The 57,671-nt window shown below is 67.6% G+C and carries 50 protein-coding genes (1 of these 50 running past the window's edge); 34 read left to right on the plus strand and 16 right to left on the minus strand.

What is annotated here, in order from left to right:
* The 4 genes from RU01_RS04950 to RU01_RS04965 all read left to right on the plus strand — a co-directional run.
* The coding region (locus RU01_RS04950; RefSeq protein WP_042573422.1) for a cysteine protease StiP family protein at positions 1-1,086 on the plus strand (1,086 nt) is incomplete at its 5' end.
* Positions 1,083-1,919 (plus strand): hypothetical protein, encoded by an 837-nt coding sequence (locus RU01_RS04955; protein WP_042573423.1) that lies wholly within the window; start codon positions 1,083-1,085, stop codon positions 1,917-1,919. The genes RU01_RS04950 and RU01_RS04955, both read left to right, overlap by 4 nt.
* Positions 1,920-1,965: 46 nt before the next feature.
* Positions 1,966-3,195 carry a TerD family protein gene (locus tag RU01_RS04960; RefSeq protein WP_231568600.1) on the plus strand — a complete coding sequence of 410 codons (1,230 nt, stop codon included), beginning with the start codon at positions 1,966-1,968 and terminating at the stop codon, positions 3,193-3,195.
* Between the two features lie 21 nt (positions 3,196-3,216).
* On the plus strand, positions 3,217-3,684 hold the full coding sequence (locus tag RU01_RS04965) for a universal stress protein (protein WP_042573424.1): 468 nt from the start codon (positions 3,217-3,219) through the stop codon (positions 3,682-3,684).
* On the opposite strand, the gene RU01_RS04970 is transcribed toward RU01_RS04965, so the two are convergent.
* The 3 genes from RU01_RS04970 to RU01_RS04985 all read right to left on the minus strand — a co-directional run bounded on the left by RU01_RS04970 (position 3,647) and on the right by RU01_RS04985 (position 8,503).
* Positions 3,647-5,239, minus strand: coding sequence for a glycosyltransferase family 87 protein (locus RU01_RS04970; protein WP_042573548.1), 1,593 nt, complete (start codon positions 5,237-5,239; stop codon positions 3,647-3,649). The genes RU01_RS04965 and RU01_RS04970 overlap by 38 nt on opposite strands.
* Before the next feature lie 62 nt (positions 5,240-5,301).
* Positions 5,302-7,395: a transglycosylase domain-containing protein gene (locus RU01_RS04975; RefSeq protein ID WP_042573425.1), complete on the minus strand. Its 2,094-nt coding sequence runs from the start codon at positions 7,393-7,395 to the stop codon at positions 5,302-5,304.
* A 688-nt stretch (positions 7,396-8,083) separates the two neighbouring features.
* A complete protein-coding gene (locus tag RU01_RS04985) occupies positions 8,084-8,503 on the minus strand; it encodes a DUF5318 family protein (protein ID WP_162245394.1) in 420 nt (139 codons plus the stop codon).
* Between the two features lie 119 nt (positions 8,504-8,622).
* Here RU01_RS04985 and RU01_RS04990 point away from each other — a divergent pair, with 119 nt between their 5' ends.
* The 4 genes from RU01_RS04990 to RU01_RS05005 all read left to right on the plus strand — a co-directional run bounded on the left by RU01_RS04990 (position 8,623) and on the right by RU01_RS05005 (position 12,113).
* Positions 8,623-9,438 (plus strand): DUF1707 domain-containing protein, encoded by an 816-nt coding sequence (locus RU01_RS04990; protein WP_052493125.1) that lies wholly within the window; start codon positions 8,623-8,625, stop codon positions 9,436-9,438.
* Positions 9,439-9,444: 6 nt separating this feature from the next.
* Positions 9,445-10,257, plus strand: coding sequence for a DUF1707 SHOCT-like domain-containing protein (locus RU01_RS04995; RefSeq protein WP_042573427.1), 813 nt, complete (start codon positions 9,445-9,447; stop codon positions 10,255-10,257).
* A 133-nt stretch (positions 10,258-10,390) separates the two neighbouring features.
* Positions 10,391-11,029, plus strand: coding sequence for a PadR family transcriptional regulator (locus RU01_RS05000; RefSeq protein WP_042573428.1), 639 nt, complete (start codon positions 10,391-10,393; stop codon positions 11,027-11,029).
* Entirely contained in the window at positions 11,022-12,113 is a 1,092-nt protein-coding gene (locus RU01_RS05005) for an inositol-3-phosphate synthase (RefSeq protein ID WP_042573429.1), read from the plus strand. Before RU01_RS05000 ends, RU01_RS05005 begins: the two co-directional genes overlap by 8 nt.
* A gap of 75 nt (positions 12,114-12,188) precedes the next feature.
* Here RU01_RS05005 and RU01_RS05010 read toward each other — a convergent pair whose 3' ends face one another.
* Positions 12,189-12,713, minus strand: coding sequence for a hypothetical protein (locus RU01_RS05010; RefSeq protein ID WP_042573430.1), 525 nt, complete (start codon positions 12,711-12,713; stop codon positions 12,189-12,191).
* 126 nt (positions 12,714-12,839) lie between these two features.
* Here RU01_RS05010 and RU01_RS05015 point away from each other — a divergent pair, with 126 nt between their 5' ends.
* From RU01_RS05015 to RU01_RS05035, 5 genes are read left to right on the plus strand one after another with little or no spacing between them, the layout of a single operon-like run.
* Positions 12,840-16,280: an ATP-binding protein gene (locus RU01_RS05015; protein WP_042573431.1), complete on the plus strand. Its 3,441-nt coding sequence runs from the start codon at positions 12,840-12,842 to the stop codon at positions 16,278-16,280.
* Positions 16,277-17,092: a DUF2786 domain-containing protein gene (locus RU01_RS05020; protein WP_042573432.1), complete on the plus strand. Its 816-nt coding sequence runs from the start codon at positions 16,277-16,279 to the stop codon at positions 17,090-17,092. Before RU01_RS05015 ends, RU01_RS05020 begins: the two co-directional genes overlap by 4 nt.
* Positions 17,089-17,607, plus strand: coding sequence for a TIGR04338 family metallohydrolase (locus RU01_RS05025; RefSeq protein ID WP_042573433.1), 519 nt, complete (start codon positions 17,089-17,091; stop codon positions 17,605-17,607). The genes RU01_RS05020 and RU01_RS05025 overlap by 4 nt, the downstream gene beginning before the upstream one ends.
* Before the next feature lie 47 nt (positions 17,608-17,654).
* Positions 17,655-18,557: a LysR family transcriptional regulator gene (locus tag RU01_RS05030; RefSeq protein ID WP_042573434.1), complete on the plus strand. Its 903-nt coding sequence runs from the start codon at positions 17,655-17,657 to the stop codon at positions 18,555-18,557.
* A 47-nt stretch (positions 18,558-18,604) separates the two neighbouring features.
* Entirely contained in the window at positions 18,605-19,372 is a 768-nt protein-coding gene (locus RU01_RS05035; RefSeq protein ID WP_042573551.1) for an LLM class F420-dependent oxidoreductase, read from the plus strand.
* A 3-nt stretch (positions 19,373-19,375) separates the two neighbouring features.
* Here RU01_RS05035 and RU01_RS05040 read toward each other — a convergent pair whose 3' ends face one another.
* On the minus strand, positions 19,376-20,713 hold the full coding sequence (locus tag RU01_RS05040) for an ammonium transporter (protein ID WP_042573435.1): 1,338 nt from the start codon (positions 20,711-20,713) through the stop codon (positions 19,376-19,378).
* A gap of 201 nt (positions 20,714-20,914) precedes the next feature.
* Here RU01_RS05040 and RU01_RS05045 point away from each other — a divergent pair, with 201 nt between their 5' ends.
* From RU01_RS05045 to RU01_RS05060, 4 genes are all read left to right on the plus strand, one after another.
* On the plus strand, positions 20,915-22,729 hold the full coding sequence (locus RU01_RS05045; RefSeq protein ID WP_042573436.1) for an ABC transporter substrate-binding protein/permease: 1,815 nt from the start codon (positions 20,915-20,917) through the stop codon (positions 22,727-22,729).
* A gap of 3 nt (positions 22,730-22,732) precedes the next feature.
* Entirely contained in the window at positions 22,733-23,488 is a 756-nt protein-coding gene (locus tag RU01_RS05050) for an amino acid ABC transporter ATP-binding protein (RefSeq protein ID WP_042573437.1), read from the plus strand.
* A 111-nt stretch (positions 23,489-23,599) separates the two neighbouring features.
* The gene (gene fdhA, locus RU01_RS05055; RefSeq protein ID WP_027505994.1) at positions 23,600-24,820 is read left to right on the plus strand and encodes a formaldehyde dehydrogenase, glutathione-independent; all 1,221 of its coding nucleotides are present in this window, start codon (positions 23,600-23,602) and stop codon (positions 24,818-24,820) included.
* Between the two features lie 137 nt (positions 24,821-24,957).
* Positions 24,958-27,003 carry a PhoX family protein gene (locus RU01_RS05060; protein WP_442970459.1) on the plus strand — a complete coding sequence of 682 codons (2,046 nt, stop codon included), beginning with the start codon at positions 24,958-24,960 and terminating at the stop codon, positions 27,001-27,003.
* A gap of 3 nt (positions 27,004-27,006) precedes the next feature.
* On the opposite strand, the gene ggh is transcribed toward RU01_RS05060, so the two are convergent.
* The gene (gene ggh, locus RU01_RS05065; RefSeq protein WP_042573439.1) at positions 27,007-28,344 is read right to left on the minus strand and encodes a glucosylglycerate hydrolase; all 1,338 of its coding nucleotides are present in this window, start codon (positions 28,342-28,344) and stop codon (positions 27,007-27,009) included.
* A 67-nt stretch (positions 28,345-28,411) separates the two neighbouring features.
* On the minus strand, positions 28,412-28,996 hold the full coding sequence (locus tag RU01_RS05070) for a TetR/AcrR family transcriptional regulator (protein WP_042573440.1): 585 nt from the start codon (positions 28,994-28,996) through the stop codon (positions 28,412-28,414).
* Positions 28,997-29,098: 102 nt separating this feature from the next.
* Between RU01_RS05070 and RU01_RS05075 the strand changes: the two genes are divergently transcribed.
* The 3 genes from RU01_RS05075 (at position 29,099) to RU01_RS05085 (ending at position 32,176) form a co-directional block, all read left to right on the plus strand.
* Positions 29,099-29,719, plus strand: a complete 621-nt coding sequence (locus RU01_RS05075) for an NAD(P)H-dependent oxidoreductase (protein ID WP_042573441.1) — start codon at positions 29,099-29,101, stop codon at positions 29,717-29,719.
* 80 nt (positions 29,720-29,799) lie between these two features.
* Positions 29,800-30,738, plus strand: a complete 939-nt coding sequence (locus tag RU01_RS05080; RefSeq protein WP_156148795.1) for a universal stress protein — start codon at positions 29,800-29,802, stop codon at positions 30,736-30,738.
* A 22-nt stretch (positions 30,739-30,760) separates the two neighbouring features.
* Positions 30,761-32,176: an amino acid permease gene (locus RU01_RS05085; RefSeq protein WP_042573442.1), complete on the plus strand. Its 1,416-nt coding sequence runs from the start codon at positions 30,761-30,763 to the stop codon at positions 32,174-32,176.
* On the opposite strand, the gene RU01_RS05090 is transcribed toward RU01_RS05085, so the two are convergent.
* The 3 genes from RU01_RS05090 to RU01_RS05100 are packed head-to-tail and all read right to left on the minus strand — an operon-like array spanning position 32,177 to position 34,137.
* The gene (locus RU01_RS05090) at positions 32,177-32,959 is read right to left on the minus strand and encodes a pirin family protein (protein WP_042573443.1); all 783 of its coding nucleotides are present in this window, start codon (positions 32,957-32,959) and stop codon (positions 32,177-32,179) included.
* 29 nt (positions 32,960-32,988) lie between these two features.
* Positions 32,989-33,588 carry an NAD(P)H:quinone oxidoreductase gene (gene wrbA, locus RU01_RS05095; RefSeq protein ID WP_042573444.1) on the minus strand — a complete coding sequence of 200 codons (600 nt, stop codon included), beginning with the start codon at positions 33,586-33,588 and terminating at the stop codon, positions 32,989-32,991.
* A gap of 36 nt (positions 33,589-33,624) precedes the next feature.
* On the minus strand, positions 33,625-34,137 hold the full coding sequence (locus tag RU01_RS05100) for a VOC family protein (RefSeq protein WP_042573445.1): 513 nt from the start codon (positions 34,135-34,137) through the stop codon (positions 33,625-33,627).
* 97 nt (positions 34,138-34,234) lie between these two features.
* Between RU01_RS05100 and RU01_RS05105 the strand changes: the two genes are divergently transcribed.
* Positions 34,235-34,696, plus strand: a complete 462-nt coding sequence (locus tag RU01_RS05105) for a MarR family winged helix-turn-helix transcriptional regulator (protein ID WP_042573446.1) — start codon at positions 34,235-34,237, stop codon at positions 34,694-34,696.
* A 9-nt stretch (positions 34,697-34,705) separates the two neighbouring features.
* A complete protein-coding gene (locus RU01_RS05110; protein ID WP_042573447.1) occupies positions 34,706-35,377 on the plus strand; it encodes an SDR family oxidoreductase in 672 nt (223 codons plus the stop codon).
* 24 nt (positions 35,378-35,401) lie between these two features.
* Here RU01_RS05110 and RU01_RS05115 read toward each other — a convergent pair whose 3' ends face one another.
* Positions 35,402-35,788, minus strand: a complete 387-nt coding sequence (locus RU01_RS05115; protein ID WP_042573553.1) for a universal stress protein — start codon at positions 35,786-35,788, stop codon at positions 35,402-35,404.
* Positions 35,789-35,964: 176 nt separating this feature from the next.
* On the opposite strand from RU01_RS05115, the gene RU01_RS05120 reads away from it, so the two are divergent.
* The 4 genes from RU01_RS05120 (at position 35,965) to RU01_RS05135 (ending at position 39,936) form a co-directional block, all read left to right on the plus strand.
* On the plus strand, positions 35,965-36,948 hold the full coding sequence (locus RU01_RS05120) for a Bug family tripartite tricarboxylate transporter substrate binding protein (protein WP_042573448.1): 984 nt from the start codon (positions 35,965-35,967) through the stop codon (positions 36,946-36,948).
* Positions 36,945-37,493: a tripartite tricarboxylate transporter TctB family protein gene (locus RU01_RS05125; RefSeq protein WP_042573449.1), complete on the plus strand. Its 549-nt coding sequence runs from the start codon at positions 36,945-36,947 to the stop codon at positions 37,491-37,493. The genes RU01_RS05120 and RU01_RS05125 overlap by 4 nt, the downstream gene beginning before the upstream one ends.
* The gene (locus RU01_RS05130) at positions 37,493-38,998 is read left to right on the plus strand and encodes a tripartite tricarboxylate transporter permease (RefSeq protein ID WP_042573450.1); all 1,506 of its coding nucleotides are present in this window, start codon (positions 37,493-37,495) and stop codon (positions 38,996-38,998) included. The genes RU01_RS05125 and RU01_RS05130 overlap by 1 nt, the downstream gene beginning before the upstream one ends.
* A gap of 143 nt (positions 38,999-39,141) precedes the next feature.
* Positions 39,142-39,936, plus strand: coding sequence for a DNA/RNA non-specific endonuclease (locus RU01_RS05135; RefSeq protein WP_042573451.1), 795 nt, complete (start codon positions 39,142-39,144; stop codon positions 39,934-39,936).
* A gap of 109 nt (positions 39,937-40,045) precedes the next feature.
* Here the strand turns inward: RU01_RS05135 and leuS are convergent, their stop codons facing one another.
* Positions 40,046-42,895, minus strand: a complete 2,850-nt coding sequence (gene leuS / locus RU01_RS05140) for a leucine--tRNA ligase (RefSeq protein WP_197074691.1) — start codon at positions 42,893-42,895, stop codon at positions 40,046-40,048.
* Positions 42,896-42,961: 66 nt separating this feature from the next.
* On the opposite strand from leuS, the gene RU01_RS05145 reads away from it, so the two are divergent.
* Both RU01_RS05145 and RU01_RS05150 read left to right on the plus strand, forming a co-directional pair.
* Positions 42,962-43,375 carry an SdpI family protein gene (locus RU01_RS05145; protein WP_042573554.1) on the plus strand — a complete coding sequence of 138 codons (414 nt, stop codon included), beginning with the start codon at positions 42,962-42,964 and terminating at the stop codon, positions 43,373-43,375.
* 1 nt (position 43,376) lies between these two features.
* Positions 43,377-44,378 (plus strand): bile acid:sodium symporter family protein, encoded by a 1,002-nt coding sequence (locus RU01_RS05150; RefSeq protein ID WP_231568601.1) that lies wholly within the window; start codon positions 43,377-43,379, stop codon positions 44,376-44,378.
* Here the strand turns inward: RU01_RS05150 and RU01_RS05155 are convergent.
* Positions 44,350-44,754 (minus strand): hypothetical protein, encoded by a 405-nt coding sequence (locus tag RU01_RS05155; RefSeq protein ID WP_042573453.1) that lies wholly within the window; start codon positions 44,752-44,754, stop codon positions 44,350-44,352. The two genes, RU01_RS05150 and RU01_RS05155, sit on opposite strands and share 29 nt — an antisense overlap.
* 82 nt (positions 44,755-44,836) lie before the next feature.
* Positions 44,837-45,730 (minus strand): glucose 1-dehydrogenase, encoded by an 894-nt coding sequence (locus tag RU01_RS05160; RefSeq protein WP_042573556.1) that lies wholly within the window; start codon positions 45,728-45,730, stop codon positions 44,837-44,839.
* 82 nt (positions 45,731-45,812) lie between these two features.
* Here RU01_RS05160 and RU01_RS05165 point away from each other — a divergent pair, with 82 nt between their 5' ends.
* Positions 45,813-46,442: a UdgX family uracil-DNA binding protein gene (locus RU01_RS05165; protein WP_442970450.1), complete on the plus strand. Its 630-nt coding sequence runs from the start codon at positions 45,813-45,815 to the stop codon at positions 46,440-46,442.
* Between the two features lie 47 nt (positions 46,443-46,489).
* Positions 46,490-47,866, plus strand: a complete 1,377-nt coding sequence (locus tag RU01_RS05170; RefSeq protein WP_042573455.1) for a glutamate decarboxylase — start codon at positions 46,490-46,492, stop codon at positions 47,864-47,866.
* Positions 47,867-47,875: 9 nt separating this feature from the next.
* On the opposite strand, the gene RU01_RS05175 is transcribed toward RU01_RS05170, so the two are convergent.
* Positions 47,876-48,481 carry a YqgE/AlgH family protein gene (locus RU01_RS05175; RefSeq protein ID WP_042573456.1) on the minus strand — a complete coding sequence of 202 codons (606 nt, stop codon included), beginning with the start codon at positions 48,479-48,481 and terminating at the stop codon, positions 47,876-47,878.
* 82 nt (positions 48,482-48,563) lie between these two features.
* On the opposite strand from RU01_RS05175, the gene RU01_RS05180 reads away from it, so the two are divergent.
* Complete coding sequence (locus tag RU01_RS05180) at positions 48,564-49,889, plus strand: MFS transporter (protein ID WP_042573457.1); 1,326 nt, start codon at positions 48,564-48,566, stop codon at positions 49,887-49,889.
* On the opposite strand, the gene RU01_RS05185 is transcribed toward RU01_RS05180, so the two are convergent.
* Positions 49,837-51,285, minus strand: coding sequence for a CCA tRNA nucleotidyltransferase (locus tag RU01_RS05185; RefSeq protein ID WP_042573458.1), 1,449 nt, complete (start codon positions 51,283-51,285; stop codon positions 49,837-49,839). The two genes, RU01_RS05180 and RU01_RS05185, sit on opposite strands and share 53 nt — an antisense overlap.
* A 79-nt stretch (positions 51,286-51,364) precedes the next feature.
* Here RU01_RS05185 and RU01_RS05190 point away from each other — a divergent pair, with 79 nt between their 5' ends.
* From RU01_RS05190 to murJ, 3 genes are all read left to right on the plus strand, one after another.
* Positions 51,365-51,964, plus strand: a complete 600-nt coding sequence (locus tag RU01_RS05190) for an NUDIX hydrolase (protein ID WP_042573459.1) — start codon at positions 51,365-51,367, stop codon at positions 51,962-51,964.
* On the plus strand, positions 51,961-54,354 hold the full coding sequence (locus RU01_RS05195) for a DUF6049 family protein (protein ID WP_042573460.1): 2,394 nt from the start codon (positions 51,961-51,963) through the stop codon (positions 54,352-54,354). The genes RU01_RS05190 and RU01_RS05195 overlap by 4 nt, the downstream gene beginning before the upstream one ends.
* Positions 54,355-54,441: 87 nt before the next feature.
* On the plus strand, positions 54,442-57,671 hold the 5' portion of the coding sequence (murJ, locus tag RU01_RS05200) for a murein biosynthesis integral membrane protein MurJ (protein WP_442970460.1). It continues 538 nt past the right edge of the window; only the first 3,230 of its 3,768 coding nucleotides appear in the window; it begins with the start codon at positions 54,442-54,444; the stop codon falls past the right edge of the window.

The following is a 57,671-nucleotide window of genomic DNA, read 5'->3' on the forward strand; positions in this document are numbered from 1 at the left end:
TACGCTGCCGACGAGGTGTCCTGGCTTCTGCAGGACCTGTCCCATGTCGCACTGGAAGCCGACACCGAGTCACGCGAGAGCCGCATCCAGTCGGGGCATGCCCACTACGCGGAGTCTCTTCCCGTCGAGTACCAACCAGACGCGGCCTACCGGGATCTGTTCGACACGGTGCTGGAGGAGAGCGCATCACGATTGGCCACTGCCGTGGGGGTCGTCACCGACCTGCTGATCGCCGAGCGCGGCGAGCACCTGGTGCTCGCCTCCCTCGCCCGAGCCGGAACCCCGATCGGAATCCTCATGCGTCGGTGGGCGCGCGCCGTGCACGGCCTGGACTGGCCGCACTACGCCGTGTCCATCGTGCGGGACCGCGGCATCGATACCGCAGCGCTGGACTATCTTTCGCGTGCCCAAGATCCGTCGTCCGTGGTCTTCGTCGACGGATGGACCGGTAAGGGAGCCATCGCCAAGGAGCTCTCCGCCGCACTCGAGGCGTATCACCACGCCGGAGGTGCCCGCTTCGACGACAGGCTGGCGGTCCTGGCCGATCCCGGTCACTGTGTGAGCACATACGGGACGCGCGACGACTTCCTCATCGCGTCGGCCTGTCTGAACTCCACGGTGTCCGGGCTGGTCTCCCGCACTGTCCTGAACGACGAGTTGATCGGCCCCGGCGAGTTCCACGGAGCGAAGTTCTACTCCGAGCTCGCGTCGTCGGACGTGTCGAACCGGTTGCTGGACAGAGTGTCCGACTGCTTCCGGGCGGTCCGAGCGGACGTGACGACCGGCGTCGAAACCGTGCAGAGATCGGACCGGACACCGACGTGGAGCGGCTGGGCATCTGTCGAGAAGGTGCGGGCCGAGTACGGCATCACCACCGTGAACTTCGTCAAACCCGGTGTCGGAGAGACCACTCGGGTTCTGCTTCGCCGCGTGCCGTGGCGGATCCTCGTGCGCGACGCCGATGCCCCCGACCATCGGCACATTCGCATGCTGGCGTCCTCGCGCGGTGTTCCCGTCGACGTCGTGCCGGACCTCGCGTATGCCTGCATGGGATTGATCCGCGACGTGGGAAGCCGGACCGCATGACGACCGCACTCGTGGCGACCGACCTGGACCGCACCATGATCTACAGCCGTGCTGCGCTGGCGGAGGGCGGTTCGAGCGAGGTGCAGTGTGTCGAGATGTACGAGGGTGCCCCGCTGTCCTTCATGACGGTCCGGGCAGCGGATCTCCTCGACAAGCTGGCCGCGGCGACGACAGTCGTTCCGACGACGACCCGAACGGTCGAACAGTTCCGACGCATCACGCTCCCCGGAGCGCCGTGGCGGTACGCGATCACGACGAACGGCGCCACGATTCTCGTGGACGGGGAACCCGACCGCCGGTGGCGTGCGGCCGTGGACCAGGCTGTCGCCGACACTGCCGCCCCCCTCGACGAGGTGACGGCCGAGATGCACCGGCGCGGCGACGACTCGTGGGTTCTGAAGCAGCGCACCGCCGACGACCTGTTCTGCTACCTGGTCGTCGACGTCACAGCCATGCCGGCGACGTTCGTCGAGACCTTCGGTCGATGGTGCGCGGGCCGGGGGTGGGGGGTGTCGCAGCAGGGCCGCAAGATCTACGCGATGCCCGACGTGGTGTGTAAGTCGCGGGCCATCGCCGAGGTTCGACGACGACTGATCGACGACGGCACTCTCGATCCGGCGACGCCGGTACTCGCCGCGGGGGACGGTGCACTGGACGCGGAGATGCTGCGCAGCGCCGACGCCGCGATCCGCCCCCGGCACGGAGAGCTCGAACTACTGCAGTGGCAGGCCCCGGGGCTGGTGGTGACCGAGCACTCCGGCGGCCCGGCCAGCGAGGAGATCCTGGACTGGTTCCACGCGAACCTGAATCGGACATTGCGCCACGTACGCTGAAGTTTCACGCACCCGATGTAGCCGAGCATGTGGAAGAGGACGATTCGTGTCTGCACAGCCGTTGACCAAGGGACAGAACGCACCGCTGTCCACCGCCACCGTTCGCATCGGCCTCGAGCTGACAGCACCTGCGGACATCTCTGCGCTGCTGGTCACCGACAGCGGCAAGGTCCGTTCCGACGCGGACTTCGTCTTCTTCAACCAGCCCACGGGACCTGGCGTACAGCTGGTGCCGGGTCAGAACGGTCCGGAGGTTGCCGTGACGCTCGCATCCGTTCCGGCCGACATCACCCAGATACGCGTCGTCATCACCCTCGACGACGCGTCGAGCAGCTTCGGCCGGTCCTCCGCCCCTACTGCGCACGTCATCGACGGCGGAACCGGATCGACGCTGTACTCGTACACGATCGACGGACTCAGTTCGGAGTCCATCGTGATCGCCCTCGAGCTCTACCGCCGAGGCGACGGCTGGAAGGTGCGCGCTGTCGGCCAGGGATACGCCGGTGGGTTCGAGGCGCTGGTGCGAGATCACGGCGTGTCCGTCGACGACGCTCCTTCGGCACCGACCCCCGCTGCGCCACCGGTTACGGCTCCTGCCCCCACACCGCCGCCGGCGCCGATCCCGGCACCGGCACCGGTCGCGAGTGCGCCGGCACCCGCACCGACAGGTCCGCCCGAGGTCAGCCTCACGAAGTCGCGCCCGGTCAGCCTGTCCAAGGGCCAGAAGGTGACGCTGAAGAAGGACGGCGGCGTCGCCCTCACCGCGATCCGCATGGGTCTCGGCTGGGACCCGATCAAGAAGGCGGGCTTCTTCGGCGGCGGCCGCAGCGCGGACATCGACCTCGACGCGTCGGCGTTGATGTTCTCGGGCGACAAGCACGCCGACGTCGTCTACTTCGGCCAGTTGACGTCGAAGGACGGTTCGATCGTCCACCAGGGTGACAATCTCACCGGTGAGGGCGAGGGTGACGACGAGGTGATCACCGTCGACCTGACCAGGGTGCCCGCGCACATCAGCGCCATCGTCTTCATCGTCACCTCCTACCGCGGTCAGACGTTCGAGCAGGTGGCGAACGCGTTCACCAGGCTCGTCGACAACACGATCAACACCGAGCTCGCCCGCTTCACGCTGCAGGGCGGGATGCCGTTCACGGGCCTGGTCATGGCGAAGGTCTACCGCGCAGGCAGTGAGTGGAAGCTCCAGGCCATCGGTGACGGCATCAACGCCAAGCACGCAGGAGAGGCGCTTCCGCAGCTCCGCCCGTACTTGTCCTGAGGCCGGACGTACTCTGAGATCGTGACCTCGTCAAACGAATCTACCGGTTTCGAGTACGGCGTCGACGGCCCCAAGCTAATCGTCGTCGGGCTCGACGGTACGGACTCGTCGTGGCGCGCCGCCGCCTACGCAGCGGGGTCCGCACGACGGCAGAACTCGAAACTCGTGCTCGTCTACGTGCAGACTCTCGCCGCCGGCGCCTTCGCGCAGGCGAGCGGCGTCGTCTACGACTCGGGTACCCAGGTCGCCGACCAGTTGCTCGGAGAGATCCGGGACCACGTCGTGCGGTTCGGCGAGCACCAGCACGTCGACTGGGAGTTCCGCACGTTCCGCGGTGATCCTGCGATGGGACTGGCGGCCGTGGGCGACGAACTGCGTGCCGACGCCATCGTGGTGGGAACCTCGGAGTCGGCGGGTCACCGCATCTTCGGGTCCGTCGCCGTGCGCCTGGTCAAATTGGGTCGGTGGCCGGTGACCGTGGTGCCCTAGGTGCCGGCACGTGTTCCGGAACAGGCACCGCGACGGGACGTGGACGCAGAGAGGCGGGGACCCATGCCGGGTAGCTGTCGGGCGCTCCGTCCAGGACGCCGCCGGCCGGGTCGTCGTCGCCACTACTGCGGACCAGGTCGTCCACCGGACGGTAGATCTGCCGGACGATCAGGACACAGAGCGCGACGACCGCCAGGTCGCGGAACACCACCGTGGTGGTGAAGTACTGCTCGGGCAGTCCCTTGTTCGACACTCCGAGGTAGTACATCATCCGCGGAACCCAGACCAGCGCGTCGATCGTCATCCACGCCAACAGGATTCGACGATGCGGGAGTGCGAGCACCGCGAGCGGGACGAGCCACAGCGAGTACTGGGGACTCCACACCTTGTTCGTCAGCAGGAAGCCCGCGACGACGAGGAATCCGAGTTGCGCCAGGCGCGGGCGCCTCGGCGCCGTCATCCCCACGTAGGCGACGGCAGCGCACGCGGCGATGAAGAGCACCGCGGTGACCAGATTGAGGAGTACCGGCTTCTCACCGGGCGCGAGCGGACCGTCGAAACCCGACCAGCCGGTGAAGGATCGGACGACGTTGTAGATCGAGTCCGGATCGGCACCACGGTCGGAGTTCAGGCGGAAGAACTCCGACCACCCCCGCGGAAAGAGCAGTGCGATCGGAAGATTGATCAGAACCCACGCCGAAACGGCCGCGGCCGCGGTACGAGTCCAGTCACGCAGGTTGCCGGTACGCAGACACAGCACCAGGAGCGGACCCAGCAGGAACAGCGGGTACAGCTTGGTGGCGCCGCCGATGCCGAGCAGGATGCCCGCCAGCACCGGGCGGCGGCGCGCCCATGCGAGCATGCCTCCCGCCGCGAATGCTGTTGCGAGAGCGTCGAAATTGGTGAAGACGTGCACGATGACGAGCGGCGAGCACGCGGCCAGAGCAGAGTCCCACACTCGGCGTCCCGCCAGCATCGTCGTCGCCCAGATCGTCACGATCCACGCGAGTGCGGACCCGAACGCCACCACGTTGAAGTACAGCGCCACCGTCAGCGCCTGCGGGAGCCACGGAACCGCCGACCACGCGTGCGCGATCTGCATCGACACGTACTGGTACATGCCGGCCACCACCGGATACTCCATGTACCGCGTGATGGTCGAGCCGTCGGAACCCGTGTCCTCCCACGACTTCTTGTACGGGAAGGCGCCTTGATCGAGGCGTTCCGCGCCGTACAGCGGCACCACGTCCGAGTAACACATCGCGACGTACTGCCGGCTGCCACTCCAGTCCAGACCCAGCTCCCCGCCGGGACCGATGGGGGCCTGCTGGATGCACGCCGCCTTGCCGAACCATCCGAGAGCCAGGAACACCACCGTGAACGCGAAGATCACGCGCAGCGGCGTGATGTGACGTTGGCGCCCCACCAGCGCGTGCTTGCCGATGGGACCGCCGACCACCGAGGACAGTTCCCCGACCATCGGATCCGTCAGACTCGGGCGGTCCCGTCTCCGAGCGGACCGGCGATCCTGCGCCAGCTCACCCGGACTGGCCAAGAGCTCCTCGTCCTCCGGACTGCCCGGCCCATCCCGACCGTCCTCCGGACTGCCCGCCACCCCTATCGGCCCGGCGGTGCGGCCGGCTGAGGCGTCGCCCCGTCGTCCGGCGCCGTCTCGGGCGTCGGCTGGGTCGTCGCCGCGGGCGCGAGCCCCGGCACGGGGATCGTGATGCCGGGCAGGATCTCGACCTGCGACGGTACGACCACCGGCGGCGCCACAGGCTCGGGAGCCTCCGACGTCGGTGTCTCCACCGTCGTCACCGGAGCGGCGGTCCGAGTCGGCGCGGCGGGTGCCGAGTACTGCGGCACACCGGCCTGTCCTGCGATGGCGCCCGGTGCCGGGAAGGTCTCGACGGGAGTGCCCTCCAGAGACGCGTCGAGGGTGTCCTTCCAGATGTCGGACGGGAGCCCCGAGCCGTAGATGGGGCCGCCGTAGCTGTTCTGCAACGGGAGTCCCTGCTCGGTACCCACCCAGACGGCGGTCGCGAGTGACGGGGTGTACCCGACCATCCAAGCGTCCTTGTTCTCGCCCGTGTCACCGAGCTGCGCGGTTCCGGTCTTCGCTGCGGACTGTCGACCCTCGGCCAGGTTGTGGCCGTTGGAGTACCCGGCGATAGGACGCATGGCGGCGGTGACGTTGTCGGCGACGTTCGGGTCGACGCGCTGCTCGCCGGGCTCGGCGCCGCGATCGAGGAGCACCGTGCCGTCGGCCGTGACGACCTTCTGCACGAAGTGCGGAGCGTGATAGGTGCCCGACGCGGCAAGCGTCGCGTATGCGCTGGCCATGTCGATGACGCGGGACTGGTACTGACCCAGCACGATGCCGTTGTTCGGGCCTGCATCGTTCGGCTCGGTGAGGGTCTCACCGATGCCCTCCACCTCGGTGGGGATGCCGAGGCGATGCGCCATGTCGGCAACGGCCTGCGGGCCGCCGTCGAGACTGAGCTGCAAGCGGTAGAAGCTGGTGTTCAGTGATCGCTTCAGTGCCTCGGCGATGGTGCACGTGCCGCACGATTCGCCTTCGACGTTGCCGATCGAGATGCCGTTGACTGTCAGCGGGGAGCTGTCGTACATCTGCGACAGCGGAATTCCCTGGTCGAGCGCGGCAGCGAGTCCGAACACCTTGAACGACGATCCGGTCTGCAGGCCGGACTGCGCGAAGTCGAAGCCTCGACCGTCCGCTCCGCCGTAGTACGAACGGACCGCACCGGTGCGCGGGTCGATCGAGACCGACGCCGTCCGCAGCTCCGGTGACTCGCCCTCCATGTTCGAGTTCACGGCATCGATGGCCGCCTGCTGATCCCTCGGGTCGATCGTGGTGGTGACCTGCAGGCCGGCGGTGTTCAGATCCTGCTCGCTGATGCCGGACGCGGTCAGTTCCTTGAGGACCTGGTTCTTGATCAGGCCGTTGGGGCCGGCGTCGGCGGCATCACCGCTGTCCACGGACGCGAGCGGACGCCACTGTGGGTACTGCATGGGCTGACGCTGCGTCTGGTCGAGCGCACCCATCGTGACCATGCCGTCCAGGACGTAGTTCCACCGGGACTGCGCACCCGTGAGGTTGTTCTCCGGATCCAGACCCGACGGCTGCTGGATGGTCGCGGCCAGGACCGCGCCCTCCTCGACGCTGAGCTGCTCGACGGGCTTGTCGAAGTAGGCCTTGGACGCCGCGGCGATGCCGTAGGCACCTCGGCCGAAGTAGATGGTGTTGAGGTAGGCGGCGAGGATGTCGTCCTTGGTCCACTGACGAGCCATCTTCGAGGAGATGACCAACTCGCGCATCTTGCGGGTCAGGGTCCGCTCGGACCCGACCAGGGCGTTCTTCACATACTGCTGCGTGATGGTCGATCCGCCGCCGGCGCTGTCGCGTCCGAGGACGTTGTCGCGTGCCGCGCGGGCGAAACCGGTGACGGAGAAGCCCGGATTCGAATAGAAGTCGCGGTCCTCCGCGGACAACACCGCGTTACGGACGTGCTCGGGAATCTGCCCGATCTCGACGTCGGTGCGGTTGCCCTCGGGAGGGACCACCGTGCCGAGGACGGACGTGCCGTCCGACGCGAGGATCGTGGCGACCTGGTTGGTCTTGATGTCACCGGGACGCGGAACGTCCTCGATGACGTACGCGACCATGAACACGAGGATGGGAACGACCATGCCGAGTGCGATCAAGCCGTACAGCGAGCGCCGGACGACCTTCCACTTCGACTTCTTCTTCGTCTTCGTCGCACTACCTCCTGATGGCGGTTCGGTGGGTCCTCCACCGAACCGATCCGGACCCGTGTCCGCGTCGTCGCGTGAATGCGACGCGAAGGGTCGGGATCGCGGTGAGTCGCTCGACTCGTAACTGTCCGTGTACGGCCGGGGCTGCGAGAAAGCTCGGGAGCCCGGCGGCGGCGCGGTCGGCGGGATCTGCGTCGTGTCCGGGCCGCGATCGTCGTACGAGGGCCTGTTGCCCGTCCCGTACGCGGGGCCTGCGGGCCGGCCGCGCTCCGGCGGCGGCCAGCTGGGGGGATCCATCCTCGGAGCGCGCGGGGGAGGCGGCCCGGAGGGTCGCTGCTGCGGAGGTCGAGGCGGCTCGATGTTCGGCCGCCCGCGCTGTGGTGGCTCTCCCGGACCGTCGGGGCGACCGTGCCGTGCCGAGGGTCGCTCGGGACGGTCGTCTCGGGAATTGCCGTAGGGGGAACTCACTGACGTACTCCACTGTCGGGACGCACAGGGCCGTTCGGCGTGAACGGCGCTTGCGCGTCGGGGTTCGAAGACCACATCGAGAGGGTCGGGCGGCAGTCCTGTCCGGATCGTGGCGATGCCACCGACGGACGGTACCGCCGACTACCGACCCGCGTCACTCACTGGCCGTGCGTCGGCGACTCGTCGAACGTGTTCGGGGGCGCCCCGGAGCCGGCACGACACCCAGCACGTACGACTGGACGAGGTGATTCCAGCTGCAGGTGCGGCAGACCTCGACGTCGTGAACGGTGAATTCTTCCTCGCTCGCACCGAGCCGGAGAAGTTCCTCCGCGGTACGTGCAGAACCGTTCATCGTGCCGAGCTTGTCTCCGAACACCCAGGAGACCAGCGTGAGCTGCTCCTTGCGGCAGATGGGGCACGCCACCGTCGACGGGCGACCGTGGAACTTGGCCGCCCTGAGCAGGTAGGGGTCCGCGTCGCAGACCTGAGCCATCGCCGTTCGTCCCGAGTAGACCTCGGCGAGCAGCGACTTGCGCTGCAACGCGTAGTCCACCACCTGCCGTTGTGATCGCACGGTGACCAGAGTACGTGCGCCCGCGGACAGGGGTGGGGGCCAACCCCGCACCGGCCATCTGTGAGGAGTGCGCCGAGCCACCTCTGTCGGAAACCCGTGAACGCACCTATCATCTGCCGATGCCGCTGAAGGGTTCCCTGGCGATCCGCGCCCGTGACCAGGACAGAGTCGCTGCGTGCGCCGCGTTGGACCTCGCGCTCGCGGAGGGTCAGATCGACGCCGAGGAGCACTCCTCACGCATCGCTCTCGCCACCGATGCGGCGACACTGGCGGACCTGCACTATCTGATCGACGACCTTCAGGGTGAGACGGATCTCGCGCCGATCGCATCACCCGGTGCTGCCGTGGCCTCGCTCTCGCGACGAGGTCGACCCAGCGTGGTCGGAGCGCTCGTCCGATGGGGCGTGCTCGTCGCCGTCGGAGCAGTGATCTTCGTCGGTGTCCGTGCCTGTGCGTCCGACGAGAGCGCCACCGGCACCTACGGCCCGGCCGGCTACCTCGAACCCCGCGCGATGGACGAGATCGTGGCGTCGACGGAAGCGTTGCTCGGAACCACCGTCGTGGACGAGTTGATGTTCTATCCCGAGTACGCGCTGCTGAGCGTGCCGAATCCCGACAATCCGGGTCGAGAACAGCGTTATCAGTACCGCGACGGTGAGTGGAGGCAGTCCGACGACACGGACAGGGATCGGGGGACGGCGACCGTCGACCTCGCCGACCTGGGACCCGGCGTGCTCGGCGGGTTGGTTCTGGGCGCCGGCGCAAGTCTGAACATCGACCGCATCGATTCGATGTACCTCTTCCTTCGCGCCGACGAGAGCGGTCCGTCCATCAGTCTCTACGCGAGCGACGAGGGCGCGAACGAAGACGGTCGATTCGACGCCACACTGTCGGGCGACTTCCTCCGCGTCTACCCGTTCGATCCGGCGAAGTAGGTAGACGTGAGTCGAGTACACCGGGCCACTCGGGCACGCGACATCGATCGCGCGCTCGTCGCGACAGCCTTGGACAGTGCCTATGCCGATGGTCAATTGACGTACGACGAGCACCGGCTGCGAACCGACGCGGCGCGGACGGCCGTCACTCTGGGAGATCTTCAGCTCCTGGCGGGTGACCTGCAGGCCGACGTTCCGCTGCCGGAGCCGAAGCCTGCGCCCGTCCGAGAAGAACCCACGGGACGTCGCCCCTTAGTGCTCGGGGCCGTCGTCGTCCTGGCGGTCGTGACGACGGCGGTGGTGCTCGGGATCCGTGATTCCGGCCCGACCGCGCCGTCGCCCGGCATGATCGCTGCGGAGCAGTTCGAGCCCATCGTGGCGGTGCCGTTCGACTTCACGACGGCGGGCGGGCTGGCCGACTTCCGTGACCGCTACCTCGCGCGCTTCGCAAACCCGATGATCACCGATCTGACCATGTTCCCGGCGGAGGGACGTGCGAGCCTGACCCGCGTCGAGGACGGCCGTACCCGCGATGTGAGCGTCGACGGCGGATTCGCGGTGTCGGCGGACACCGATCCACTGGAGGCCGGGTACCTGCCGTTCGACTTCTCCCTCATCGATACTGCGCGACTCGCCGAGTCGATGACCACCGCCGCGGCAGCGGTCGAACGACCGGGCGCCTCGGTAACGCACGTTCTCGCGCGCAACACGGGGACCCCGGAGGTGCTCGTCTACGCCGCCGACGCCGATGGCCGCGGCGGATATCTGCAGACCGGTCTGGAGGGCGACGTGATCCGGACCGTGCCCTACCGCCCCTGAACCGTCGCGCAGCCCTGTGAGTGTGCGCGGGGGTTACGTGTACCCCCATATATCGCGCCGATACATGTGGCGGTTATAGTTGAGGAGCGTCATCGTGACGCGGACCAGGGACGGACAGGTAAGGAGGACGCACATGCTCGAACTCGCGATCCTCGGCCTGCTCTTGGAAACACCCATGCACGGCTACGAGCTCCGTAAACGCCTCACCGGCCTTCTCGGTGCCTTCCGGGCCTTCTCGTACGGTTCGCTCTACCCCACCTTGCGTCGTATGCAGGCGGACGGGCTGATCGTGGAGAACCCCGGTGACCAGGGCACCGTCAAACGTCGGGCGCGTCGCGTCTACGAACTCACGCCTGCCGGCCGGACTCGGTTCTCCGAGCTCGTGGTCGACACCGGTCCGCAGAACTACACAGATGATGGATTCGGCGTACACCTGGCCTTTTTCGGGCGCACCCCCGCTGAGGCGCGGATGCGGATTCTCGAAGGCAGGCGACGTCAAGTCGAGGAGCGCCGTGAAGGGCTCCGAGACGCCATCGGCCGAGCAAGTGGGTCGCTGGACAGGTACACGCGCGGATTGCATCAGCTCGGCCTCGAGTCGAGCGAGCGCGAAGTGCGGTGGCTCAACGAACTGATCGCTGCCGAGGCAATGGCGGTCACTTCGGAGAGTCCTCCGCCCGCAACCACGACCGACCCCTCGGTCGTGGATCGCCCGGACAGCACGACTGCTCGGGCCACCCGATACGGAAAAGAAGGAGAACCCGACCATGAGTGACAACAGCACTGCGGTGCGCGTGGCCATTGTGGGCGTGGGTAACTGCGCATCGTCCCTGGTTCAGGGCGTGCAGTACTACAAGGACGCCGACGAGAACGTGTCCGTTCCCGGCCTCATGCACGTGAAGTTCGGCAAGTACCACGTCCGCGACGTCGAGTTCGTCGCCGCGTTCGACGTGGACGCCAAGAAGGTCGGCTTCGACCTGTCGGAGGCCATCTTCGCCAGCGAGAACAACACCATCAAGATCGCCGACGTCCCCCCGAGCACCGTCAGCGTGCAGCGCGGACCGACCCTCGACGGCATCGGCAAGTATTACTCGGAGACCATCGAGATCTCCGACGCCGAGCCGGTCGACGTGGCTCAGGCCCTGCGCGACGCGAAGGTCGACGTCCTGGTCTCGTACCTCCCCGTCGGATCGGAAGAAGCCGACAAGTTCTACGCCCAGGCATGCCTCGACGCGAAGGTCGCGTTCGTCAACGCGCTTCCCGTCTTCATCGCCTCGGACCCCGTGTGGGCGAAAAAGTTCACCGATGCCGGTGTCCCGATCGTCGGCGACGACATCAAGAGCCAGGTCGGCGCCACCATCACGCACCGCGTGATGGCGAAGCTGTTCGAGGACCGCGGCGTGCAGCTCGACCGCACGATGCAGCTCAACGTCGGCGGCAACATGGACTTCCTCAACATGCTCGAGCGCACCCGGCTCGAGTCGAAGAAGATCTCCAAGACCCAGGCCGTCACGTCGAACCTGCAGCGCGAGTTCAACGCGAAGGACGTCCACATCGGACCGTCGGACCACGTCGGCTGGCTGGACGACCGCAAGTGGGCGTACGTCCGACTCGAGGGCCGCGCCTTCGGTGACGTGCCGCTGAACCTCGAGTACAAGCTCGAGGTCTGGGACTCGCCCAACTCGGCCGGAGTCATCATCGACGCCGTCCGCGCCGCCAAGATCGCACAGGATCGCGGAATCGGTGGACCCGTGGTCCCCGCGTCGGCGTACCTGATGAAGAGCCCGCCGAAGCAGCTCCCGGACGATGTCGCCCGTCAGCAGCTCGAGGCGTTCATCGTCGGAGCCGACGAGAACTAGCAGGTCTGCACTACTGCCGAAGGGCACCGATCCGGTCGACGGACGGTGCCCTTCGGCATGTGCGGAGAGCGTCGATCACCAGATCAGCGGCGCATCGGACACCCCCAGGACGTACGACGTCCGTTCGCTCACTCCGTCGGAGACGAAGACCTCGAAGGTCTCGTTACTCGGGTCGGCACCGAACCGGGCGGTGACCCGGTGTCGGCCGTTCAGCGAGCGCAGGTTCCCTGACGGCGGCCGCCGACGCGGAGCCGATGCAGCCACGCGGTCATAGACGTCGGCGGCCCCACCGACGACCACGACGCGCACCGAGGTGATGGGCATCCTGGCGCTCGTCGACAGGAGGGGCCGCACCACGATCTCGGCGAGATCGCGACCGTCGGCCCGGACGACGACGCTGAACTCGTCGGACCCGAAGGATGCCGGGTCGTCGGCCCACCGGTCGGTCGTCGCGGTGCGCGAATAGGTGAACATGCCGTCGAAGGCGACGTCCACCGAACCGTGCGCGGGGGAGGTCCCCACACGGTAGGTCGATCCCGCGAAGGTCCGGGACGCGACGGAACCGGCCAGGAGACAGACGGTGGTGGAGGTGAATGCCATGTGCGAACTCCCGAGCTCTCGCCGCCGACCGGTCGGTCGGTTGTCGTCTACTCGCTCGAGTGTGCTCGAGGCGTGCACAGGAAGTGCAAAAGTCGCTGACCCGGGCCGTGCGAATAGACTCGAACGGTGACGAACGACCTCCCTGCGACCATTCGCCTGGTCGGGCAGATCAGCGTCGCACGAGGTACCCGCGTGGTGGATCCGCGTATCGTCGGCGGCCCTCGATGCGTCGAGGTCCTCGCATACCTGACAGTCAATCGACACCGGGACGTTCCGCTCGACGAACTCGCACTTCTCCTGTGGCCGGACGCTCGTCCCCGCACGTGGAAATCCGTCCTCCGCGGCGTCATCTCCAAGGTGCGCGACGTTCTCGACGCGGCGGATATCGCCGGAAACTCCGTCACCTCCCGGTCGGGCATGGTGCGTCTCGTCCTCCCCCCGGACACCGACGTGGACCTGGAGACGGCCCGCGCCGCCTGCCACCGCAACGACGCGTCGCCGTCACAGCAGGCTCACGACGCACGTCGCGCCCTGCACATACTCAACGAGCCCGTCCTGGTGGGAGCGACCGGCAACTGGGCCGACGGCATCCGCACCGAATTCGACATCCTTCGCCTCACCGCGCTCGAACTCGACGCGTCGGCCTCCCTCGAACTCGGCGAGTTCGACAACGCCGTCTCGTCCGCGGAGTCGCTTCTGGCCGCGGATCCGCTGCGCGAGAGCGTGTACCGGGTGGCGATGCGCGGCTACATGGGGCTCGGTGATCGCGCCCAGGCACTCGGTGCGGCCTCCCGGTGTCGCACGGTGTTGGCCGAGCAACTGGGAGTCGATCCGTCCCCCGCCACCCGGGAGCTGTTCCTCGAGGCCCTGGACGACGCGGCGACCGCTCGGCCCGTCGAGCAGCGCGCGGTCGGTCGGGAATTCGTCGGTCGTGAGCGTGAGATGACCGAGATCGGCTCTGCGTTGGAGTCGGCGGCAGCGGGTCACGGGCGGTTCGTCGTCGTGTCCGGGCCGGCCGGCGTCGGAAAGACGTCCCTGATGCGCGCGGCGAGAGACCTCGGCCGTCGACGCGGGATGGACGTGGTCGCGGGCCGCTGCGGTGAGCATGCCGTCATCCCGTACGAGCCGTTGGTCGACGCCGTGAGCCGGGATCTCGATGCGCGAGGCGTCGCCGGAGCGCGAGAGTGGTTGCGGGAGAACGGAACGAGCATCCTCAGCATCGTCCCCGGCGCCGCCCGGCGCTTCGGCGATCTCATTCCCGCTCACGGGCACGACGACCGGGCCGGCGCCGCGGAGGCCGTGACGGAATGGCTCGTCGGACCGGCTCGCCGCGGCTCCACCCTGCTCGTGATCGACGATGTCCAGTGGGCCTCGGGCGCCACCTCCACACTGATCCGACACCTGGCTCGCGAGACCCCGGGCAGGCGGCTGTGCATCATGGTGGGGGTCCGCGACGAGAACCACAGATCCCCCGAACTGCAGTCGACCCTCGCCGCCGCGCGCCGCACCGAGGGCTACCGCGAGATCAGGCTGGGCGGTCTCTCCGTCGCAGCCGTGCGGGACCTCGTACGAGGGCGACAGTCTCCGTTCGACGCCGATGCCCTGGTGGAGCGCACCGGCGGGTCCGCCCTTCTCATCGCCGCCGTGCTGGCGGCGCACGAGCGGGAGCCGGGCGGATCGATACCCGACACCGTCGCCGACGCGGTCCGGATCGCCAGAAGCACGCTCAGCTGCGACGCGGTGACACTGCTGGAACTGTGCTCCGTCCTCGGATCGACCATTCCGCGGCCGGTACTGCGCGCCGCATCGACGATCCCCGACGACATCCGATTCGCCGAGACCCTGGACGAACTCGCGCGTGTCAACTTCGTCATCGCCGGCGAGACGGACGACGACCTGACGATGCGGCATGCATTGGTACAGAAGGATATCAACGATTCCATTCCGGGCGCACGCCGCGCACAGCTGCACTCCGACGTGGCGCGCGCGCTGATCGCGCTCGGCGCCGACACCACCGCCGACGAGCTGGGACGCATCGCGTATCACTTCGGCCGGTCCCTCGATTCCGACCGATCCGAGGCAGCGCACTATGCACGGCGCGCAGGGGACAGCGCCTACGCGGTCTCCGCCTACGAGGACGCCGTGTCGGGCTACCGGATCGCGCTGCGCAGGATGGTGCCACGCGGGGATTCTGAGGAGCGTTGTCGGTTGCTCGTCGATCTCGTTCGGGCACAACGCAAATGCCTCGATCGCTCGTATCGTTCGACCTTGTTCGACGCCATCGCCATGGCGCGCCGTCTGGGCCTGCACGATCTCCAGATCGACGCGACCCTCGCCGACACCATGGACGGTGCGACGCTGTTCCAGATCTTCGAGCCGCTTCCCGAGCGAGTGCACAGCCTGCAGGAAGCGTTGCACATTCTCGAGGACACCGGCCGTCAGGACGGTCCCGAGGCCTCGAGGCTGTTGACGCAGTTGGCGACGGAGCTGAGTTGGAACGATGACTGGAAGGAGCGGCGGCGTCTCCTCGAGCGGGCCGCGGCGATCGCGCACTCGGTCGGCGACGGTGCGGCCCTCGAAGGTGCACTCGTCGCGATGCTGCGGTCCCTGCTCGTGCCGCAGTGTTGGGACCTCCGACACGAAGCGCTGACACGGCTCGACGACCTACGCGCGACGTCACCCCTGCGTCGTCGGGACCCGTCCGTGGCCGCGGTCCAGGCTCGCTCCCAGGTGGACTTCGGGTACCTGGACCGAGCGGCGTCGACACTCGCGGCGGTCACGTCGGCGGACATCGCTGCCGACGACGAGATGTCCTGGGTCATGGCGTGTTCGCGCTTCGGGCTCGACGTCACGGCAGGGCGTCTGGTGCGGGCGGAAACCGTGCTGGACCGTATCCGGACACCACCCGATGCGCCCGTCGGCAGCCACACGTACGGCCGCGACCACACGTCGATCCTCGCGCTGCGCATGTTCCGCGGCGATCTGTCCTACTTCGTCGGAATCAGCGACGAGATGGCCACCATGTTCGATTTGATCGCAGCGTTCCGCCCGGCGGTGGCGATCGCCCACCTCGACGTGGGCGAGGTGGAGGAGGCCCGGCGGTTGATGGACTGGTACGACGCTCAGCACATCGCCGCCGTGCCCGCAGGCCTTCTCTGGTTGATGACCATGGCCTTCATCGGGCGCGCGGCGGCCGGTGTCGGCAACGTCGCGGTGTGCGAGGACATCCACGCCCGGCTGCTCCCGTTCGCCCAGCTGACGGTGTCGATGTCTCCCGCCACGTTCGGCGTCGTCCACCACCACCTCGCCGACATGTCCCTCACTGCCGGCCATCTCGAGCGCGCAGGACGCCACCTCCACGCGGCGCGGCGCCTCCACCTCCAGCGGGGCTACGCAGCCTGGAGTGCGGAGGACGCCTACCTCGGGCTTCGTATCGACCATGCCCGCACCGGCAGGGTGTCCGACCGGGCCGTGCGCTCGGCGCGCGAGCGTGCGGATGCGATCGGCGCGACATCGGTGCGCCGACGGATCGACGCGTTCTGCGCATCGGTGGAGGGGCACCGGTGAGTTCGGACAAGATGGTGGCCCGCATCGGAGGGCTTCTGCGTCAGGCGGAGTCGACGGACAACCCCCACGAGGCCGAAGCGTTCATGGAGGCGGCGCAGCGGCTGGCCACCGCCGCGTCGATCGATCTCGCCGTCGCACGCTCGCACACCGCGTCCCGGGAGAAGCGTGCGACGCCGGTGCAGCGGATCGTTCCCATCGGTGAGCCCGGTAAGAAGGGACTGCGCACCTACGTTCTGCTGTTCGTGGCCATCGCCCGCGCCAACGACGTCCAGTGCGATGTCGCCCAGTCGTCCACGCAGGTGTTCGCGTACGGGTTCGACACCGACATCGACACCTGCCAGGCCCTGTACGCCAGCCTCCTCGTGCAGATGGTGCGCGCGAGCGACGCCTACATCTCGTCGGGTGCGCATCGCGACGCCACCGTCGACCGAGAAGTGATCGTGGTGCGAGGGCGTCGCCGGTATCGCACCGTCGAGCGCAAGCCCCTGGCCGGTGTCACGGCGCGACTCGAGTTCCAGACAGCGTTCGCACACCGCGTCGGAGAACGCCTGGCCGCGGTGCGGAAGGAAGCCGAGGCTGAGGTGGTGGCTCTCGAGGCTCCGGAGGCCGGTACCGCGATGGTGCTGCGCGACAAGGCGATCGAGCTACGCGACTTCTACGCCGCGGAATCCACCGCGAGGGGGACCTGGCGGGGGAGCGCGAGCAACTCGTACTCCGCCGAGGCCCGTCGTGCGGGCGATCACGCCGGCAGGCGTGCCCGGTTGGGGAATCAGCCCGAGATCGGCGGCGCCCGTGGGCGTCTGGAGCGATGACCCGGGACGCCCAACGTTCTCGCGTCTACGACGCCGAGCAGCAGGTGCGGACCATGTTCGACCGAGCGGACGAGCGTGGACTGCGGACCATCGAGATCCACGGTTCGACGGTCACCCTTCCCGTCGAACGACGGTTCGCCTCGCTCGACTCCGTCCAGGCGTACGTCGACGCCGTGTGCGCGTTGTCATGGGTCCGGCGCGAATGGCCGCGAGCATCGATTCCCGTGCGCGTTCGGGCTCGTTCCGGGACGGGCGCCGCTCACTACGAAGCCGACTCCGCCACCATTGCCGTCCCTCTGCACGTGCGCGGTCGAGCGTGGGCGCTCCGCGAGATGGTGCTGCTGCACGAGATCGCGCATCACCTCGAACCCGGCGATCCCGACGATCGGCGCGAACCCGCGCACGGCGGTGCCTTCGTCGAGCGCTACCTGATCCTCGTCGCCGAGATCATCGGCGCGGAAGCAGCATTCGTACTCCGCACGACGATGTATGCGTGCGGCGTGCAGATCGGATGACCCTGCCTGCCACGTCGCAGAGCCCCCGCGTCACATAGCCTCTGCTGGTGCCGACCTTGCGAGCCCTGGAATGCTTCGTCGCCGTGGCCGACGCCGGGTCGATCACCGCCGGCGCCGCGTTGTTGCATCTGTCCCAGCCCGCCTTGTCGCACCAGCTGGCGTCACTGGAGGCGGAGATCGGGACGCCACTGCTGGAGCGGCTCCCGCGCGGGGTGCGTCCGACTCCTACCGGCCGCGCCGTCCTGGTCGATGCGAGGGCGACCCTCGCAGCGGCCGGTCGCGTTCTCACGACGGGGAGAGCTCTGGCCGCCGGCACCGAGGGCCGACTCCGACTGGCCTGCGCGGAGAGTCTGACCGTTCCGCTGCTCGCGCCGACCCTTCGCGCCTGGACCCGGAAGTACCGCACTGTCGATCTGGACCTGACCGAGTTCGCCAGTGCCGATGCGATGGCGGACGCGGTAACGAACGGTGACGTCGACCTGGCAATCGGTCCGGCATCCGAGCGCTACGCGGGCACCGTCGTCGACCTCGGTACCGAGGACGTCGTCGCCGTCGTACCGGAAGGTCTCGATCTCGCCGATTCCGACGCCGTCTCGTGGCACGAGCTGGCCGGGAGGCCTATCGTCCACTACCACCCTTCCAACGGTCTACGAGCGTGGTTCGATACCGTCGCCGCGTCTCACGGCGTTCATCTCGAGCCGATCACCCACACCCGGAACTCCACTACTGCAGCCCAACTCGCGCATGCAGGGCTCGGCATCGCGCTCGTTCCGGTGACCGCACTGCCGCCCCGGTTCCCCGGCGTCGTCAAGCCGTTGGCACCGCCCCTGCAGCGCACCGTCGTCGTGATGGTCGGCGCACCTGCCGACACGCTGGTGCAACGGTTCGTCGAGGATCTGCGCAGTCGCGGCATGCCCACACCTCGCCGTGAGCGCAGACGGTTGACATGACGGGCACGATGGAGTCGACACTCAGCGGCCTCACCGAAGGATCACACATGTCCGTTCGTATCGGAGTTCAACTCCAGCCTCAGCACGCCCCCGACTACGGCCTGATCCGCGACGCGGTTCTGCGGTCCGAGGACGCGGGTGTGGACATCGTCTTCAACTGGGACCACTTCTACCCGTTGTACGGCGATCTCGACGGTGCGCACTTCGAGTGCTGGACGATGCTGGGCGCCTGGGCGGAGCAGACGTCGAACGTCGAGATCGGCGCTCTGGTGACCGGCGGCGGCTACCGCAATCCTGACCTGCTGGCCGACATGGCCCGCACCGTGGACCACATCAGTGGTGGCCGCCTGATCCTCGGCATCGGCGCCGGCTGGAACCAGAAGGACTACGACAACTTCGGCTACGACTTCGGCACGGCCGGTTCGCGTCTGAAGCTTCTCGACGAGAGCCTGGCCCGCATCACCACTCGTCTCGCCGTCGGCAACCCTGCTCCCACTCGCCACATCCCGATTCTCATCGGCGGCGGTGGTGAGAAGAAGACGCTCAAGATGGTGGCGCAGTACGCGGACGTGTGGCACAGCTTCGCGGATCTGGACGCGCTGAAGCACAAGTCCGAGGTGCTCGCCGGACACGGTGAGACCGTCGGCCGCGACGTGTCGCAGATCGAGCGGTCGGTGGCGTGGCCGGGTGCCGACGACGCGCAGTCCTTCGTCGACGCCGGGGCCACCCTCTTCACCGTCGGCGTCAACGGCCCCGACTACGACCTCACCGAGCTGACCGGTGCGATCTCCTGGGCGCGGTCCCACCAGAGCTGACGGTCAGCCGGACTGCTTCCCGAACAGACCCGAGCTGCCGTGTCCGCCGTGCGAGGAGGCGAACTCGTACGCGGACTCGGCATGCTCGTGTTCGTCGATGCCGTCCGTCTCGTGCTGCGGGTCCGCTCTGATCCCGATGGTCAGCTTCAGCACCGTGGCGATAGCCGCGGTGACCAGGAACGCGTACGCGAGAACGACGACCACGGCGACGGCCTGTCGACCGAGCTGCGTGACGCCACCGCCGTAGAACAGGCCGTCGACACCGGGCGGCATGTCGCTGCTCGCGAGGAGGCCGATCATCAGCGTGCCGACGATGCCGCCCACCAGGTGCACTCCGACCACGTCGAGCGAGTCGTCGTACCGGAAGCGGTACTTCAGGCCGATCGCCAAGGCGCAGGCGACACCGGCGGCAGCGCCGACGCCCAGAGCGCCGATCGGGGTGACGGCCGTGCACGACGGCGTGATCGCCACCAGGCCCGCGACGACGCCCGACGCCGCGCCGAACGACGTGGCCTTCCCGTCGCGGATCTTCTCGACCACCAGCCACGCGACCATCGACATCGCGCCGGCGCCCATCGTGTTGACCAGCGCGACCGCGGCGATGCCGTCGGCAGCCAGCGACGACCCGGCGTTAAAACCGAACCAGCCGAACCACAGCAGTCCGGCACCCACCATGACGGCGGGCAGGTTGTGCGGCCGCATCGCCTCGCGGGGCCACCCACGACGCTTGCCGACGACGAGGGCGAGCGCCAGTCCCGCCGCGCCGGCATTGATCTCCACCGCGGTGCCGCCGGCGAAGTCGATGGCCTTCAGCTGATTGGCGATCCAGCCTCCGGTCTCCGCGGTGACACCGTCGAACGCGAACACCCAGTGCGCGACGGGAAAGTAGACGAGTGTCGCCCAGAGGCCGGCGAAGATCACCCACGGCATGAAGCGCATCCGGTCGGCGACGGCGCCGGACACGAGCGCCACGGTGACCATCGCGAAGCCTGCCTGGAAGGCGACGAAGGCGAGCGCCGGGACGGTACCCACCAGCGGGATCTCGACCGGGCCGCCGCCGGCTCCGAAGCTGCCGCCGATCAACGAGGTGAGGCCGGCGAACTGCGTCGGGTCCCCGATCCACCCACCGACGCTGTCGTCGCCGAACACCATCGAGTATCCGAACAGGACCCACAGCACCCAGACGACCCCGATGGCCGAGAGGCTCATCATCATCATGTTCAGCACGCTCTTCACGCGCACCATGCCGCCGTAGAAGAACGCGAGGCCCGGGGTCATCAGCAGCACCATGGCGGCGCTGGCCAACACCCAGGCCGTGTTGCCCGCGTCCGGAACACCCATCGTCGGATACGCAAGAGTGGAGTACACGTAGAACCTTCCGTCCCCCGGCGTACACCCTCCAGATCTCCTGGATGCTCGGTGACGTACGCCCCGACGGAGAGTAGACCCTGCTCGGAGCGTCGCGAACACAGATCACTGAGCACAACCATTGCGTGTTCGACGTTTCGGTGCTGCTCGCGGTCGAGCCCTAGTGTTTGTCACATGCTTGCGCACCGCTCGGGACGATCCCTGATCGCCCTGGTTCTGACACTTCTTCTCGCCGCTCTCCTCGCCGGATGCGGCTCCTCCTCGGACGACGGCGGATCCTCCGCGGCCGCGGCACCGACGGAACTGTGCGCGCCTCCCGGTGTCGACAGCGCCTCGTCGACGCCTACCAACTTCGACGCCGCAGCGGCCGCAGCCACGGAAGATCGCTACACGACTCCGTCGGTCACGCCGCTCGATCGCATCGACACCTCGCAGCTTGGCCTGATCACGCCCGGCCAACTCACTGTCGGCACGCTCTCCGACGCGCCGCCGAGCATCTGCGTCGACGGTGCGGGCGACTACACCGGATACGACAACGAGCTGCTGAAGGCCGTCGCCGCCAAGCTCGGTCTGCAGATCAACTTCTCGGGCACCGAGTTCTCGGGTCTGCTCGCGCAGGTCGCCGGCCGGCGCTTCGACGTCGGCTCGTCCTCCATCACCACCACGGACGAGCGCCGCAACACGGTCGGGTTCACCAACGGCTACGACTTCGGTTACTTCTCCCTGGTCGCCAAGGCCGGCGGACCGATCACCGCCTTCGAGAACCTCGGACCGGACACCCGTATCGGCGTGGTGCAGGGAACGGTGCAGGACGACTACGTCGTCAACACCCTGGGCCTCGATCCGGTGAAGTTCCCCGACTACAACACGGCCTACGCGAACCTGCGGACCGGCCAGATCGACGCCTGGGTCGCACCGTCGCAGCAGGCCGAGGGCCTGGTGAAGCCGGAGGACGGCACGGCGATCACGCAGAACACGTTCAGCCTCAACAACTTCGTCGGCTGGGCCGTCGCCCGTGACAACCAGCCGCTGATCGACGCCCTGAACTCCGGCCTCGACGCGATCATCGAGGACGGGACCTGGGCGCAGCTGTATTCCGACTGGGTGCCGCGCGAACTCCCGGAGGGCTTCAAGCCCGGCAGCAAGGCCGCACCGCAGCCGGAGCTCCCCGACTTCGCCGCCATCGCCGCGGAGAACGACGCGAATGCCCCAGCCGCGCAGGCCGTTGCGCCCAAGTCGACGTTCCAGCAGCTCGGGGACACGTTCTTCGACTGGGAGCTCTACAAGAAGGCGCTGCCGGACCTGCTGAAGACCGGCCTGCCGAACACCCTGATCCTGGCGCTGGCGTCGGGCATCATCGGCACCGTCCTCGGCATGCTGCTCGCCCTCGCGGGACTCTCGCGCACTCGGTGGCTGCGCTGGCCCGCCCGCGTCTACACCGACATCTTCCGCGGACTGCCCGCCGTCGTGATCATCCTGGTCATCGGCCTCGGCATCGGACCGGTGGTCAGCGGCATCACCGGCAACAACCCGTACTGGCTCGGCGCAGTGGCGCTGTCGCTGCTCGCGGCCGCGTACATCGGCGAGATCTTCCGCTCCGGCATCCAGAGCGTCGAGAAGGGGCAGATCGAGGCAGCACGTGCGCTCGGCTTCAGCTACCGCCGCTCGATGCGCCTCGTCGTGGTGCCGCAGGGTGTCCGCCGCGTGCTGCCGGCCCTGGTCAACCAGTTCATCTCGTTGATCAAGGACTCGTCGCTGATCTACTTCCTGGGTCTGCTGGCCACGCAGCGCGAGCTGTTCGCCGTCGGTCGTGACCTCAACGCCCAGACCGGCAACCTGTCCCCGCTGGTCGCCGCCGGCCTGGTGTATCTCGCCATGACCGTGCCGCTGACCCACCTGGTCAACTACATCGACAAGCGTCTGCGCGTCGGCAAGGCCGAGCAGACTCTCGACCCGGTCGAACAGGCCATCGTCGTGGAAAGAGGCTGACACATGACTACTACTCCCCAGACGGACTCGTTGACCGGCGTCTCGCTCGCCGGACGGGACCTGCACCTGTCGTTCGGCACCAACAAGGTTCTGCGCGGCGTCGACATCGACGTCGCGGCGGGCGGCACCACGACCGTCATCGGACCGTCGGGCTCCGGCAAGTCCACTCTGCTGCGCGTGCTGAACCGTCTGCACGAGCCGGAACAGGGCGACATCCTTCTCGACGGCCGATCGGTCCTGAAGGATGATCCGGATGCACTGCGCCAGCGCATCGGCATGGTGTTCCAGCAGTTCAACCTGTTCCCGCATCGCACAGTGCTGGACAACGTCGCTCTCGGACCGTGGAAGCTCAAGGGGCAGAGCAAGGACGAGGCTCACGCCGTCGCGCTCGATCAGTTGGACAAGGTCGGACTGAAAGAGAAGGCGGGCTCGCGACCGGGCAACCTGTCCGGTGGTCAGCAGCAGCGCGTCGCCATCGCTCGTGCGCTCGCGATGACTCCGCAGGTCATGTTCTTCGACGAGGCAACCTCCGCGCTCGACCCCGAGCTGGTCAAGGGCGTCCTGGCCCTGATGGCGGACCTCGCGACCGGCGGCATGACGATGGTCGTCGTCACGCACGAGATGGGCTTCGCTCGCTCGGTGTCCGACCGCGTCCTGTTCATGGACCACGGCAGCGCCGTCGAGGTGGGCCCGCCCGCAGCGCTGTTCGACGATCCGCAGACCGATCGACTGCAGCGGTTCCTGTCCGAAGTGCTCTGATCCCCGAGCCGCGAATGTGACGCGGCGCACACCATCCGCGTACGGTCGAGAGAGATGCCGACATTCGCACTCGAGCATGTCGGCGCTCTACCTCGAACGGGAGCTGAACACATGGCCGACAACAGAGCCGTCGCCTACGCCGGAGCCGGGAAGGTCGAGGTCGTCGACATCGACTTCCCCAGCTTCACCCTGCAGGACGGGCCCGGCGTGAACCCGGCGAGTGTGGGCCGCGAGTGTCCGCACGGCGTGATTCTCAAGGTCGTCTCCACCAACATCTGCGGTAGCGATCAGCACATGGTGCGAGGCCGTACGACGGCACCCGAGGGCCTGGTCCTCGGCCACGAGATCACCGGCGAGGTCATCGAAGTCGGCCGCGACGTGGAGTTCATCAAGCAAGGCGATCTGTGCTCGGTTCCGTTCAACATCGCGTGCGGTCGCTGCAAGAACTGCAAGGAACGCAAGACCGGCATCTGCCTGAACGTCAATCCTGATCGTCCCGGCGCCGCCTACGGCTACGTCGACATGGGCGGCTGGGTCGGCGGCCAGGCCGAATACGTCATGGTGCCGTACGCGGACTGGAACCTGTTGAAGTTCCCCGACCGCGATCAGGCCATGGAGAAGATCCTCGACCTGACGATGCTGTCGGACATCTTCCCCACCGGCTTCCACGGCTGCGTGACGGCCGGAGTGGGAGTCGGGTCGACGGTCTACATCGCCGGCGCCGGACCGGTCGGGCTCGCCGCGGCGGCCAGCGCGCAACTGCTCGGCGCCGCCGTCGTCATCGTCGGCGACCTGAACGAGAGTCGGCTCGCGCAGGCCCGGAGCTTCGGGTGCGAGACGGTCGATGTCAGCAAGGGCGATCCGAAGGATCAGATCGAGCAGCTGCTCGGGGTGCCGGAGGTCGACTGCGGCGTCGACGCCGTCGGGTTCGAGGCACGCGGTCACGGCGACGGGTCGGCGACCGAAGCGCCTGCCACCGTGCTCAATTCGCTGATGGACATCACCACGGCGGGTGGTTCGCTCGGCATTCCGGGGCTGTACGTCACCGGTGACCCCGGAGCATCCGACGAAGCCGCCAAGGTCGGCGCGTTGTCGCTGAGCCTCGGCACCGGCTGGGCCAAGTCGCTGTCCTTCGCCACCGGACAGTGCCCGACGATGCAGTACCACCGCGGCCTGATGATGGCGATCCTGCACGATCGGGTGCAGATCGCGAAGGCCGTGAACGCACGGGCCATCAGCCTGGAGCAAGCACCGCAGGGCTACGCCGACTTCGACTCCGGTGAGGCCACGAAGTTCGTCCTCGATCCGCACGGACTGCTCGGCGCCGCCTAGCCGCGGTCGGTGCGGGGAGCCGCGACATCCGCGGTTCCCCGCACCGTTCGTCCGCCGTTCATCTCGCAGTACCCGGGGAGTTGCTTACCTTCTCTTTGCCTTTTGCTCGGCACTCCTACGGTCGTGCGGTGACCACGATTCCGCTGCCCCTGATCGTCTCCCATCAGCACGACGGTTCGTCCTCCCGATCGTCGCTGACGTGTAAGTACAAGTGCGGTGACGCCTGCTTCCACGAGGTGCCGAACACGTCGAGCAGTGAATACTTCGGCGACATCGTCAAGACCGCGATGACGCGTCGCGGCATCCTGCGCGGCGGAGCGATGGCCGTGCTGGCCGTCGGTGCCACCAGCGCGCTCGCCGCGTGCGGGACGGGCGATGAGGGAACAGCCACCACGGCGTCGGCCACCCCCACTCCGGAACCGCGCGGCCTCGACTTCACCGCCGTCGCACCGAACACCGAGGACGCGGTCGTCGTCCCGGAGGGCTACGAGCAGGCCGTCGTGATCCGCTGGGGCGATCCGGTCGTCGAGGGCGCGCCGGCATTCGACTTCGACAACCAGACCTCGGCGGCGCAGGAGAAGCAGTTCGGGTTCAACAACGACTTCGCCGGTCTGCTGCCTATCGACGGGTCCTCGACCGACTACCTCCTGGTGGTCAATCACGAGTACACCACCGAGCCGTTCCTCTTCAAGGGTTACGACGCCGAGAACCCCACCGCCGAGCAGGTCGCCATCGGCATTGCCGCCCATGGTCTTTCGGTCGTACAGGTCGCCGGAGAGAACGGCTCGGGCAAGCTCACTCCGCAGATGGGTCGCTACAACCGCCGTATCACCGGGTCCACCGAGTTCGTCGTCACCGGTCCGGCGGCCGGCAGCGATTTCCTCAAGACGTCGGCGGATCCGACGGGCACCAAGGTCTTCGGCACGTTCAACAACTGCTCGGGTGGAGTGACCCCCTGGGGCACCGTGTTGTCCGGCGAGGAGAACATCAACCAGTACTTCGCCAACGCCGAGAGCGTCACCGATCCGGTCGCCGCCGCCCGCCTGGCGCGCTACGGCGTCGAAGGTGCTGCGTCCGAGCGTAAGTGGGAGCGGTTCGACAAGCGATTCGATCTGGCGCAGGAGCCGAACGAGGTGAATCGCTTCGGGTGGGTCGTCGAGGTCAACCCGTGGGATCCCACGGCCGCGCCCATCAAGCACACCGCGCTCGGCCGCTTCAAGCACGAGGCCGCCACCATCCACGTCACCGACGACGGAACCGTCGTGGCCTACAGCGGTGACGACGAGCGGTTCGACTACATGTACAAGTTCGTCTCGTCGCGAAAGATGATGCAGGGCAGTGGTGCTGCCGCGCTGCGGTCCAACGTGACACTTCTCGACGCCGGCACCCTGTATGTCGCGAAGCTCTCCGGCGACGCTCCCGACCAGATCGACGGCAGCGGCAAGCTCCCCACCACGGGGCAGTTCGCCGGCAAGGGTGAGTGGATCCCCCTGCTGCGCACCGGCGAGGACGGGAAGGGCGAGTCGCTCGTCGACGGCATGTCCGCGGAAGAAGTCGCGGTCTTCACACGACTCGCGGGTGACAAGGTCGGCGCCACCAAGATGGACCGGCCCGAGGACTTCGAGCCCAACCCGGTCACGGGCAAGGTGTACGTCGCCCTGACGAACAACTCGAACCGCGGTACCGAGGGCAAGGCGGGCGCCGACGAGGCCAACCCGCGCGACAAGAACAAGAACGGGCAGGTGCTCGAACTCGACGACGACCACGCCGGCACCAGTTTCACGTGGAACCTTCTGCTGGTCTGTGGTGACCCGTCAGCCGCCGACACCTACTTCGGCGGCTTCGACAAGACTCAGGTAAGCCCCATCTCGTGCCCCGACAACCTGGCCTTCGATCCCGACGGCAACCTGTGGATCTCGACCGACGGCAATGCCCTCGACTCCAACGACGGACTGTTCTCCGTCGTCCTGGACGGCGAGCGGCGCGGGCAGACCAAGCAGTTCCTCACCGTGCCCAAGGGCGCCGAGACGTGCGGTCCCATCGTGCAGGAGCAGCGCGTCGTCGTCAGCGTCCAGCACCCGGGCGAGGAGGACGACGCCAGCGCCGACGCGCCCGCCTCCCACTGGCCGGACGGTGGATCGTCGCAGCCCAGGCCGTCGGTCGTGGCGGTGTGGAAGGTCTGACGCTCAGCCGAGCCAGTCGAGCACGCTGGCAGCTGTCCACGACTGCTGCATGCTGCCCAGCGGCTCGCCGGTGAACGGTTCGTAGTACTCGGCGAAGCTGCCGTCGCCGGCCTGACGAAGGCCTTCCTCGCGCAGCATCGCCGAGCGCTCGGACCATCCGCGTCGGGCGAAGGCCCAGGAGAACAGCCATGTGATGACGGGCCACACCGGCCCGCGCCAGTACTCCCTGGCCCGGAAGTCGCGGGAGATGGGCGACGTGGACGGGGGCACGGCGTACGCGAAATCGGGGTGGCCGCAGAATCGCGGTCCCTCGAACAACCGGAGCAGGGCGCGCTCGGTGTCGCGGGGCAGCCCGCCGCACAGCAGCGGCGCGAACATCGCCATCGTGTCGGTCTTGATCCACTCGCCCGAACGCACGTCGCGGTCCCGAGCCGCGCCGGATCGGGGGTCCGTCGTCGCGACGACTCCGGCGCGGAAGTGGTCGGCCCACCCGCGCAACTCCCGGACGTCGGCATGCGGTCGGGAGTGGTCCTCGCCGATGGTGGCGAGGACATCGCACGCGACGGCGAAGATCGCGCTGACGAAGACGTCCTCCACGGCGAAACTCATACCGGCGTGCATGGCGACGTCGTCGTAGTTCGCCAACTTCATCTCTTCGAGCAACCACAGGTAGCGGTCGTACTCGACATCGCTGGGGCGTTGCGACGAGTCGGTGACGATGGAGGTGTCCTCCCGCAGGTACGGGGGCACGACACCCGGGATGACCTTGGAGTACGCCTTGTCCCACCGCGGTGAGTTGTCCATGCCGGACTCCCACCCGTGGTGCAGCGTGATGCGGCCGGTGCCGTCCTGGTCCCGCGCGTGCGCGAGCCACCGGTGCCAGCGCACCAGGTCCGGCCAGCGGCGATCGAGGAACTCGCCGGCGACCTGCCGCGTGGTCCGTCCACGGCGTCGAGCGTGGTCGAGGACTCGTTGCACGGCGATCGCATGCACGGGCGGTTGCGTGATGCCCGACGTGTGGACACCGATCGGGGCGTGTGCGGCCAGGTCGCTGACCTGCCAGCGCGCGGGCCCGGGGAAGTACCCGTCGACACCGCTGGCGAACACGATGTGCGGAATCATCCCGTTCGACCACTGCGCGGACAGCAACGTGTCCAGTTCGACCACCGCGCGCTCGACACTCAGCGGAGCCAGGCCGACGGACACGAACGCCGCATCCCAACTCCACATGTGCGGGTACAGCCGGGGCGCGGCGCTGGTCATGGTGCCCAGATCGTTGCCGCGCAGGAGGTAGGCGGCCCGGGCTGCGAGCTGGGTGGGTGTGAATCCGGGGGCGGCCATGTGAGACATCATCCGTCGGGGGTCGACATCCTGCAGGGTGCGGGTCGGATCGGGTGGTTCGTCCGCCTTACCTCCGCGCGCGCTCCACCACCGACACGACGACCGCGGTCAGTTCGTCGTAGGCGTCCGCGATGTCGACACTGCCGTCCGCGGCGGCCGCCGACACCGCGTCGGCGGCACCCAGCATGGCGATGATCGCAGCAGTCGAGATCGCGCCGCCGGTGACGTGGGGTGCCAGAATCCGTTCACATCGTTCGGCGTACGCGCGGTCCGCGCGCCTCTTGTAGTCCGCCATCTCGGCGGAACCCTCGAGGGCCGCGGCGACGCCGGCGAGTTCTCGACCGTGCTGGGTGACGCACTCGATGTGTGAGACGGCGAGCGCACGCGCGCACCCGTCCACCGAGTCGGCGGGCACGGCGGCGACCGCTGCGTCGAGGGCGACGCTCTGGCGCGCGTCGTACTCTTCGAACAAGGCCACCAACAGAGCCGACCGTGATGGAAAGTGATCGTAGACAACAGGTTTGGTCACCCCCGCGGCCTCGGCGAGGTGACCCAGCGTCAAGGCGTCGGCACCTTGTTCGCGCACGATCGCCCAGGCGAGGTCCACCAACTGGCTCCGCCTGTCCTCCCGAGCCATTCGTGCTCGTGCCATTCCTGTACCCCCGAATTCCTTGCCGACGTGACCTACCGACAGTAACCTACTGTTGGTAACCTACTGATGGTAACCAATGCACCTCCACGAAGGGATCTTCCCGTGCGCACTCTCGTCGTCGTCGCCCACCCGGACGAACACTCACTGACCCGAGCGGTCGCGGACCGTCTCGTCGACGCGCTGTCGGAGGACGGTCACGACGTGGACGTCGCCGATCTGCACGCAGAGGGATTCGATCCGCGATTCACGCTTGCCGACCGGCGACGCTATCGCGCAGAGGGACCACTACCGGACGACATCGCGGCCGAGCAGCGACGTATCGATCGCGCGGACCACCTCGTCCTGCTGTTCCCCGTCTACTGGTGGTCGATGCCGGCGATGCTCAAAGGGTGGGTGGATCGGGTGTTCGTCAACGGCTGGGCGTTCGACGACACGACGACGCCGATGACACGCAAGTTGGGAGGCTTGACGGTCCACCTCCTGATGGTGGGCGGCGAGGATGCCGCCGGATACCGCAAGCGTGGGTACGACTCTGCGATCGACACTCAGATGCGTGTCGGCATCATCGGGTACTGCGGTGCCCGCGCCGGCGCCAGTGAATACGTGTTCGACGCCGAGAGCCGCCCCCGTGCGGAGGTTGCCCGGGATGTCACTGCGGCAGTCGAGGCCGTGTCGACCGCTGTCCGGACGGCACGTCGCGACACCGCGGGTCAGCCTGTGTAGCCGAGTCGGGCTGCGAAAAGTACTGCGTCGGTCTCATACTGAGCCCGAGTATCTTTCCGCGAACGGTCGGGGGTGGTGGTGTGACAACCGCTTTGTCCGCATTGGTCGGGTGGTTACCGGACGACTCCGGCCACGACGCGTTGGCGCTCACCGCTCGAATGGCTGCCACGGCGCGTGCCGCCGGCGCCTCGATGACCGTGCGCGCGTGCACAGTGTTGCCTCGTACCTGGCCGTTTCCGTCGATGGCCCCGGTCGATGCCGAGTATCGACGCTGGCTCGTGGAGCAGGGCAACAACTCGGCCCGCAGCGCGAACGCCGCCATGGCCGACGTTCTCACTCCCGCCGACCTCGGATCACCGGCCGCCTTCTTCACCGAGAACGCCGCCGAATCCACCGCGCTCACCGATGCCGCGGCCAAGTACCACGCGGACCTCGTCGCACTGGGGTCGTCGGACGGGCCTGACGGCCGCTTCACCCCGGGCAGTACCAGCGAGGCGCTTCTGCATTCCTCGAACGTCCCGCTCGCCCTCGCGCCGTCGGGGGCCCGTGCGGTGTCCGAGCCGTTCTCGCGCCTGTCGTGCGCCTACACCGGCACCGCCGAGTCCAAGGATGCGCTGTACTCGGCGGCAGCGCTGGCCGTCCGATGGAATGTCGACCTCCACCTGGTCGCCTTCGCGCCCCGCCGGTCGACCACGTACCCGCCGTTCGGCGGCTACGACGCCGAGGACATGGTGACATCGCAGTGGCGCGAGCAGGCGAGTGGACTGCTCGAGTCCGCTGCCTCCGATGTCACTGCCGCCTACCCGTCCCTGCGACCCACGTGCGCCGTGGGCTCGGGCGGCGACTGGCGGCACGTCATCGACTCTGTCTCACTGGGGTCGGGCGATCTCCTGGTGTTGGGATCGTCGCGCCTCGGACCTCTCGCGCGAGTCTTCCTGGGGTCGACGGCGTCGAAAATCGTGCGACACAGTCCCGTTCCGGTGCTGGTCGTTCCCCGAGGAAGCCGGCTGGCTCGGTGACCCTGTCTGCGTTGGAGGAAACATGAGCGATTCCGGTACCGGCTCGGGCCTGTTGCGGCGCAAATCGATCAGCGACATCACGGCGTTGGAGTCGTCGGGTGAAGGACGTCTGAAGAGGTCGATCACCACGTTCCAGCTGACCTGCATCGGTGTCGGGTCGACGGTCGGTACCGGCATCTTCTTCATCTTCTCGTCCGCTGTCCCGGTGGCGGGGCCGGCCGTGATCTTTTCGTTCGTCATCGCCGCGATCACCGCCGGTCTGACGGCGTTGTGTTATGCCGAATTGGCGTCGTCCATACCTGCCTCGGGATCGACCTACACCTACACGTACACCACCATCGGTGAGTTCGTCGCGATCCTCGTCGGCGCCTGCCTGGTCTTGGAATACGGCGTGTCGACGGCGGCCGTCTCGGTTCTGTGGTCGCAGTATCTCAACGATCTGCTCGATCGCACTGTGGGAGTGCGTATCCCGGACGTGTTGTCGCATGCGCCCGGCGGCGGCGAGGGCTTCGGGGTGAACTTACCGGCCATCGTGCTGGTCGGCCTGTGCGCCGTTCTGCTCATTCGCGGAACCAGTGAGTCCGCGCGGGCCAACGCGGTCATGGTCGTCATCAAGATCGGCATCCTCGCGATGTTCGCCATTGTCGGCTTCACCGGTTTCAGTGCCGAGAATCTCGCCCCGTTCGCCCCGTTCGGGGTTGCCGGCGTCGGCGCCGCGTCGGGCCTGATCTTCTTCTCGTTCATCGGCCTCGACGCCGTGTCCACCGCCGGTGAGGAAGTGAAGAATCCGAGGCGGACGCTGCCGATCGCACTGATCAGCGCGCTCGTCGTGGTCACGGTGATCTACCTGCTGGTGACGATGTCGGCGATCGGGGCACAGAAGTACACCGAGTTCGAAGGCCAGGAAGCAGGACTGGCGGAAATCCTGCAGTACGTCACCGGTTCCAGCTGGCCGTCCATCGTGCTGTCGGCGGGCGCCGTCGTGTCCATCTTCTCGGTCACCCTGGTCACGCTGTACGGGCAGACGCGCATCCTGTTCGCGATGAGTCGGGACGGATTGATCCCGGGGGTCTTCTCACAGGTGAGCCCGCGCAGCCTGGCGCCGGTGAAGAACACGATCATCGTGGCCTTCTTCGTCGCCCTGCTGGCGGGCTTCCTTCCCCTGGACTTCCTGGCGGACCTGGTGTCGATGGGAACGCTCGTGGCCTTCATCGTCGTGTCCGCCGGCGTGATCATCCTGCGTCGACGCGAGCCGGACATCGAGCGGGGTTTCACCGTCCCGCTCTATCCGGTACTGCCCATCCTGTCCATCTGCGCGTGCCTCTACCTGATCAGCACACTGCACATCCAGACGTGGATCCTCTTCGCGGTGTGGCTGTCCGCGACGTCGCTTCTCTACTTCACGTACTCGCGGAAGCGATCGGCGCTGCAGACCTGATCAGCGGCCGATGGTCGCGTGCATCTCCCACACGATGACCTCGGCGGCGGACGTCGTCGACAAGCTCTGTCCGCCCCCGCCCTTGATGCGCACGGCGTCTCCCTCGGAGAGCAGCCCGACGCCCTCGAGCGATGCTTCACCGCGCGCGACGAACACGTGCAGGAAGGGAGCGTCGGGCAGCTTCTGCGCGGGCGTGTCCGCACGCAGCCGCGCGACGTGCATCGCGGCGTACTTGTTCTTGATGCGGATCGCCGAGTGGTCCTTGTAGGCATCCATGCCCGACGCCACCGGAACCAGTCCACCGGAGAGCAATTCGTCGTCGATCTCGAGCTGCTCGTACCCCGGGGTGATCCCGGCCTCGTCCGGAACGACCCACATCTGGACGAAGTGGACCGGTTCCCGGTGCTTCGCCGACGGGTTCTCCGTCGACGCCAGCCGCCACGAGTCGTTCTTCTCCGAGTGCAGGATTCCGGTGCCGGCACTCATGCGCTGGGCCAGACCCGGGTAGATCAGGCCGTTGTGGCCGATCGAATCCTGGTGTACGAGAGAGCCTTGCAGGACCCACGTGACGATCTCCATGTCGCGGTGCGGATGCGTGTCGAATCCTGTTCCCGCATCGACGATGTCGTCGTTGTTCACCATCAACACGCCGTGGTGGGTGTTGGTGGGATCGTAGTGCTGACCGAACGAGAACGAATGATGCGAATCGAGCCAGCCGATGTTCGTGGCGTCCCGATCCTCCGAGCGACGGACGTCGAGTTCGGGAGCTGTGGAAGTCGTCATGGGAAAGGTCCCTTCGAACGAGTGGGGTGTTACTGCGCGAGTTTGCCCGCGACGGTGACGACGCGAGTGGCGAGATGACCGAGTGCGGCGCGGGTCGCGTCGTCGAGCTCGTTCTGGTTGTCGGGGCCCGTGACATGGCTGACGCCGTACGGGTTGCCGTCGGCGAACTTCAGGCCGTCGGTGTAGCCGGGGGGAACGAGCACGCCGCCGAAGTGCATCAGCGAGGTGTACAGGTTGACGATCGTCGTCTCCTGGCCGCCGTGTGCGGTCTGGCTCGACGTGAACGCCGCGTACGCCTTGTCGGCGAGCTTGCCCTGCGCCCACAGACCACCGAGGGTGTCGAAAAACGTCTGGAACGGAGCGGCGACGCTGCCGAAGCGGGTAGGCGATCCGAAGATCACGCCGTCGGCCCACACGATGTCGTCACCGGTCGCGGCCGGAAGATCCTTGGTCGCTTCGTAGTTGGCGCTCCATGCCGGGTTCTCGGCGAACGTGGCCGGATCGCGGGTCTCGGCGATGTGGCGCACGCGGACCTCGGCGCCGGCTGCCTGAGCGGCCTTCTCGAGTTCGGCCGCCATCGTCGTGCCGTGGCCGGTGGAGGAGTAGTAGAGAATCGCAAGCTTGGTCATGAGAGTGCCTTTCGTCGTCAGATCTTCGGATCGTGCTCAGAGAACGTGATGGCCGTACATCTCGCCGAGCGGGTCGGCGATCAATTCGAGGCGAGCACCGTCGGGATCGCGGAAGTAGATGGAGACTCCGCTGTGCTCGGTGAGCTCGACACCGGCGTCGGTGAGCTTGGCGCGCAGGTGGTCCCACCGCTCGGGGTCGACACTGATGGCCACGTGGTGCAACCCGCCCAGGACCTCCTGGTACGGGCCCACGTCGAGTCCGGGGAAGTCGAAGAACGCGAGCAGGTTGCTGTTGCCGATGTCGAAGAAGAAGTGCGACGACCCGGGGTAGTCGCGGTTCTCGATCAGCTCGGTCAGCGGAAACTCCAGGACGCCCTGGTAGAACAGAATGGTCTGCTCGACGTCGCTGCTGATCAACGCTGTGTGGTGCAGTCCGCGGGCCGAGGAGGTCGGCCGGGACTCGGCGGGCTGGAGGTGCAGGCCGCGCAGGCGCTCACGCTGGGCCTCGAACTCGTCTGATCGCTTCTGCTCGTCCGCTGTGATGCTCATCGTCTCCGCCTTCGATCGGTTGTTCGTTGCGTCGTCAACTACCGAGAACACTAGCGCAGATAATTGCGCTGTCAACCAGTTGGAGTAAACTCGTCCCATGACTCGATGGCTTGCGGACGACGAACAGCGCGCATGGCGTTCGTACCTCGATGCGACACGGCTGCTCATGCAGACCCTCGACCGACAGCTGACGCGCGACTCCGGCATCTCGTTCACCGACTTCGAGTTGCTCGTGGTGCTGTCCGAGGCGCCCGATCGCCAGATGCGCATGCGCGCCCTCGCCGACGCCGTGACCACGACCCGCAGCGGCGTGACCCGCGCCATCACCCGACTCGTCGACGCCGGTTGGGTCGTCCGTGTGGAATGTGAGGACGATCGACGTGGGATGTTGGCAGAACTCACAGATGCGGGCATGAAGAAGCTCGAAGAGTCCAGCCCTGGACACGTGGAAGCGGTCCGGACCTCGATGTTCGACGTTCTCACCGACGACGACGTCGACACATTCGTCCGGGTCTACTCCGCCATGCGCACCCACATCCAGCGCGGTACCGACGCCTAGTCTGGGCTCATGGCACGTACTGCACTCGTCACCGGAGCAAGTCGCGGACTCGGCGCGGGCATCGCCCGACTGCTGTCCACCGATCACGACGTCCTGGTCGGAGGATCGACGCCGGACTCGGTCGCGGGGATCGCGGACGAACTCATCAGCGCCACCGCGTGGCCGGTGGACCTGACCGACGCGGATGCCCTCGCGGCAGCCACCGCCGGCATCACCTCGCTCGACGTCCTCGTCCACAATGCCGGGGTAGCCGAGCTGGGCACCATCGAATCATTGACCGGGAGCGCGTGGCGGCACACCTTCGAGGCCAATGTGTTCGCCGTCGCCGAGCTGACCCGCCTCCTGCTACCGGCGTTGCGCGCGGCAGGCGGTCACATTGTTCTGATCAACTCGGGCGCCGGCATCAAGGCCAATGCCGGATGGGGCGCCTATGCCGCGAGCAAGTTCGCGTTGCGCGCGTTCGGTGACGCGCTGCGACTCGAGGAACCGTCCCTGCGCGTCACGTCCCTTCACCCCGGCCGCATCGATACCGACATGCAACGCGCGATCGTCGAGACCGAGGGTGGGGAGTACGACGGCTCGAAGTTCCTGGCCGTCGACACGGTCGCTCGCGCGGTACGCCAGGCCGTCGACACCCCCCGCGACGCGCACCCGACGGAGATCGTTCTCCGCCCCTGGTGATGCGAGATTCGGTTTACTCGTGACTCAGTGCTCGGTCGCCTTCACCACCAGCACGGGGACCGGGCTGTCGAGGAGCACGCGCTGAACGGTACTGCCGGTCAGGAACTTTCCGACTGCGCTTCGGCGCCGTGATCCGATGATCACCAGCGTCGCACCGACATCCGAGACCAGATCGACCAGAGCCCCCGCCGGATCGCCGCCGTCGGGTTCGACGCGCACCGTGAACGAGTTCTCTCCCAGCACCTGACGTGCCTGCGCCTCGGCTGCGTCGCGGTGGGCGGTGGTGACCGAGTCGGCATCGATCACCGACAGGACGACGAGATCGGTGCCCCTCAGCGTCGCCTCCGCCTGTCCCTGAGCAAGAGCCTCACGGCCCTCGGGTGTCGAATTCATCGCTACTGCAACGGTCATGACGGTGCCTTTCACCTCGGGAGACTCCAGGTTCACCGAAGTTCCGCCGCCGCGAGGTACGTTTCGCGGTTTATGTCCGTGCACACTATGGCCACAATTCGGATTTCCTGGACTATTCGGACACGGGGACCCTAGCCTCCTGCTGTGACCGAAACCACTCCCAAGTTATTGCGCCCATGCAGATCACAGTGAAACGCGCGGTCGGCGTCGTCGCTGTCGTCGCCGTCGTCGCGCTCGCCGGTATCGACGCGGCCGGCAGCGCCAGTGGATCCGACGCCCGCGCCAAGTTGACCTTGATCGCTCCCGCCGCAGCGGGAGGCGGGTGGGACCTGGTGGCACGTGAGTCGCAGCAAGCACTGCGTTCCGACGGCATCGTGAACAACGCCCAGGTTGTCAATGTCCCCGGAGCCGGCGGGACCATCGGGCTCAGCCAGCTCGAGAACCTCACCGGCCAGTCGACGACGGTCATGGTGACCGGCACGGTCATGCTCGGTGGTATCGCGATCAACGACTCGGACATCACGCTGCAGGACACCGTGCCCATCGCCAAGATGGCCGAGGACTTCGAGGTATTCGTCGTGCCACGAGACTCCCCGTACCAGGACCTCGAGGACTTCATCACCGCCTGGCGAGCCAACCCCGGTGGTCTCCCCATCGGCGGCGGGTCACTCGGCGGTATCGACCACATCGTCTCCGGCCAGTTGGCGCAACAGGTCGACATCGATCCGGCAGCGATCAACTACATCGCGTTCTCGGGCGGTGGTGAGGTGCTGACCTCGCTGTTGTCCAACACCGTCGGCATCGCCGTCAGCGGATACAACGACTTCCGTGACCAGATCGAATCCGGGAACGTCCGTGCCCTCGCGGTGGCGGCACCCGAGCCGGTCGAGGGGATCGACACCCCGACCTTCAAGGAACTCGGGTACGACGTCGACCTCGTCAACTGGCGTGGATTCGTCGCACCTCCCGGAATCTCGGACACCGACAGGCAGACGCTGATCGAGATCGTCACCGAGATGCAGGAGACCGCACAGTGGGATACAGCCATCGAGCGCAACCGATGGAAGCCTTCCTTCGTCACCGGGGACGACTTCGGTGAGTTCCTCGAGGTCGAACAGACCCGCATCACCGACATCCTCCGAGAGTTAGGGCTGGTATGAGCGAGAGCGTTTCGACCACCCGGGTGGAGTCGCCACCCGATGTCGATCGTGGTTTTCTCCACGGTCGAAGTGGACTGGTGGTGTCGGGGCTTCTCGTCGCCCTCGGCCTGTTCCTGGTCTACGGCACCGTCACCATGGACGTGCCCGACACCGCGACATCGCCCGGCCCGCAGGTGTTCCCGGCCATCATTGCGGGACTGTGCTTCGTGATCGCCGTGCTCGTCGCGGTCCAGCTGCTGCGTACTCCGGACGAGCTCGACCTCGGGGTCGACGAGACCGGTGCGCCCAACACCGGCACCTTGTCGAACTGGCGCTCCGTCGGCATCACGGTCGGTTCGATCGTCCTGTTCATCGCCCTGCTGAATCCGCTCGGGTGGGTTCTTGCCGGCGCTCTCCTGTTCTGGGGCGTTTCGATCGGACTCGGCGGCACCCGGTACGTCTTCGACGCCGGCGTGGCGCTCGTCATGTCGTCCGTCGTCCAGTTGGTCTTCTCCGGCGGACTGGGGCTCACACTGCCCGGCGGCATCCTCGCGGCGGTGTTCTGATGGACGCGTTCTCCAACCTCCTCGACGGCTTCGGAACCGCCCTGACGCCCATGAACATCGTGTGGGTCGTCGTCGGCGCCCTGCTCGGCACAGCGGTGGGTGTCCTCCCGGGCCTCGGATCGGCCATGGCCGTCGCGCTGCTCCTGCCCGTGACGTTCACCCTCGAGCCCACCTCCGCGTTGATCATGTTCGCCGGCGTCTACTTCGGCGGCCTGTTCGGTGACTCGATCTCCGGCATCCTCATGAACACCCCTGGCAACAGCACTGCGATCGCAGGGACGTTCGAGGGGCACCGCATGGCGAAGAACGGCCGTGCCCCACAAGCGTTGGCCACCTCCGCCATCGGTGCCTTCATCGGCGGCATCATCGCCACCACCCTCGTGGTGTTCTTCGCCCCGACGCTCGCCGACCTGGCCACGAACTTCGGGCCCGCGGAGTACTTCGCCCTGGCGGTGTTCGCGTTCATCGCGACGTCGGCGGTGGTGTCCGACTCCGTCCTCAAGGGTCTGAGCGCATTGCTGATCGGCTTGACGCTCGCCGTCATCGGCATCGACGGGCCCTCCGGCGCATCGCGTTTCACCTTCGAGGTGCCGGCATTGTTCGACGGCATCTCCGTGGTGGTCATCACGGTCGCGATGCTCGCCCTCGGTGAGGTCATCTTCATCGCCTCGAAGATCGGCAAGCCCGACGACACCACGCTGATCCCGTCGAAGGGTCGACCCTTCCTGAGCAAGGCGGAGTTCCGCGAAGCGATGCCGGCGTGGTTGCGCGGCACCGCATTCGGTGTCCCCTTCGGCATCATCCCCGCCGGCGGCGCCGAGGTGCCGAGCTTCCTGGCCTACGGCACCGAGCGTCGGTTGGACCGTCGTAGCAAGAACCCGATGTTCGGTAAGGGCGCGATCCGCGGTGTGGCCGGGCCGGAAGCCGCCGGCAACTCCACGGCCGGCACCGCCATGGGTGCGCTTCTCGCTCTCGGACTCCCCACATCGGCGACGGCAGCGATCCTCCTCGCAGCGTTCCAGCAGTACGGGATCCAACCGGGACCGTTGCTGTTCGAGCGCAACGGTGAGGTCGTCTGGGCGCTGCTCGCCAGCCTCTTCGTCGGCATGGTCGTCCTGTTGATCCTGAATCTACCGTTCGCCCCGCTGTGGGCGCAGCTGCTCAAGATCCCCAAGAACTACCTGTACGCCGGCATCACCGTGTTCGCCTCGCTGGGTGTCTACGCGGTGAGCGCCTCGATCGTGGATCTGATCGCCATGCTCGGACTCGGCATCATCGGATTCATGTTGCGCCGCTTCGGAATTCCACTGGCGCCGGTCCTCATTGCCGTGATCCTCGGGCCACTCGCCGAGGATTCGCTGCGACGAGCCCTGGCCGTCAGCGAAGGCGACGTCTCGATCCTCGTCGGCAGTGGCATCACCGTCGTCCTGTACACGCTGATGGTGATCGCGGTGGTCTTCTCCATCGTGACCAAGGTGCGGTCGCGCGCGAAGGTGGACTTCTAGAGCACTTTGCTTCACCCCTGACCCCCCCGGCGAGTACGTCCATAATGTCGTGATGCAGGTGTCGATCACGACAGTTCGGACGTACTCGCGGGGGGTTCTTTGGTGTTCACCCCCGTGTCACACAGCCGTGGCTGAATGACGGCATGGGTTACGACGAGGTCTTCCTGTCCGCCACGGCACTGCCGATCCCGACGAGGCCGGCGCTGACCACCCTCACGTACACGCACTTCTCGGTGTCGATGGATACCTCGCGGCGCCTCGCCGCGGTCACCGCGGTGAACATCGACGGCGCAGCCCTGCGTGACGTCGAGCGCGGGGACGACTGGCGGCTCGATCCCCGCCTGCCGACGACGCAGCAGGCGGGCCCGGAGTTGTACGCGAACAACGACATCGACCGCGGGCACCTCGTACGACGACGCGATCCCGTGTGGGGCACGCGCGACGTCGCGGAGCAGGCCAACGAGGACACCTTCCACTACACCGTGTGCGGACCGCAGACGGCGACCCTCAACCAGTCCAAGGAACTGTGGTTGGGCCTCGAGGACTACGTGCTCGAGCACGCACGGGAGTACGGACAGAAGATCTCCGTGTTCAGCGGCTGCATCTTCGCCGACGACGATCCGGTGTACCGCGGCATCGCCATCCCTCGGCGCTTCTTCAAGATCGCGGCCTGGTGGCAGGACGACGTGCCGGCCGCGACCGGCTACGTGCTGGATCAGTCGGAGTCGTTGGCGCCCATCCTCGAACGCGGCGTCCTGGCCCGCGACATCCCTCCGCTCGGGGCGTACCGCACGTATCAGGTGCCCGTCGCCGACATCGCCGCCGCAACCGGTCTGGCGATGGCGGATCTGACGGCTGCGGATCGCCTCGCGCTCGTTCCCGGCGTCCGGCCCGTGGAGTGGCGCGAGATCGAGAGGGCCGACGACCTGGTGTGGTGACCCTGTCAGCCCTCGTCCCCCCGGCGAGTACGTCCATACTGTCGTGGCGACCAGCAGAATCACGACATTATCGGCGTACTCGCGGGGACGGGGTGGGGACTTTCCCGAGCTAGAGAACGACGTTCACCATCCGGCCGGGTACGACGATGACCTTCTTCGGGGCCTTGCCGTCGAGAAGCGCCACGATCTTCTCGTCCGCCAGTGCCACGGCCTGCACGTCCTCCCGCGACGCGTCGGCAGCGACGGTGATGCGCGAGCGCACCTTGCCGTTGACCTGGATCGGGTAGTCGACCGTGTCGTCCACGAGCCACTTCTCGTCGACGGTCGGGAACGGGCCGTGCGCCAGCGACTCGGTGTGGCCCAACATGTTCCACAGCTCCTCCGCGATGTGCGGCGCGAGCGGTGCCAGCATCAGAACCAGCGGCTCGACGGCCGAACGGGGAGCGCCGGCGGGGTACTCCTTGGTCAGATGGTTGGTGAACTCGATGAGCTTGGCACCGGCCGTATTGTCCCGCAGCGCAGCGTAATCCGCGTCGACACCCTCGACGGTACGATTCAGCGCCTTGAGAGTCGCATCGCTGGGCGCCCCGTCGGTGACACGGACCGCGCCGGTCTCCTCGTCGACCACCAGACGCCACACGCGCTGCAGGAATCGCTGCGCGCCGACGACGTCCTTCGTCGCCCAGGGGCGCGAGGTGTCCAGCGGCCCCATCGACATCTCGTACATGCGCAGGGTGTCGGCGCCGTACTCGGCGAAGATCTCGTCGGGTGAGACCGAGTTCTTGAGCGACTTGCCCATCTTGCCGTACTCGCGGTTCACCTCGGCGCCCTGGAAGAAGTACTTCCCGCCCTCTTCCGTCACCTCGTCCGCCGGGACGTAGACGCCGCGCGCGTCGGTGAAGGCATACGCCTGGATGTACCCCTGGTTGTACAGGCGGCGGTACGGCTCCTTCGAGCTGACGTGTCCCAGATCGAAGAGCACCTTGTGCCAGAACCTCGCGTACAGCAGGTGCAGCACAGCATGTTCCACACCGCCGACGTACAGGTCGAGGCCGCCCGGATCGTTCTCGCCGTGGATGTCCGGACGCGGGCCCATCCAGTACGCCTCGTTCTCCGGCGCGCACATCTGCTCGGAGTTGGTGGGGTCGATGTAGCGCAGCTGGTACCACGAGCTTCCGGCCCACTGCGGCATGACATTGGTGTCACGCGTGTAGGTCTGCAGACCGTCACCGAGGTCGAGCTCGACGTTCACCCAGTCGGTCGCCTTCGCCAGCGGGGGAGACGGTTCACTGTTCGCGTCGTCGGGGTCGAACGAGACGGGAGCGTAGTCCTCGACCTCCGGGAGTTCGACGGGCAGAATCGATTCCGGCAACGGGTGCGCCTTACCGTTCGCGTCGTACACGATCGGGAACGGCTCACCCCAGTAGCGCTGACGCGCGAACAGCCAGTCACGCAACTTGTACTGGATGGTGCCCTTGCCGTGGCCGTCCTTCTCCAGGTGCTCGATGACCCGCGTCTTCGCGGCGTCCACGTCGAGTCCGTCGAGGAAGCCGGAGTTCACCAGCTCACCGTCGCCGGTCCACGCGGACTCGTCCACGTCCCCACCCGAGATGACCTGCACGACAGGCAGTCCGAACTTGGTGGCGAACTCCCAGTCGCGCTGGTCGTGACCCGGAACGGCCATGATCGCGCCGGTTCCGTAGCCCGTCAGCACGTAGTCCGCGATGAAGACCGGCACCGACGCGCCGTTCACCGGGTTCACGGCGAAAGCCCCGGTGAACACACCGGTCTTCTCCTTGTTCTCCTGGCGCTCGAGGTCCGACTTGGCTGCGATCGCACGACGGTATGCACCGACTGCGAGGACGGGAGTTCCCTCACCGTGCGTCCACCGCTCGTCCGTGTCCACCGGCCAGGCGGCAGCCGTGATGTCGTCGACCAAGGGGTGTTCCGGGGCCAGCACGACGTAGGTCGCACCGAACAGGGTGTCGGGCCGTGTGGTGAACACGTCGATGTTCGCGGTACCCGACCCGTGGGGCAGACCCGCTTCGAAGGTGACCTCGGCGCCGCGGGACCGTCCGATCCAGTTGCGCTGCATCGTCTTGACCTTGTCCGGCCAGTCGAGCAGATCCAGATCGTCGATCAGACGATCGGAGTAGGCGGTGATGCGCATCATCCACTGGCGCAGGTTCTTCCGGAACACGGGGAAATTTCCACGGTCACTGCGACCGTCGGCCGTGACCTCCTCGTTGGCCAGCACGGTTCCGAGGCCCGGGCACCAGTTGACCAGCGAGTTGGACTCGTAGACCAGCCGATGACCGTCCAGGACGTCGCGGCGCTCGGACACCGACAGGGACTCCCACGACCGCCCGTCGTCGAGAACCCGCTCGCCGGAGGCGAATTCGGCCTCGAGCTCGGCGATCGGACGTGCCGTGCCTGCCTCGGTGTCGTACCAGGAGTCGAAGATCTGCAGGAAGATCCACTGCGTCCAGTGGTAGAAGTCGACGTCCGTCGTCGCGAGCGAGCGACGCGTGTCGTGACCGAGGCCCAGCCGCCCGAGCTGTCGGCGCATGTTCGCGATGTTCGCCTCGGTGGTGGTGCGAGGATGTGTGCCCGTCTGCACGGCGTACTGCTCGGCGGGTAGACCGAACGCGTCGTACCCGAGGGTGTGCAGCACATTGCGGCCCTGCATGCGGTGGTAGCGCGCGAACACGTCCGTCGCGATGTAGCCGAGCGGGTGGCCGACGTGCAGACCGCTGCCCGAGGGATACGGGAACATGTCCTGGACGAACAGCTTGTCCGACGGCACCTCGCCGGCCAGGTCGCCCACCGGATTGGGCGCGTCGAACGTGCCCTCGGCGGCCCACCGCTCCTGCCACCGCGACTCGAGGGAACCCGCCAGGTCCGCGGTGTAGCGGTATCCAGGGGTCGTGTCGGGGGAGGCGTCGCCGTGTTCACTCACCCGACCAGCGTAAAGCGTGACCATGCGCACGCGAACGCCCGGCCACGAGGCCGTAAAGTGGTGTACGTGATTGTCGTGTCCGTGATCCTTCTGCTCGTACTCCTCGTGGGCGCTGTCGCGCTGGGCACGGTGGCGTTCCTCGGCCTGGGTGGCCGGCTGAAGCGCAACTCCGTCGCCGGAGTGCGCACCGAAGCCAGCATGCGGTCCGACGAGACGTTCGCCGTCGCCAACAAGGTGGCAGGCCCGACGACCGCTGCTGCAGCCGTCCTGCTGCTGATCGGAGCGGTGGCGACCATGGCCCCCGGTGGCGTGTTCGGTGTCGTGGCCGCCGTCCTGACCACCGTCGCCGCCCTGGTGACCGCTGCCTACGGCGGCGCCATGGGCACCCGTGCTGCTGCGGCCGTCCCCGTCGAGGAGACCGGCGGATGCGGACACAGCTGCATCTCGTGCAGTCTCAAGGACGCGTGCCAGCCGTCCTGACGTGGCGTTCTCCCTGACCGGCACCGTCAAGGCGCTCGACGGCTTCGTCCTTGCGATCTTCGCTGCTGCCATCGCGGCGACCGTGTTCCCGGTCTCGGGCACCGCAGCCGACGTGCTGTCGTGGGTCACCACTGTCGGTATCGCGCTGCTGTTCTTCCTCTACGGAGTTCGACTGTCCCCCCGCGACGCCATGGACGGCGTTCGGCACTGGCGGCTGCACGGAGTGGTTCTCGCCTGCACGTACCTGCTGTTCCCGCTCCTCGGGCTCGGCCTACGGGTGCTCGCGCCGGGACTGCTGACCGACGATCTGTACACCGGGATGCTGTACCTCTGCCTGGTGCCGTCCACGATCCAGTCGTCGATCGCCTTCACTTCGATCGCCCGCGGCAACGTCGCCGGTGCCGTCGTCAGCGCGTCGCTGTCCAACATCGTCGGAGTGTTCGCGACGCCGCTGCTGGTGGTCCTTCTGATGAGCACGACGGGCGGAGCGAGCATCGACGCCGGGTCGATCGTCGACATCATGCTGCAGCTCCTGCTGCCCTTCGTGGCCGGACAGTTCGCCAGGCGATGGCTTGTCGGATGGGTGGCCCGGCATCGGTCCACCACCCTGCTCGTCGACCGCGGATCGATCCTCCTGATCGTCTACGCCGCGTTCAGCGCGTCGCGCGTCGACGGAGTCTGGGCTGCCACCACGCCGTGGCAGATCGTGGCGGTGGTGCTCCTGTGCAGTGCCCTGCTCGCTGTCGTCCTCGCCGCGACTGCCGGGATCGCGCGCGCGGCGCGTATGTCCCGCGCCGACCGCATCGTCGTGGTGTTCTGCGGGTCGAAGAAGAGCCTGGCCAGCGGCATCGCGATCGCGTCGGTGCTCTTCGTCGGGCAACCCGTCGGAGTGATCGTTCTACCCCTGCTGGTCTTCCACCAGATCCAATTGGTGGTGTGCGCTGTCCTCGCCGGTCGCTACGAACGCCAGGCGATCACGGACGCTGCTGCATCGACTTCCTGATCTCGTCGAGGCGAGCCTTACCGGCGCGCTCCCGCTCGGCGAACTTCTCCGCCTCGGTTCGACCGATCGCGCTCTCGGCATCCAGCTCGGTAGACCCCACCGCGCGCCCCGAACGCCCGTCGATTCGCTCTCGCACCGCGTCGAACGTGGGGACACCGGCGTCGGTGAAGCCCGGGTCTGTCGGAACCTGCGGGATGTCCGTCACCGACGGCGTGCGCGGCACGATGTCGGGGTCGACCGACGCCTCGGGAGTCAGAGCCACGGCAGCGTCGTGCACCGCGCGCAGCGCCGGTCGAGCACTCGTGAGGGCGACCACGAGGTCCAGGACCTCGGCATCCGGCAACGACGCGGCCTGGTCTGACGAGAAGTCGGTCATGTCATCAGGGTAGGCCGGGGCGCCACGGTGATCGTGGACTTCCGACCCCGGAAAGCGGGGCGAGGAGTCCACGATCCCGCCGTCACGGCGTCGGCATGCCGCCGTTGACGTTCAGCGTGTCGCCGGTGACGTACCCCGACTCGGCCGACGAGAGGTACACGTAGGCACCGGCCAGCTCGGCGGGCTGACCCGCGCGACCGAGGGGTGTCTCCTGCCCGAATTCCGGCAGAGCCGAGGTGGGCTGGCCTCCGGACGCCTGCAACGGTGTCCAGAACGGTCCGGGCGCAACGACGTTGACCCGAATTCCGCGGGGAGCCAGCTGCTGAGCCAACGCCTTGCTCATCGTGTTGATCGCCATCTTCGTCGTCGCGTAGTCGACGAGTCCCGGCGACGGCGTGTACGCCTGGATCGAACTGGTGTTGACGATGGTCGATCCTGCCGGCATGTGCGGAACCGCTTCCTGGATGATCCAGAACAGCGCGTACACGTTGGTCTTGAACGTGGCGTCGAACTGCTCCGGGCTCAGATCCTCGAGCTTCTCGACGAACTGCTGCTTGCCGGCGACGTTGACCAGCAGATCGATACCACCGAACTTCTCGACGGTGGTCCGCACGATGCCACGCGCCGCCTGCTCGTCGGTCAGGTCCGCAGGAGCCAGCACTGCGGTCCTCCCGGCGGTACGCACGAGTTCGGCGACCTCCTGCGCGTCCTTCTCCTCCGACGGCAGGTAGTTGAGCACCACGTCCGCGCCCTCGCGGGCAAGTGCGATCGCAACCGCACGACCGATGCCGCTGTCCGCTCCCGTGACCAGCGCCTTGCGACCTGTGAGGCGCCCTGTTCCCCGGTACGTGCGCTCACCGTGGTCGGCCTTCGGTTCCAGATCGGAGGCCAGGCCCGGCGGATCCTGATGCTGCTCGGGGTATCCGTCCTGGCGGTACTGGCTGACGGGATCGGTGAACGTGTACTGGTCTGTCATGGCTGCCGAGTGCCCGCGCACGACGGGGTGCCAAACCGCGCAGCCGGGTGTCGTCCGAGACATCGCCGGGTAGTCGATGTGCATGGCACCGAAGTTTCCCGGCGCAGGCACGTTCGTCCCGCCCTCGACCGACCTCTCGGCGCTGGCACTCGCCGCCCGAAGCTGTCGTGGATGTGATCTGTGGGAGCCTGCCGAGCAGACCGTGTTCGGCGCCGGAACCGCGTCGGCACGCATGATGTTGATCGGCGAACAGCCCGGCGATCAGGAGGATCGACGCGGACAGCCGTTCGTCGGGCCGGCCGGCGCCTTGCTGAACCGGGCGCTCGACGAGGCCGACATCGATCGTGAGCTGACGTACGTGACCAACGCCGTCAAGCACTTCAAGTTCGTCCGTGCGGACAGGGGTCCGCGGCGCATCCACAAGAAGCCGCTGAGGTCCGAGGTGGTGGCGTGCCACCCGTGGTTGGAAGCGGAGATCCGTGCCGTCGACCCGTCGGTCGTCGTGCTGCTCGGCGCCACCGCCGCACAGGCCATGATGGGCACCGCCTTCCGTATCGGCACGGATCGGGGCCGTGTCCTCGAGCTCGGTGACGCGAAAGCTGTTGCGACGGCTCACCCGTCCGCCGTTCTCCGGGCACCCGACGACGAGCGCGCCGCGGCGTTCGCGGCACTGGTCGACGACCTTCGGGTGGCAGCTCGGCTGCTGGTCTGACGAGCCGATCCGAGTCGCTGCTCGCCACTGCCGCGTAGCGTGACTGCGTGACGACTTTCGAGAACGACGGAACGATCGCGCCTGCGTACACCGGCCGAATCGCGAACGACCCTGTTCCCGCGCTCCGACTTCCCGACGATCGCATGGACCCCGCCGCGGCGTACCGATTCATCCACGACGAGCTGATGCTCGACGGGAGTTCACGACTCAACCTGGCCACGTTCGTCACCACGTGGATGGAACCCGAAGCCGAGAGGCTGATGGCCGAGACGTTCGACAAGAACATGATCGACAAGGACGAGTACCCCGCCACCGCGGCCATCGAGGAGCGATGCGTCAACATGGTGGCCGACCTGTGGAACGCCCCGTCCCTCGTGCACACCGATCCGGCGTCCGCCACGGGCGTATCGACCGTCGGCTCGTCCGAGGCGGTCATGCTGGCCGGTCTCGCGTTGAAATGGCGGTGGCGTGCACGACGCTCCGCGGCGGGTGCAGACACCTCGACGCCCAATCTCGTTCTGGGAACAAATGTCCAGGTGGTCTGGGAGAAGTTCTGCCGGTACTTCGACGTCGAGCCGAAGTATCTCGACATGGAGCCCGGCAGGTACGTCATCACAGCGGAGCAGGTGCGTGATGCCGTCGACGAGAACACCATCGGCGTCCTCGCCGTCCTGGGCACCACCTTCACCGGTGAACTCGAACCGGTGGAGGAGATCGCCGCCGTCCTCGACAGGGTGGCAGCCGACGGCGGCCCGGACGTTCCCCTTCACGTCGATGCGGCCAGTGGCGGATTCGTCGTCCCGTTCCTCGACCCCGACCTGCTGTGGGACTTCCGGATTCCCCGTGTGAAGTCGATCAACGCGAGCGGCCACAAGTACGGCCTGACCTACCCCGGACTGGGCTTCGTCGTGTGGCGGGAGAAAGAGGATCTGCCGGACGATCTGGTCTTCCGCGTGAACTACCTGGGCGGCGACATGCCCACCTTCACTCTCAACTTCTCCCGGCCGGGGAACCAGGTGGTGGGCCAGTACTACAACTTCCTGCGCCTGGGCCGCTCCGGCTACACGGACGTGATGACCTCGTTGCGCAGCACCGCGACGCGCGTCGCCGATCATCTCGGTACCCATGACGTGGTGGAGGTCATCTCCGACGGATCCGACATCCCGGTGATCGCGTTCGCACTTCGCAAGGACTGCGGATTCACGGTCTTCGACGTCTCTCACGAACTCCGAGCGCGTGGTTGGCAGGTGCCGGCCTACACGATGCCGGCACGGGCGGAGACCGTCGCCGTCCTCAGAGTCGTTGTGCGCGAGGGATTCTCGGCAGATCTCGGCAGGATGTTCTGTGACGCCGTCGACGCCGTTCTGTCCGAACTGTCGTCGAAGGGCGACGGGCATTCGCACGCCCGCCACTTCGCCCACTGATGTGTGACGTCAGTTGGTGTCGACGTCGAGCGGATGCGTCGCCAGCATGGCCAGCGGCAGAGGTTGCCGACGCAGGACCCGCGCCCACATGTCGACCCCGGGTGGCCCGACCACATCGGATGGCAACGCGGACACCACCATCCAGTCGTCGCGCTCCAGCTCGCCGTCCAGCTGACCCAGGCTCCATCCCGAGTATCCGGCGAACACCCGCATACCTTCCACGAGCGGCGCGACGGTCGCCGGATCCGAATCCAGATCGATCATGACGACGCGGCCGTCGACGCGTCGGATACCGCGAATGTCGTCGATGACGACGCCTCGCCGCAGAGTCGCGAGGCACAGCGCGGAGTCGCGCTTGACCGGGCCACCGACGTACAGCGCCTTGGGTGTCGCGGTGAGATCGGACCACTGCGGCAACACCGTGTGCACGGCCGTGTCGCTGGGGCGGTTGATCACCACACCGAGACTGCCGGCGTCGTTGTGCTCGATGATGTACACGACGGTGCGGCGGAACGTGGGTTCGACCAACTCCGTCGACGAGACCAGCAAACTACCCGGCCGCACCACCTGATCGGCCGACGCGGTCCGGTCCTCCGGTTCTTCTGCGTGTGCCACCTCCTCATCATCGCACCGGCACGGGCACACGTGCGAGAGATGGCGAGGGAGAGTTGCTTCCGGGCAGGGATAGTGTCGGGTCGTGAGTCGAACCGAGCGGCCCGGTGCGGTCCACGCGCTGAGAGCGGTCGCTCACTCCCCGGGTGCACTCCGACTGGTCCTGCTCCGGTTCGCGTCGCAGTTCGGCGACGGCATGTTCCAGGCGGCGCTCGGCGGCGCCATCCTCTTCGACCCGCAACGCGGTGCCGACCCGGCGGCGGTCGCAGCCGGTTTCGCGGTGCTGCTGCTGCCGTACTCCCTGCTCGGACCGTTCGCTGCGCGCATCCTCGACCGGGTCGACCGTGCCACCGTCCTCGGTGTAGCGAGCACGCTGAAGGTCCTGCTCATCGCCGGTGCTACCTGGCTGCTCCTGGCGGGGGCATCCAACACGGTCGTGCTGACGACGGCGCTCGCGACGGTGGGGGCGAGCCGGTTCGTTCTCGCCGGACTGTCCGCGTCGCTTCCGCACGTGGTGCCGAGGTCGGCGCTGGTCACGACGAACGCCGCCCTGGTCACCCTGGGATCCGTCGTGTCGGCGGTCGGCGCGCTCGCAGCGGTCACCGTCCTGGGACTCGTCGGCCCGTCCGACCGGTCCACGGCCATCGCGACGGGCATCTCCGCGATCGGCGCACTTCTCGCCGCCGTCGCCGCGCGAGGGTTCGTACGGGGGCGCCTCGGACCCGACGGAACTGCCACGCGTCGTGAGGACGACGGTGGCTGGACGTCCGGCTTCGCCGCGGTTCGCCGAACACGTTCTGTTGCTGCGCCTCTGATGGGCGTCGGTGCCCACAGGATCGCGTTCGGCGTGGACACGCTCGTCATGATCCTGCTGTTGCGTGACACCGCTCGGTCGTCCATCCTCCCCGGAGGGGTGGCGGGTTTCGGCCTCACGATCGGAGCAGCGGCCGCCGGGATGTTCGTCGCTGCGATCGCGACTCCCGTGCTGCTTCCTCGGCTCGGATCGACGCGCACCGTCGTGGCAGCGCTGTCCCTCGCGGCGCTGGCGCAGACCGCGCTGGTGGCGACGTTGATTCCGGACCTGCTGATCCTCGGCGCATTCCTTCTCGGAGCGGCGGGGCAGACGGTCAAACTGACAGCCGATGCCGCGATGCAGACCGACATCCCCGACGATCGGCGCGGGCGAGTCTTCGCGATCCAGGACACCACGTTCAACGTGGCATTCGTCGGTGCCATCGCCGTCGCGGCCCTCGTGATCGGTCCGCAGTCCACAGGCGTCGACTCCACCCTCGCGACCACCTGCGTCCTCGTCGGAGCGGGCATCTACGCGCTGGCAGCCGTCGTGGCCGTGCGCCTGGTCAGCGAGCGGACCACCACGCCAGAAGTTCCTTCTCCGCGTCCTCCCGACTGAGGGGACCCCGGTCGAGTCGCAACTCCTTCAGATACGCCCAGGCCTGGCCCACCTGAGGACCCGCCGGGATCCCGAGCAACTCCATGATGGCGTTGCCGTCGAGGTCCGGCCGAACGCGTGCGAGGTCTTCCTGTTCCGCCAGGCGCGCGATGCGGTTCTCGAGGTCGTCGTACGTGGCCTGCAGCGACGCTGCCCGACGCTTGTTGCGCGTCGTGCAATCCGCCCGCACCAACTTGTGCAGACGGGGAAGCAGATCGCCGGCGTCCGTCACATAGCGTCGAACGGCCGAATCGGTCCACTGACCTTTCCCGTACCCGTGGAATCGCAGGTGGAGGAACACCAGCTGAGCGATGTCGTCGGTCATCTTCTTGGGGAACTTCAGCGCCCGCAGTCGACGTCGAGTCATCTTCGCGCCGACGACCTCGTGGTGGTGGAAGCTCACCCCGCCGGCAGGCTCGTTGCGCTTGGTGTCGGGCTTACCGATGTCGTGGAGCAGAGCCGCCCACCGAAGCACCAGGTCGGGGTCGCCGTCCTCCAGATCGATCGCCTGCTGCAGCACCGTCAACGAATGCTGGTAGACGTCCTTGTGTTGGTGGTGCTCGTCGATCTCGAGCTTCATCGCAGGGACCTCGGGCAGTATCCGAGCAGCGATGCCCGTCTCGCACAGCGCGTCGATCCCGTCGACCGCATGCTCGCCGAGGATCAGCTTGTCCAGCTCCGCCGTCACGCGCTCGACGGTGATCCGGTCGATCCTATCCGTCATGTTCTCGATGGCGGTACGCACGCGCGGAAGCATCGTGAAGCCCAGCTGCGCGACGAATCGTGCAGCCCGCAGCATCCGCAGCGGGTCGTCGTCGAACGACTCCTCGGGCAGGCTCGGTGTGTCCAGAACACCCTCGAGCAGCGCGTCGAGTCCGCCGAGGGGGTCGATGAAGTCCCCCGCGCCGTCGGCGCCGATCCGCACCGCCATCGCGTTGATCGTGAAATCGCGTCGGACGAGGTCGTCCTGCAGCGTCGAGCCGTACTGCACCACGGGATTGCGGGTCACGCGGTCGTACTTGTCGCTGCGGAACGTCGTGATCTCGATCTGTCGACCGTTCTTCACGGCGCTGACCGTCCCGAATTCGATCCCGGTGTCCCACTGATGGTCGACCCAACCGGCCAGGATCGCCTGCACCTGGTCGGGAAGAGCATTCGTCGTGAAGTCCAGGTCACTGCTCAAACGACCCAGCAGCGCGTCGCGAACACTGCCGCCGACCAGATAGAGCTCCGAGCCCGTCGCCGCGAACAACGACCCCAGCGGCGCCAGGATGTCGTCGTGAACGCGCAGGGCCACGGCGCCGGACGCGAGCAGACGTGCGCGTCGGTCCGGTTCGGTGACAGGCGGGGGAGGCACGACGCCATACCCTACCGAGGCGACTCCCTCGTGGTGCGTCCCACCGGGAGCAGGCCCTACGACAACTAGTATCGGTCGGGTGTCCGGTCCCGAGCGAGCCAAGAGAACCCGTCGCGGTGTGCGACGGCGTCCTCGTGCCGCCGCCGACCCCGCCGGCAAGCCGACCGAGAAACCGACACTCCGCACCGTTCGGGAGACATCGGCGGGCGGATTGGTCGTCGACGGACTCGACGGACCCCGGGACAAGCTCTGCGCCGCCCTGATCGGCCGGACCGACCGACGTGGGCGCCTCCTGTGGTCGCTGCCGAAGGGACACATCGAGCGCGGCGAGACACCGGAGCAGACCGCCGAGCGCGAAGTCCACGAGGAGACCGGCATCTCCGGAACCGTCCTCGCACCGCTCGGCAGCATCGACTACTGGTTCGTCACCGAGGGCCGACGCGTCCACAAGACCGTGCACCACTACCTCCTTCGATCCCTCGGCGGCGAACTGTCGGACGAGGACGTCGAGGTCACCGAGGTCGCCTGGGTGCCGCTCACGGAGCTCCGAACGCGCCTGGCCTACGCCGACGAGCGCAAACTCGCCGAGCGCGCCGGGGAAATGATCGACCAGATGGCGCACGACGCCGCCTCACCCGACACCTCACTCCGACCGGTCTCCGACCTCCCCGCCGAATGACCCGCTGTGCTCCGCCGACCCGGCGTCTCGCCGCGGTCCTGGCCACTGTCGGCATGTTCGCCTTCTCGACAGTTCCCGCCGCGGCGCAGCCCGTCGCGACCGATCCGGACTCGGCCGACACGACGCAGACGGAATTGCCCCCGGCCGACACGTCGGTGGACGGAACGTTCCTGGCCCTGTCGGTGGACGAGGTCACGCCGACCACCGTCTCGACCAGCAGTCCGCCCGTCCTGACGGTCCGCGGGACCGTCGAGAACGTGGGCGACCGCGCGGTGTCCGACATCTCGGTGCGCCTGCAGCGCGCTCCCGAAGTCCGCACGTCGGCCGAGCTCAGAACGTCGCTGACCGAGGATCAGGACCGATACGACACGGTCGGACCGTTCGAGTCGCTGACCGACGACCTACCGGAGATGTCCCTCGGCCGCGGTGATTCGCTCCCGTTCGAGTTGTCCCTGCCCCTCCGGTCCACCACCGGCGCGTCGCTCGGGCTCACCGAGCCGGGTGTCTATCCGGTGATGGTCAACGTCAACGGCAGCCCGGCCTACGGGCAGGAAGCTCGACTCGACGACGCGTCGTTCCTCCTTCCCGTGTCGGGCCTGCCGCGGGACATAAGCGTCGCCGACCCGGCGGCACCCCCAGCGGCGCCTCTTCCGCCCGACATCTCCCGTCCGGTGGCGACGACGGTGCTCTGGCCGTTGGCGGATCGACCGCACCTCGCCGCCGGTCTTCCGGGGACGGTCGGCGAGGAGGTGCGTCTGGAAGACGACCAGCTCGCGGGGTCGTTGTCCGCAGGCGGTCGCCTCGAGGGGCTGGTCTCGGCACTCGAATTCGCGACCGGACCCACCGTCGACACGGAGGGGGCGTTGTCGTCGTCGACGTGCCTCGCCATCGACCCCGATCTGCTCGTCACCGTCTCGAGCATGACGCGTGGCTACCTCGTCGTGGACGACCCGGCCGATCCGACCGGACCTGCGAGCGAGGGCAGCGGTGCGGCCGCTGCAGCATCGTGGCTCGAGCGCGTCCGCGCCCTCGCATCGAGCATGTGTGTCACCGCGGTGCCCTTCGCTCAGACGGACCTGGCCGCCGTGTCCGCAATCGCGGACCCCACCTTGACGACGGCCGCGCTGACGACGCCCTCCGACGTCGTCGACACGCTCCTGGGTGTGACATCGCGACGTGACGTGGTGTGGCCGGATTCCGGCGCCGTCGACGACGCCACCGCCGCCACGATCGCGTCGGCAGGTCGCACCACGGCCCTGATCGCACAGGATGCGGTCGACGTAGCGGGAGAGCCCGACACCGTCACGCTGACCGGCGGCGACTCCGCGACACCTCTCCGGGCAGCCCTGTACGACACCTCCGTGTCGACATCCCTGGCAGCGGTGGGCGAGATTCCGAGCACGCCGTCGACCACGCCACGCGACCAGGTGTTCGACGTCGCGGCCGATTCGCGGATCGCACGGTTGCAGGACGCGCTCGGTGCGCTGCACTTCGAAGCCCTGCAGGCCGCATCCGCTCCGGGCGCACCCGCGCTTCCGCGGTCCCTCACCATCGCGCCGCCCCAGACCTGGACGCCGGACCGCGACGAGGCCTCCGCGGTGCTGGGGACGATCGCCGGACTCATGCGCAGCGGCCTGGCCACCCCCCGGACCTTGTCCGACCTGCTGTCGGTGCCGCCGCCCCTCGAGCCGGCCACACTCGCCTATCCCGAGGCCGCGATCGACGACGGCGCCCCGTCCGATGTCCGGGACGCTGCCGGCACCCAGAACGCCCGCGTCGCCGAACTGACATCGGCCCTGATCGACGACTCCCGGGCAGCCATCTCCCCGGCCCTGTTCATGGCACCGCTTCGCGAGGACCTGCTGCGAGCGATGACGACGTCGAATCGCCGAGGGGAGCTGCACCAGGAGTCCGACGGCGCCGCCCGCCGACGCGCCGCGAACGTCACGGCCGGGCTCGACCGACTGTTCGGATCGGTCACCATCCTCGCCCCCGGCGGTGTGTTCACGCTCGCCTCGGAGGCCAGCCCGCTGCTCCTGGTGGCGCGGAACGATCTTCCGATCGGCATCACCGTCGACCTGTCCGTCGACGCGCCGGACGCGATGCAGATCGAGAACATCGGCCCGCAGCAACTCCCACCGCGCGGCAGCAGATCCTTGCAGATTCCGGCGAGGGTCAGCGATTCCCGCAAGATGGTGGTGGAGTTCTCCCTGAGTACCGGCGACGGGGCGCTGCTCGGGCAGGCGGCGACAGTCAACGTGCGGTCCAATGCGTACGGTCGTGCTTTGGCGATCATCACAGCGGGTGCGGGCGCGCTGCTCCTTCTCCTCGCGGGCCGACGGTTGTGGCACCGCTTCCGTGGGCAGCCCGATCCAGCCGACGAGCAGTAAGGACCTTCGATGACGGGGAGCATTCCTCACGGGCACCGGGACGGTGCGCCGCAGGCACCGCGTGCGCCCTGGGAGCGGGACCCCACCATGGTGGTTCCGACCAGCACTGCGCCTCCGGTCCGACGTCCGGCGGGCCCGACCCGCATACCGCCCACTCGCGGTGCCGAGGCTGCTACGCCCTCGCCGAAGTCGAGTTCGTCCCGTTTGCTGTCCGCCACGGGCGCCATCGCCTTCGCAACGCTGATCAGCCGCATCACGGGCTTCGTCAAGCAGTTGCTGCTGGTGACGGTCCTGGGTACGACAGTCGCCGCGTCGTACACGGTGGCCAGCCTGATCCCCAACATGATCGCGGAGCTGGTGCTGGGCGCTGTCCTGACCGCCATCGTCGTTCCGGTGCTGGTGCGCGCCGAGAGCGAGGATGCCGACGGCGGGCGTGCCTTCGTCCGGCGTCTCTTCACCGCAGCGCTGACCATGCTGATCGTCGCGGCAGTTCTCGCGACGGCGGCGGCGCCCATCCTGACGCGGTACGTCTTCCTGTCCGACGACGGTCAGGTGAACACCGGCCTGACCACGGCATTGCTGTTCCTTCTGCTTCCCGCGATCCTGTTCTACGGACTGTCGGCGCTGTTCACCGCGGTGTTGAACACCCGCCAGAACTTCAAGCCCGGCGCGTGGGCGCCGGTGCTCAACAACCTCGTCGTGCTGACGGTGCTGGTCCTGTACATGGTGGTCCCGGGTGAGATCTCGCTGGACCCGGTCCGGATCAGCGATCCGAAGCTGCTGGTGCTCGGAATCGGCATCACGCTCGGCGTCGTGGTCCAGGCGGTGAGCCTCGTTCCCGCTCTGCGGCGCAACAACATCGATCTCCGACCTCTGTGGGGTCTGGACGATCGATTGCGGCAGTTCGGCGGCATGGCCGTCGCGATCGTGCTGTACGTCGTGATCAGCCAGGCCGGCATGGTCTTCGCGACGCGTATCTCCTCGCACGTCGACCCGGCCGGCCCCCTGATCTACAACCAGGCATGGATCCTTCTGCAGCTGCCGTACGGCGTCCTGGGTGTCACGGTCCTGACGGCGATCATGCCCAGGCTCAGCCGCAACGCGGCGATGAAGGACACCCCGGCCGTCGTCGACGACCTCTCGGTCGCCACGCGGTTGACGATGCTGGCGCTGATCCCGGTCATCGGCTTCCTGACCGTCGCCGGCCCGCAGGTGGGCGAGGCGCTCTACGGCTACGGCAACTTCGGCTCGGCCGATGCTGCCCGACTGGGCGAGGCCGTCAGCTGGTCCGCCTTCACCCTGGTTCCGTACTCGCTCGTTCTGATCCACCTCCGCGTGTTCTACGCACGCGAACAGGCATGGACACCGACCTGGATCGTGCTCGGCATCACCGGCGTCAAGATCGCGCTGTCCGCGTTGACCCCGCTGATCGCCACCTCCGACCGCGAGGTGGTGTTGCTGCTCGGCGCGGCGAACGGCCTCGGCTACATCACCGGCGCCATCATCGGCTGGATGCTCCTGCGTCGGACGCTCGGCGATCTCCGTCTCGCCGGGGTGCGCAGAACCGTCGCGCTGACGCTCGCCGCGACAGCCGTCGGAATGGTGGCAGTCTTCGCCGCGGATCGCCTCCTCGGGCTCGACCGCCTGACCGGCCCCAGCGCCCTGCTCCGCGTCGCCTTCGACGGTTCCGTCATGCTTCTGGTCACCGGGCTCTGCCTGTACCGAGCCAGGATCCCGGAAATACAGTCCATATCGGTCGCAGTGGCCAGACGCCTCGGCCGTAAGTCCCCGGACCTGCCCGGACCTGTAACGATCGAGCCCTCCGCCACCGATCCGATGTACGCGGAGACCGAGATGATTCCGGCCGTCACCGGTTCGGACATGCCCCCGATGGGCCCGTCGACCGGGGAATTCGGTCGCGCCACCGGCACGGGACGGCTCCCGTACCCTGACAGGCGAGTGGACCCGCGGGCGCGGATCGTTCCCCGATCGTCGAGGTACGACGGTGACGAGTCGGAAACGACGATCATCCCCGCCTACACGGATCCGTTCACGACGAGAAGTGACGAAGGAGTGGCAGTGACCGACGACGAGGGTGCACGGGGGCGTACGCCGTCCGAGGCCGACGACGCCACCGGGACCGGTGGCGTCTCCACCGAGAACCGCGGCACTCCTACAGCCGACACGTCCGCTGCCGCCGAGTCGACTAGCAAGGCTCCCGAGTCGGCCGAGGAACGCGTCGAGGACGCCGAATCGGGCGTTCTCGACACCGGCGTCGTTCCTGTCGGGTCACCTACTCTTCCGCCCGCCGTACCGGCCACCGAGTCGCCTCGGACGCCGGTGCGTGGCCCCAAGTTGATCCCCGGTGCATCCGTCGCCGGCGGTCGGTACCGGCTGCTGGCTCCGCACGGCGGCGCCCGCGGTCTGAAGTTCTGGCAGGCACACGACGTCAAGCTCGACCGTGAAGTGGCACTGACGTTCGTCGACGCCGATCAGCAGGCCACCGGTGAGGGAGACGAGCGGACCGACGGTCCCCAGGCCGTGCTGTCCCGCACCCTGCGTCTCGGTCGGATCAACTCTCCGGGTCTGGCCCGTGTCCTCGATGTCGTGCGCGGCAGCTCGGGCGGCATCGTGGTCGCCGAATGGACCCGTGGCCGCTCGCTCCGAGAGATGGCCGAGACGGAACCGTCTCCGTTCGGCGCCGCCAACGCCATCAAGTCGCTCGCCGCCGCAGCCGAAGCCGCTCATCGGGGTGGTGGGGCACTGTCGATCGATCACCCCGACCGCGTCCGCATCAGCATCAAGGGCGACGCCGTCCTCGCTTTCCCGGCCACGTTCGGCGACGCCGATCCCGGCTCCGACGTCCGCGGCCTGGGCGCCATGCTCTACGCCCTGATCACCGCGCGCTGGCCCCTGGGCGACTCGTCCGGCCCGGCCACCGTGGGCGGGATGCGGATCGCCGACCGCACCGCGTCCGGTGCCGCAGTCGAGCCACGGGAGTTGCGTCCGGACGTACCGTTCGAGATCTCCGCGGTCGCCGTCCGGGCTCTCGAACAGAACAGTGGCATCCGCACCGCGGCCACCGTTCAGCACATCCTCGGTCAAGCAGCCGTCGTCAACGAGAAGACGGAAATGATCCCGGCGTTGCGACTCGGTCAGAGGCCTCCGGGCGCGAGCGGTCACGCGTTGGCGGACCCGGACGATCAGCAGCCGGCCCAGCGATCGAATCTGATGGTCGCTGCGCTCGTCGGACTGGCCGTGCTCACGGTCGTCGTCCTCGGACTCGTCGGGTGGTGGCTCGCGAACCTGCTCTCGGG

It is taken from the genome of Rhodococcus sp. MEB064 (genome assembly GCF_000834565.1).
Lineage (GTDB): Bacteria > Actinomycetota > Actinomycetes > Mycobacteriales > Mycobacteriaceae > Rhodococcoides.

Bases quoted from the DNA above. Each gene is read 5' to 3' on its own strand.
- RU01_RS04955 (WP_042573423.1), top strand. From the start codon at position 1,083: ATGACGACCGCACTCGTGGCGACCGACCTGGACCGCACCATGATCTAC.
- RU01_RS04975 (WP_042573425.1), bottom strand. From the start codon at position 7,395: ATGGTCGTTCCCATCCTCGTGTTCATGGTCGCGTACGTCATCGAGGAC.
- RU01_RS04990 (WP_052493125.1), top strand. From the start codon at position 8,623: ATGCCGCTGAAGGGTTCCCTGGCGATCCGCGCCCGTGACCAGGACAGA.
- RU01_RS05000 (WP_042573428.1), top strand. From the start codon at position 10,391: ATGCTCGAACTCGCGATCCTCGGCCTGCTCTTGGAAACACCCATGCAC.
- RU01_RS05005 (WP_042573429.1), top strand. From the start codon at position 11,022: ATGAGTGACAACAGCACTGCGGTGCGCGTGGCCATTGTGGGCGTGGGT.
- RU01_RS05010 (WP_042573430.1), bottom strand. From the start codon at position 12,713: ATGGCATTCACCTCCACCACCGTCTGTCTCCTGGCCGGTTCCGTCGCG.
- RU01_RS05025 (WP_042573433.1), top strand. From the start codon at position 17,089: ATGACCCGGGACGCCCAACGTTCTCGCGTCTACGACGCCGAGCAGCAG.
- RU01_RS05035 (WP_042573551.1), top strand. From the start codon at position 18,605: ATGTCCGTTCGTATCGGAGTTCAACTCCAGCCTCAGCACGCCCCCGAC.
- RU01_RS05040 (WP_042573435.1), bottom strand. From the start codon at position 20,713: ATGGGTGTTCCGGACGCGGGCAACACGGCCTGGGTGTTGGCCAGCGCC.
- RU01_RS05045 (WP_042573436.1), top strand. From the start codon at position 20,915: ATGCTTGCGCACCGCTCGGGACGATCCCTGATCGCCCTGGTTCTGACA.
- RU01_RS05050 (WP_042573437.1), top strand. From the start codon at position 22,733: ATGACTACTACTCCCCAGACGGACTCGTTGACCGGCGTCTCGCTCGCC.
- fdhA (WP_027505994.1), top strand. From the start codon at position 23,600: ATGGCCGACAACAGAGCCGTCGCCTACGCCGGAGCCGGGAAGGTCGAG.
- ggh (WP_042573439.1), bottom strand. From the start codon at position 28,344: ATGGCCGCCCCCGGATTCACACCCACCCAGCTCGCAGCCCGGGCCGCC.
- RU01_RS05070 (WP_042573440.1), bottom strand. From the start codon at position 28,996: ATGGCACGAGCACGAATGGCTCGGGAGGACAGGCGGAGCCAGTTGGTG.
- RU01_RS05085 (WP_042573442.1), top strand. From the start codon at position 30,761: ATGAGCGATTCCGGTACCGGCTCGGGCCTGTTGCGGCGCAAATCGATC.
- RU01_RS05090 (WP_042573443.1), bottom strand. From the start codon at position 32,959: ATGACGACTTCCACAGCTCCCGAACTCGACGTCCGTCGCTCGGAGGAT.
- wrbA (WP_042573444.1), bottom strand. From the start codon at position 33,588: ATGACCAAGCTTGCGATTCTCTACTACTCCTCCACCGGCCACGGCACG.
- RU01_RS05100 (WP_042573445.1), bottom strand. From the start codon at position 34,137: ATGAGCATCACAGCGGACGAGCAGAAGCGATCAGACGAGTTCGAGGCC.
- RU01_RS05105 (WP_042573446.1), top strand. From the start codon at position 34,235: ATGACTCGATGGCTTGCGGACGACGAACAGCGCGCATGGCGTTCGTAC.
- RU01_RS05110 (WP_042573447.1), top strand. From the start codon at position 34,706: ATGGCACGTACTGCACTCGTCACCGGAGCAAGTCGCGGACTCGGCGCG.
- RU01_RS05115 (WP_042573553.1), bottom strand. From the start codon at position 35,788: ATGACCGTTGCAGTAGCGATGAATTCGACACCCGAGGGCCGTGAGGCT.
- RU01_RS05120 (WP_042573448.1), top strand. From the start codon at position 35,965: ATGCAGATCACAGTGAAACGCGCGGTCGGCGTCGTCGCTGTCGTCGCC.
- RU01_RS05125 (WP_042573449.1), top strand. From the start codon at position 36,945: ATGAGCGAGAGCGTTTCGACCACCCGGGTGGAGTCGCCACCCGATGTC.
- RU01_RS05130 (WP_042573450.1), top strand. From the start codon at position 37,493: ATGGACGCGTTCTCCAACCTCCTCGACGGCTTCGGAACCGCCCTGACG.
- RU01_RS05135 (WP_042573451.1), top strand. From the start codon at position 39,142: ATGGGTTACGACGAGGTCTTCCTGTCCGCCACGGCACTGCCGATCCCG.
- RU01_RS05155 (WP_042573453.1), bottom strand. From the start codon at position 44,754: ATGACCGACTTCTCGTCAGACCAGGCCGCGTCGTTGCCGGATGCCGAG.
- RU01_RS05160 (WP_042573556.1), bottom strand. From the start codon at position 45,730: ATGACAGACCAGTACACGTTCACCGATCCCGTCAGCCAGTACCGCCAG.
- RU01_RS05165 (WP_442970450.1), top strand. From the start codon at position 45,813: ATGGCACCGAAGTTTCCCGGCGCAGGCACGTTCGTCCCGCCCTCGACC.
- RU01_RS05195 (WP_042573460.1), top strand. From the start codon at position 51,961: ATGACCCGCTGTGCTCCGCCGACCCGGCGTCTCGCCGCGGTCCTGGCC.